This window comes from Brachybacterium sp. ACRRE (assembly GCF_022346485.1).
In the GTDB taxonomy this organism is placed as follows: Bacteria; Actinomycetota; Actinomycetes; order Actinomycetales; family Dermabacteraceae; genus Brachybacterium; species Brachybacterium halotolerans.
Genome location: NZ_JAKRMO010000001.1, coordinates 113,343 through 170,753 on the forward strand (window position 1 = coordinate 113,343; position 57,411 = coordinate 170,753).

Genomic DNA, 57,411 nt, shown 5'->3' on the forward strand with positions numbered 1-57,411 from the left:
CGACATCGTCTTCGCCAACGCCGGCGTGCTCCGTCCCGAGGGGCCGGTCGAGGACATCGCCCAGGACACCTGGGACAGCGTGGTGTCCATCAATCTCACGGGCGTGTTCCACACAGCTCAGGCCACGTTCCCCCATCTGAAGGAGAACCCGCGCGGCTCGAGCGTCGTCCTCGCCTCGTCGACCGCGGGCGTGCGTGGTGGAGCGAACTCATCCGCGTACACGGCGACCAAGACCGCACTGGTCGGGCTCGCGGAGACCTGGGCGCACGAGCTCGGCCCGTACCGCGGGCGCGTCAACACGACCCACCCCACGGCAGTCGGCACCGACCTGGTGCTCAACGCGGAGAACCTGCGCCGCTATCGGCCGGACCTCCCCGATCCCCGACCCGAGGACGTCATCGAGACGTTCTCGCGGGGAAAGCTCCTGGACACCCCATGGATCGACCCGATCGACGTCGCCCACGCGGTGCTCTTCCTCGCCTCGGACGAGGCGCGCTTCATCACCGGCGCCCATCTCACGATCGACGCCGGATCGACCATCCGGTGGGGCTGACCGGGAACGCTCCTCGCACTCGGTCCGTCCTGGCCCCGAGCACCACACCTCTGTGAAAGGAACTCACCCATGACCGACCCGAGACTGCAGCACCTCGTGGATCGCGCCGGCATCGACGGCGCGATCAACGCGTACTCCCACGCGCTGGATCAGCGCGCATGGGAGCTCCTCGAGGACGCCTTCCTGCCCGACGCGGAGATCGTGCTCATCGACCGTGCCGTGACGCACACACCGCAGAGCCTGGTCACCGCGCTCTCGAGGAACGATCGCACGCGCCTGAGCGGCCAGCATCTGGTGGGCAAGACCCGCGCTCGCATCGCGGGCGATGAGGCGCATGCGGTGACCGAGGCCCTCTGGACGACCCTGCAGACCACGGAGGATCCGACCGCGTTCCTGCTGATCCGCGGCACCGGCGTCTACGTGGACGACCTGCGCAGGGTCGAGGCGGGATGGAGGATCGCGCGGCGCGAGCTCGCGCTGAAGTCGATCACCCGCGATCTCGTGCCCCTCGAGGACGACGACCTCGAGAACATCCGTCGGACGCTCGCACAGGAGTGGCTGTAGGCCGGACGGGGTGTGACGCTCAGGGCCCTGCGGGGTCCGACGTCGCATCACCAGGGCATAAGTCGAAGGCCCCCGATCCGTTTCCGGATCGGGGGCCTTCTCTTCGTAGCGGGGGCAGGATTTGAACCTACGACCTCCGGGTTATGAGCCCGGCGAGCTACCGAACTGCTCCACCCCGCGGCGACATGTTCAACTCTAGGACACCCCCGATTCGGAGTCCAGCCGGGAGGGCGGGAACGTGTGCCATGACACGTCACCGCCTTCCGATGGCCCTGGTCAGAGGGGACTCCGAACCGCCGCGAGCATCCGCGCGGACGTCGGCCGGACCCACGGGCGCGGGTCCGGCCGACGCGGTCACGGTCGCGAGGTCAGTCCCCGCCGCCGTCGCTCGCGCCCCCGCCGTCGCTCGCCGCGCCGCCGGAGCCCTCGAGCTCGCTGTTGGCGTCGACCGCCCGCTGCAGAGCGTCGGAGAGCTCGTCCTGCGCCTTGCCGTAGGCGTTCCAGTCGCCCTTCTTCATCGCGGCGTCGGCATCCTTCGTGGCCTGGTCCATGTCCTTCAGCGCCTGGTCCAGGCGCTGCTGGGCGGTGCCGCCGGCCGTGTCCGACCCGGCGTCGCCGGAGCTGCCAGAATCCTTCGAGGAGTCCGAGGCGTCGCTCTTGTCGGCCTCCCCGCTCTCGGTGTCCACGGAGCCCGAGACCGCATCGCTCTGGTCGCTCTGGACCTTCGCGTCGCCCGCGTTCGCACCCGAGTCGCCCTCGAACACCTTGTCGAGCGCCTCGTCGAGCGTCGGCGCGAAGCCGATCTTGTCCCCGAAGGAGACCAGCACCATCTGCAGCAGCGGGTACTGGGTGCCGCCGCCCGCGGAGGAGGACTGGATGTAGACGGGCTGGACGTACAGCAGGCCTCCGCCCACGGGGACGGTGAGCAGGTTGCCGTTGATGACCTCCGAGTTCCCCGACTTCAGCAGGTTCAGCGCCTGCGAGACGTTGGGCTCGGCGTTGAAGGTGGCCTGGACCTGCCCGGGACCGTTGACGGGGTTCGTCGTCGGGAGCACCAGGAGGTTCATCTTGCCGAAGCTCTTGGCCGGGTTCCCTGCCTTGTTCCCCGTCTCCGAGTCCACCGCGAGCAGGCCCGTCATCACGTTCTGCCCGCTCTGCCCCTGATAGGGGATGTAGTTCGAGGACAGTGTGAAGCGCGGGGACTCCTCCCCCGGCATCTGCATCGTGAGGTAGTACGGCGGCTGCGGGGCCTGGGAGCCCTTGGAGCCGTCGGCGTTGGTCGATGCCTTCGCCGTCGGGTCCGGCGAGACCTGCCAGAAGTCCTGCTGGCCGAAGAACTCGTCGGCCTCCGTCACGTGGTACTTCGCGAGGATCTCGCGCTGGGCCTTGAAGTAGTCGGCCGGGTAGCGCAGATGGCTCATGAGGTCGCCGGAGATCTCCGAGGCGGGCTTCAGCGAGTCCGGGAACACCTGCTGCCACGACTTGAGGATCGGGTCCTCGGTGTCCCAGGTGTACAGGTTCACGCTGCCGTCGAAGGCGTTGACGGTGGCCTTCACGGAATTGCGCATGTAGTTGGCGTGCGCGTCCCGGTAGTTGTCGCTCGCGTCCTCCTCGGCGGTCTTGGAGTCGACCGTGGCGGAGTCCAGGTTCTGCTTCGTCGAGTACGGGTAGGCGTCGGTGGTCGTGTAGCCGTCGATCACCCACACCATCTGCCCGTCCACGACCGCCGGGTACATCTCGGAGTCCAGCTGCAGGAACGGCGCGACCTCCTTCACGCGCTCCTGCGGCTGACGGTCGTAGAGGATCTGCGAGTCGGAGTTGACGTAGCTGGAGATGACGATGTTGGGGTCGCGGAACTTGATCGCGTACAGCAGGCGGTTGAAGAAGCTGCCCACCTTCGGGCCGCCGTCACCGGTGAAGGTGTTGTTGTGCTGGGCGCCTTCGTTCTTCTCGTCGGTCCCGGTCTGGTAGTCGAACTCCTCGGGCTCCGAGCCCTCGGGCCCGCCGACGATCGAGTAGTCCGGGGAGTGGCGGCCGAAGTAGACGCGCTCCTCGAAGTCGCCCAGCTCGCCCTTGCCGGGGACACCGGACTGCAGGAAGTCGGGCTCGCCGTCGGAGTTGCGCTGGTTGCCGTAGGCGGCGGCGAGGCCGTAGCCGTGCGTGTAGACGATGTGCCGGTTGACCCAGCCGCGGCTGTCGAGGTTGAACTTGTCCGGCCGCAGCTCGCGCACACCGATCACGGTGTCCTGGAGGCGGTCGTCGATCGTGTAGCGGTCCACGCTGAGCACCTGGTCGAAGCCCCAGTACTGGCGGTTCGCCTCGCGCTGCTCGAACGTCGGGGAGACGATCGAGGGGTCCAGCAGCCGGATCTGCGCGGTGGTGTCGGCGTCCTCGCGCAGGGCGCCCGCCTCGGCTGTGGTGGACGCGGAGTACGAGGTCTCGGTGACGTCGTCGACGTTCCACGCCGTGCGCGTCGCCTCGATGTTGCGCTGGATGTAGGGCTGCTCGAGGGCGCGCTCGTTCGGGGTCACCTTGAACTGCTGGATGGCCCACGGGTAGGCGGTGCCCACCACGAGGGTGGAGAGCACCATGAGGCCTGCGCCGACGGCGGGGATCCGCCAGTCGGCCCGCCAGATCCAGAGCACGAAGAGGGCCGCGACGATGACCGCGGCGATCGCGAGGATCGTCTGGGCGGGCAGGATCGCGTGGACGTCCGTGTAGGAGGCTCCGTCGAAGCGGTCGTGCTCGCCGGTGAGCATGCCGTAGCGGTGGAACCAGTGGCCCACGCCCAGCAGCAGCACGTAGACGGCGGCGAGGATCCCGAGGTGGCGACGCGCCGTCGTGGTGACCTCGAGGCCGCTCTCCTGCGTCCAGCTGATCCCGCCGTACACGAAGTGCCCGGCCACGGCCGCGACTGCGGAGACCAGCACCATGAACTGCAGGAACGAGATGATCATCGTGATCACCGGCAGCGTGAACACGTAGAAGCCGACGTCCAGGCCGAACACCGCGTCGGTGCTGCCGTAGGACTGGGGGTGCAGGAACAGCTGCACGTCCTGCCAGCGTCGGGTCGCGGCGAGACCGGCGAAGGCGCCGATGACGATGGGCGCGACGATCGTGATGCCGCGGCGCAGCGGGTCCACGGCCGCGCGGAACTGCTCCATGGCCTCCTGCTCGCGCGTCACCGGCGGGTAGACCGGTCGGCGCGTGTAGGTCAGGCGCAGGGAGAAGTACAGCGGCACCGCGAACACCAGGAAGCCGATCAGGAACAGGAGCCCCTGCGTCAGCCAGCGCGTGGTGAGCACGTCGGTGAAGCCGATCTGGTCGAACCAGAGGAATCTGGTCCATACCGCGGAGGCGATCAGCAGGAGGATCACGATGAGCGCGAGCACGCCGATCGTGATCGAGAGCGGGGAGATGCGGCGACGCCTCCCCGACGAACCGGCACCGGCCGGCTGTGGTCGGGGTCGGGGCTGGTCGCCGAGCGGTGCGGAGAAGCTCACGGGGTCCTCTGGGAGAGTCGTGGGATGAACACCGCACCGGGGCTTCATCGCCGGGTGGAGGAGACGCCGCTCCGGATACAGTGTGTGGCCGACCGCGTGCAACGGTGGCCCTCCCATCTTGCCAGGTCTCCCCTGGAAGGATTGTGATGAGTGAGACTCCCCCTGGGGCCGATGCCCCGCACGACGACCTCGACCCCGCGCAGGCGGCCCTGGCCGGCGTGCTCCTGGAGGTGCTGCGCCACCTCGAGGAGCCGACGCTCGAGCGCGTCCACTGGTTCGCCCTCCTGCGCAGCGCTCAGCTGCTGGCCGAGCAGCCGGGGCTCGCGGCGCTGCTGGGCGATGACGTGGCGCTGAGCCTGGCCCAGGACTCCCGGCACCTCACCCCCGTCGAGCTCGACGACGTGCCCGCGGATTCCGATCCCCTCTCCTCGCTCTCGGCCCTCGCGTGGCCCGAGGGCATCACCGGTCTGGCCGCGTGCTTCGACCTGAGCGCCGCGCAGCGCGAGGAGCGCGCCCCCGAGGACTCGCTCCCCACCGGCGCCGGCAGCATGCGCGCGGCGGTCGCCGCCCTCGAGGACGGCACCATGTTCTGCGCGCTGCGCCGCGAGGGCCACAAGGAGGTCACGCTCGGCGCGCAGCTCCTCCCCGATGTCGTCGCGGCGATCCGCGAGGCCGTCACCGGGGAGGAGTGAGCCCGGTCCGCTGCGGGGACCCGGTTCAGAACGGAGCGTCGGAGCCGCCCGCTCCCTGACCGGCGAGCTGCCTGCTCTCGTCCTCCTCCGGCCCTGCGCCATCCGAGGAGCCCTCGGGCTGCGTGACGGCGGGCACATCGTCCCCGTCGTCGCCCACGACCCCGCGGAGGGGCCGCACCATGGAGGGCTGTCCACCGGTGAGGACCTCTCCGGTGGTGACGTCGACCGGCGGATCGTCGTGGCGCTGGGCGCGCGTCATGTGCGTGGTGCCGAACACGAGATCATGGCCCACCGCGTCCGCGCGCACCTGCATGCTGCGTCCCTCGGAGCCGTCCTCCCATGTCCACTCGGAATAGCTGAGGCGGCCGGTCGCGATGACCGGGTCGCCCTTCTTCACCGAGCGCAGCATGTTCCTGCCCAGCGCCTTCGTGCCGTAGATGTTGAAGAAGTCCGGGGTGGCGGCGTCCTTGAAGTCGTCGGTCCCCTTGTCGTAGTAGCGGCGGTTCACGGCGATCCGCACCATCACGGTCGGCTCGCTCTGGTTGTTCGTGACGTGGGCGTCGCTCGTGGCGTTGCCGCGGACGGTGACGTAGACATCCCTCATGCTCATGGCGGGTTCCTTCCTCAGAGGCGGGGCTCGGCCCGCCGTCGGCCCTCTGCCGACTCCCCCAGAGTTCCCAGCAACCGCGCCGACCGCCACGGACGCGGCAGGAATGGGGAAAACCGACGCTGGGGAGGACCCGCGGGGTCGAGGCGCGAACGCCGTGCCGGGAGCGGGTGGGGCGGCGTCCGGCGCATCGGCGCCTCCGCCTGGCCCCGTCGAGTCCACGAGACATGACGAGACATGAAGAGACCGGCGGTCGACTCCTCACGAGGAGTCGACCGCCGGTCGAGCTGATCGCTCGCCCCGCAGGCGGCGCCGGTGCTCGGGCGCCCGCGCGGGGGTCAGCGGATCAGGTGGGTCGTGGCGTCTCAGGCGCCGGGGTTGACCAGGCCCTTCGTGCTGCGCGCGTTCTCGAACCGCGCCTGGACATCCGCCCAGTTCACGATGTTCCAGATCGCCTTCACATAATCGGCCTTCACGTTCTGGTAATCCAGGTAGAACGCGTGCTCCCACATGTCCAGCTGGAACAGCGGCACCGTCGCGACCGGGATCCCGTTCTGCTGATCGTAGAACTGCTCGATCACCAGGTTCCCCGCGATCGGCTCGTACGCCAGGATCGCCCAGCCCGACCCCTGGATCCCCAGGGCCGCCGCCGTGAACTGCGCCTGGAACGCATCGAACGACCCGAAGTACTCGTCGATCGCGCTCGCGAGCTCACCCGTGGGCTTGTCCCCGCCCTCCGGGGAGAGGTTCTTCCAGAAGATCGAGTGGTTCGTGTGACCACCCAGGTTGAACGCCAGGTCCTTCGACAGCTGGTTGATCGAGCCGAAATCGTTCGCCTCGCGCGCCGCCGCCAGCTTCTCCAGCGCCGTGTTCGCGCCCTTCACGTACGTCGCATGGTGCTTGTCATGGTGCAGCTCCATGATCCGGCCCGAGATATGGGGCTCCAGCGCCGCGTAGTCATAGTCGAGATCGGGAAGCGTGTACTCCGCCATGAGGTTCATCCCTTCCATTCGAGGTCGCGGGGACCGCAGACGGGTCCCGCCGTGTCCTCCATCCTGCCACGTCGGCCCTGCATGCGGGCAGGACGCGTTCACACAGGGTCCGTTGTCGACGCGGCCGCAGCCACGGGTCAGCCGTGCGCGCGCCGACCCGTCTCCGACACCCGGCCCCGTTCGTCGGACCGCCTTGCGAGAATGGCCCGATGGCGAGCGCACGAGGTGCTGATCGGGGCAGCGGCTCCGGCACGGGGACCGATCCCGGGACGGACTTCGCCCCGGCGTCGGCCGCCTCTGCGGTGCCCGAGCGCTTCTCGCCCGCGACCCGCGCCTGGTTCACCGAGGCGTTCGCCGCGCCCACGCCCGCACAGCAGGGCGCCTGGGAGGCGATCGGCCGCGGCGAGGACACGCTCGTGGTCGCCCCGACCGGATCGGGCAAGACCCTGGCCGCCTTCCTCACCGCGATCGACGATCTCGCCTTCGGCCGCGACGAGCGCCCCGGGGCCACCTCCGTCCTCTATGTCTCGCCGCTCAAGGCGCTCGGCGTCGACGTCGAGCGGAACCTCACGTCCCCGCTGGTGGGGACGATGCGCGCCGCACAGCGCCTCGGGCTCGAGCACCGTGAGCTGCGGGTGGGCGTGCGCACGGGGGACACCCCGCCCGCCGAGAGGCGGCGTCTGCTCACCCGCCCGCCGGACATCCTCATCACGACCCCCGAGTCGCTGTTCCTCATGCTGTCCTCGTCCGCGCGCGAGACCCTCGCCGGCGTGCGCACCGTGATCGTCGACGAGGTCCACGCGGTCGCGGGCACCAAGCGCGGCGTGCACCTCGCGCTCTCCCTCGCGCGGCTCGACGCGATGCTCGAGCATCCCGCGCAGAGGATCGGGCTCTCGGCGACCGTGGAACCGGTCGACGAGGTCGCCGCGTTCCTGGGCGGGGCGGGCCGACGGGGCGGGGAGGTGCAGGTGGTGCGTCCGCCGTCGGCCAAGACCTGGGACATCGGCGTGCGCCTGCCCGTGCCGGACCTGTCCGCGATCGACCCGCCCGCGGACGCGGTCGACGAGGACGACGTGTCCGGGACGATCTGGCCGCACGTGGAGCGGGCCGTCCTCGCGGAGGTCCTCGCCCATCGCTCGACGATCGTGTTCACGAACTCCCGTCGCCAGGCCGAGCGCCTCACGTCGAAGCTCAACACCCTGCACCGCAGGCAGGTCGTCGGCGACGAGGCGGCCCGTGTGCTCGGGGCCGAGGCGGACTCCGATCTCGTGGCCCGCGCACCCGAGGACCTCGCCGTCTCCCCCGACGAGATCGAGGACGTGGCCCGTGCGCACCACGGCTCGATGTCCAAGGAGATCCGCGCGAGCATCGAGGACCAGCTGAAGTCCGGGGCGCTGCGCTGCGTGGTGGCGACGTCCTCCCTCGAGCTCGGCATCGACATGGGGTCGGTGGACCTGGTGATCCAGGTGGAGACGCCGTTCAGCGTCTCGAGCCTTCTGCAGCGCATCGGCCGGGCCGGGCACGACGTCGGCGCGACCTCGCAGGGGATCCTCCATCCCCTGCATGCCTCCGACGTGCTGCGCGCGGCGGTGACCGTGCACGAGGCCGTCGAGGGGCGCATCGAGCCGCTCGCGGTGCCTCGCAACGCCCTGGACGTGCTCGCCCAGCACACCCTCTCGGCGGCCCTCGCGGAGGACCTGGACGTCGAGGACTGGTTCGACCTGGTCCGCGAGGCCCACCCCTACCGCTCGCTGCCGCGATCGGCCTTCGACCAGACGATCGACCTGCTCGCCGGCCGGTACCCCTCGACCGCCTTCTCGGAGCTGCGGCCGCGGCTGGTGCACGACCACGAGTCCGGCACCCTGCAGGCCCGGCCCGGCGCGCAGCGGCTCGTCGTCACCAGCGGCGGCACCATCCCCGACCGGGGCCTCTACCCGGTGCACCTGGTCGCGGCCGAGGGGGACACCCAGCCGCGCCGGGTGGGCGAGCTCGACGAGGAGATGGTCTACGAGTCCCGCCGCGGGGACGTCATCACGCTGGGCACCTCGAGCTGGCGGATCGAGGAGATCACTGCCGACCGCGTCACCGTCTCCCCCGCCTTCGGCCTCACCGGCCGCATCCCCTTCTGGCACGGCGAGGCGGCCGGACGGCCGGCGACCCTGGGCCGTGCGATCGCGAGCATGCAGGCCGAGCTCGCGGCCCTCCCGGACGAGACCGCCCGCGAGCGCCTGGGCTCCCTCGGCCTCGACGAGAACGCGCGCGGCGCCGTCGTCGACCATCTCGCCGAGCAGCAGCAGGCCACCGGGGTCGTCCCCGGCCCGGACCAGCTGGTGATCGAGCGCTTCCTCGACGAGCTCGGCGACTGGCGGGTGGTCCTGCACTGCGCGCTGGGCCAGCGGATCACCGGGCCGTGGGCCCTCGCCGTCGGCGCCCGCGTCGAGGAGCGGTACGGGCTGGACGGCCAGGTGATGGCGGCCGACGACGGCATCGTGCTGCGCATCCCCCACGGCGAGGACCCTCCCGGGGCGGACCTGTTCGTGTTCACGCCCGAGGAGATCGAGGAGGAGGTGCGGCGGCTCGTCGGCACCTCCGCCCTGTTCGCCGCCAGGTTCCGCGAGTGCGCTGCCCGGGCCCTGCTGCTGCCGCGCCGCGACCCGCGTTCGCGGGCGCCGCTGTGGCAGCAGCGCCAGAGGGCCGGCCACCTGCTCGAGGTGGCCCGCCCCTATCCGCAGTTCCCGATCATGCTCGAGGCGGCGCGGGAGTGCCTGCAGGACGTCTACGACCTCCCCGCCCTGGTCGAGCTCATGCGCGGGGTCGCCGGGCGCCGCGTGCAGGTGCGGGAGGTCGAGACGGACTCCCCCTCGCCCTTCGCGCGGTCCCTGCTGTTCGGCTACCTCGCCCAGTTCATCTACGACACCGACGCCCCGCTCGCCGAGCGCCGCACCGCCGCCCTCGCCCTGGACCAGTCGCTGCTCGCGGAGCTGCTGGGGAGCGTGAGCCTGCGGGAGCTGCTGGACGCGCGCGTGATCGAGGACGTCGAGCGCCGCGCGCAGGGCCTCGACGGGGAGCGTCCGCTGCGCGGCGCCGAGGACGCAGCCGACGCCCTGCGCCGCCTCGGCCCGCTCACGCTCGCGCAGATCGCCGCGCGGCTCGCGGAGTCGGACGACCCCGCGGGGGACGGCGCGGAGGACCGCGCCGCCGAGATCGGCCGCGAGCTGGTCGACGCGCGCCGCGCCGTCGCCGTGCGCATCGGCGGCGTCGAGCACCTGGCCGCGATCGAGGACGCGGGACTCCTGCGCGACGCGCTCGGGGCCGCGCTGCCGCCCGGGATCCCCGAGGCGCACCTGGCCGCCGTGCCGCGGGCGGTCGCGGACCTCGTCTCGCGCTGGGCGCGCAGCCGCGGCCCCTTCACCCCGTCGGACCTCGTCGACGCCTTCGACCTGGCACCCGGGGTCGCGCGCACGGCCCTCGAGCAGCTCACTGCCGAGCGGATCCTCCAACAGGGCGAGTTCACCCCCGGCCGCGAGGGCGAGGAGTGGGTGGACGCCCAGATGCTGCGGCGCATCCGCCGCGCCTCCCTGGCCGCCTCGCGCAAGGACATCGCCCCCGTCCCCCACCCCGTCTACGCGCGCTTCCTCTCCGACTGGCAGCACCTGCCGGCGCGGCGCCCCGACGGCCGCCGGGCCCGGGCCGACTGGCGCGGGGCCGATGGCCTGCTCTCGGTGATCGACCAGCTCGCGGGCGTCTCCCTGCCGCTGACCGCCTGGGAGACCCAGATCCTGCCCGCGCGCCTCCCGGACTTCTCCCCCGCCGTCCTCGACGCCGCCTTCGCCTCCGGCGAGGTGGTCTGGTCCGGGCACGGCCGGCTCGGGTCGGCCGACGGGTGGGTGCGCCTCCATCTGGCCGACGCGCTCCCCCTGGGCCTGGATGCGGGTGCCCTCGAGGAGTCCGCGCCCGCGCTCGTCGAGGGATCGCTGCCCGCCCGCGTGCTCGCGCTGCTGCGCGCGACCCCGGGCGCGCTGCGGCACGGAGAGATCCTCACCGCGCTCGCGAGCGATGCAGGGGACGAGGCGGGCGAGGCCGCCCGCCCGCAGGACGTGCACGAGGCCCTCTGGGACCTCGCCTTCGCCGGTCTCGTCACCAACGACTCCTTCGAGGCGCTGCGGACCTATGCGCTGGGTCCCGCACCGTCCCGCGGCGCGGGGCGCTCCGGAGGCGCCGGCCGCTCGGGCCGTTCGCGTCCGCTCACCCGGCGCGGGGCGGCGCGGCTCTCGGCGGCCATGATGCGACAGGGCGCCGCCGAGCCGTCGCAGCTGGTCACAGGGCCGGTCGGCGCGGGGCGCTGGTCGGCGCTGCGGGTCGAGGCGGTCGAGCCCTCGGCCCGGTCCGCGGCGCTCGCGACGCTGCTGCTCGACCGCCACGGCGTCCTCACCCGCGGAGCGATGGACGTCGAGGACGTGCCCGGCTCCTTCGCGGGCGTCTATCGGGTGCTCTCGGCGCTCGAGGAGGCCGGCAGCTGTCGGCGCGGTTACTTCGTGGACGGCCTCGGCGCCTCGCAGTTCGCGCCCGTGGAGGCCGTGGACCTGCTGCGCGACCGCGAGCACGAGGCGGAGGCGCGGCGGCACGCGGTCCCGGATGCGCGCGACGACACCGCTGGGCCCTCGACCCTCGTGCTCGCCGCGACCGATCCGGCGAACCCTTATGGCGCCGCCCTGCCCTGGCCGGCCCTGCCGATCGCCCCGCCCGAGGGGACGACCGCGCGACCGGCGCGCCGCGCCGGGACGCTCGTCGTCCTCGTCGACGGCGAGGTCGCCGCGTTCGTGGAGCGCGGCGGCAAGAGCCTGCTGTGGTGGGCCGGCGAGGACGCCACGCCGCTGGTGGCCGAGCAGCTCGCCCGCGCGATCCGCGACGACTCCCTGCTGCCGCAGCTGCAGGTGGAGCGGATCGTCGGGCACGGGCTCGAGGACGCGGAGGTCGCCCACGTGACCCGGGCGCTCGTCGACGCCGGCTGCTACCGCTCCCCGCGGTCGCTGCGTTTGCGCGCGGGAGGCCGCTGATGCCCGAGGGCGACACCGTCTTCCGCCAGTGCCGGATCCTCCACGAGGCCCTCGCCGGCGCCGAGATCACCCGCAGCGACCTGCGGGTGCCGAGCGCCGCGACCGCGGACCTGCGCGGATGTAGCGTGAGCGAGGTGGTCCCGCGCGGCAAGCACCTGCTGCTGCGGCTGCTCCCGCCCGCCGGTCCGGGCGCGCCCACCGGCTCGGGCACGTCCACTGGCCCGGGCACGTCCACCGGTCCGGGCACGTCCACGCGGACGGCGGAGCCGCTGACCCTGCACAGCCACCTGATGATGGACGGGATCTGGCACGTCGACGGCATCTCCCTGCGCTCGAGCGACACGAGCGCCGGCCCGCGTCCCTGGCACACCGCCCGCGTGGTGCTCGAGGCGATCCGGGACGACGGCCGCGAGGTCCGCGCGGTCGGGTACGACGTGAAGCAGGTGCGCCTGCTGCGCACGGCGGACGAGGGCGAGCTCATCGGCCACCTGGGCCCCGACCTGCTCGACCCCGACTGGTCCGAACAGCTGCGTGCGCGGGCGCTCGAGAACCTGCGTGCACGCCCCGAGCGGCCCGTCGGACTCGCCCTGCTGGATCAGCGGAACCTCGCCGGGATCGGCAACATCTATCGCTGCGAGCTGTGCTTCCTCCATCGGATCCACCCGTCGGCCCCGCTGCGCGAGGTCGCGGACCTGCCCGGCATGGTCGATCTCGCGCGGCGCCTGCTCACGGTGAACACGGACCGTGCGGTGCGGATGACGACCGGCGGGATGATGGGCCGGCGCGGCGACCTGTGGGTCTACGGGCGCGCCGGCGAGCCGTGCCGCCGCTGCGGCGCCCGCATCCAGCGCGGTGAGCTGCTCGAACCGGAGATCGAGGGCTCCGAGGGGCGCGTGATATTCGTGTGCCCGCGCTGCCAAGCCGGCGCCGCGGAGCAGAACGAGCGGAGAGGACAGGGTGCCGCCGCGGGCTCCCGAGCGCCGCGGCAGCGCGGGTTCAGGACCTGACGAGCCCCTGGGCGATCATGCTGCGCCCGGCGTCGAGGATCGCGTCCTGTGCGGGCCGCGGCTCCCAGCCGAGCTCGCGGGCCGCCTTCTCGTGGGAGGTGCGCTTGGCGACGCCGAGGTCGGCGACGATGGCGCGCATCTGACGGGAGAACAGCCCCGCGAACCGCACCACCGCGTTGGGCAGCGAGCGGGTGGGGACCTTCGCGGCGGCCTCGCCGAGGTGCTCGCGCAGGATCCGTGCGACCTCCAGCATCTCGAGCGCCGGCCCGTCGGACAGCAGGTACCTCTGCCCCGCGGCCGACGGGGTCTGCAGCGCGAGCACATGGGCGCGGGCGACGTCGCGCACGTCGACGATCGGGAAGAACAGGTGCGGGCTCGCCGGGATGGCGCCCTGCAGGAGGCTCAGGACCACGTGGTTGGCGCCCGAGGCTCCCGCACTCAGCAGCGGGCCCATGACGGCGACAGGCAGCATGGTCACGAGCTCCGGGGCGCCCGGCTCGCTGCGGGCGAACTCCCAGGCTGCCTGCTCGGCGAGGGTCTTCGAGCGGGCGTAGGCGTCGGACCCGGGCCCGTCGAGCACCGTCCAGTCCTCCTCGGTGAAGACCCGGCCCGTGTCGGCGTGCCCCCAGCTCACGGCGTGGAAGGCGGAGGTGAGGACCACACGCTGCACCCCGGCGTCACGGGCCGCGCGCAGCACCCGCAGGGTTCCCTCGCGGGCCGTGGCCGCGAGCCGGGCCTCGTCCTCCACGTGACCCGGCATGACCGGGGAGGCGACGTGGAGGACGGCGTCGACGCCGTCCAGGGCGCGCTCCCAGCCGTCGTCGGAGGTGAGGTCCGCCGCGGCGAACTCGAGTGCCTCGCCGCGGGTGAGGCCGGCCGCCTCGAGCTCGGAGCGCACGCGCGCCTCCTTCTCGAGGGAGCGCATGGTGGCACGGACCCGGTATCCGTCGTCGAGCAGCTGCAGGAGGCAGTGGCCGGCGATGAATCCGGAGCCGCCGGTGACGAGGATGCGCTGTGCCGGCATGGTGGCCTCCATCAGGCGTCGAGGGGTGCGACGGTCTCGAGGAACAGTCGGGCGACAGCATCCTCCTGCGCCCCGAGGACCACTTGCACGTGCTTCCCTGTGTCCGCGAGCCCGTGCTCGGCGTCCTCTCCGGGGCCGCGTCTGCGGTCGACGACGGTCTGACCCCGTGCGGGGCCGGCCGCCGTCTCGACGCGCACCGGCAGGGTGCGGATGTCCATGAGATCGGGGGCGACGAGCGAGCAGACGGCGCCGGCGTCGCCGATGCGCGCCGCCTCCGGGCCACCGGGCAGGCCGTCCTCGTCGCGGAGCCAGAAGTCCAGCAGCTCTCCGAGCGCAGTGGTCAAGGGGTCGGTGCTCGCCGCGAGCCGCGCCACGGACTCCTCGTCGAGCCCCACCCGGTCGAAGACGTCGAGGCCGTACATGCGCACGGGCAGCTCGCTCTCGAAGACGATGCGCGCGGCCTCCGGGTCGTGCCACACGTTGAACTCGGCGACCGCGGTCGCGTTCCCGACCGAGGCGGAGCCGCCCATCAGCACGATGCCCGGCAGCCGCGCCGCGGTCTCGGGGTACATGCGCAGCAGCAGCGCGACGTTCGTGAGCGGCGCGAGGGCGACCAGGGTGAGTGGCTCGTCGGAGGCCTCGATCGTCCGGCGCATGAGCTCGACGGCGTGCAGATCGGAGACGGGACGATCACTGTGCGGGAGCGAGATCCCGCCCAGTCCGTCGGCCCCGTGGGCCTGCGCAGCATCGCGCGGCGCCTCGAGAAGGGGCCGCGACGCCCCGGCCGCGACCGGCAGGTCCCGCGGGGCGCCGAGCGCGTCGAGCACCCGGCAGGTGTTCTGCAGGACGCGCGGCAGCGGCACGTTACCGTCCACGCAGGTCACCGCCCGCACGTCGATGTCCTGGTGGCGCACGGCGAACATGATCGCCATCGCGTCGTCCACGCCGGTGTCGACGTCGAGCAGGATGTGATGGGTCGCCATCGGGACCTCCAGGGGATGCGGGCACAGGCGCGGGGACGGGCTTCACTGTCGCACGTCATGCGCCTGCTGCGCGTCAGGAGCAGAGGCTCGTGCTGGCTAGACTGGTCGGCGCATCCGCACCTGTGCGCCGCGCGCCCGGCTCGGATGCACGCCTCCATAGCTCAATGGATAGAGCAACGGCCTTCTAATCCGTAGGTTGCAGGTTCGAGTCCTGCTGGGGGCACCTGACCTGCATGTATACCGATTCAGCACCATTCTCGGCGCGCCAAGTACGATTTAAGTACGACTTTCACAAGGAGTCGCATCACCGGATCACGGCCGCTACGTCGCTCACATCGACGTTCCGATCGACGTACGCCGACCACGAGGTGGCCGGGTCATGTCCCATCACCGCCATGATCATGCGCGGATCAACACCCGCATCCATCAGCTGACGCTCAATCGTCCGCCGAAGGGTATGGAACGTCACCCAGGGGAACCCGGCCCGGTCGAGCGTCCGACGGACGGCCTTGGTCGTCGTCGCAAGATCGGGAACCCCGCCCGTCTGTGAAGGGAACACGAACTCGGCTCCCGCACCCGCTGGACCCTTCTCCGAGACTCGAGATTCGAGAGCCGCCTGCTGCCGGATACGGAGCAAGTCGGCCGCGGGACGAGGAAGCGGCACCGTGCGCCGGCTCGACTCCGTCTTGAGGCGCGGAGCCCACGAGCGGTCGGCCCCGGCTCCGAAGACCTGGCCCTCGATGCTCAAGTACGGCTGCTCTTCGTCAAGGCGCACGTCGACCCAGCGCAGCGAGTTCGCCTCAGCGATTCGCAAGCCGGTGTAGCTCCCCAGGTTGATCAGGTCGCTGACGTCCAGCCGCTGCCTTGGATAGCGCTCCTTGACCTTGCTGCGCAGTAGCACCAGCTGTTCCCCGGAAAGCGAGTTGTCACGCGGTCGCGGCGAGCCGTTGCTGTAGACACGCTTGCCTCGGGTTGCGCTCTGGCTAGGCAGCTTTAGTCCGGCGGCAGGGTCCGAAGAGATGTGGCGCAGCGCGACCCCGCGTGCGGTGGCCTTGCGCCAGATCGCGCGCAACTGAGGCAGAGATGCTCCTCCTCCGGCAGTGGCGACACGTTCCACCTCATCGGCCAGATCAGCGGGCGTTACGCGATCAATCGGAAGGCCGTAGAGCGCAGTCGAGTATTCACGCGAACGCTTGAGGCGACTCGTCCGCCCCGTGTCCTCTGTAGCGTGTCCGGGCTTGTAGCCAGCCCAGCGGCCAGCGACTCCCAGGTAGGTCCTCCGGGAGTTGGAGGAGCGCACGCTTGTATCTCTGCCATCTTCGATCCGCTGTACCGCCCATTCAACCAAGCCACCGAGTGTTGGGACGGAAACGTCGTCGCCAGCGATCGAACGGCGCTCGGCCTCGATGACCTGCTCGAGTTCAGCCTGCGCCATTGCCGGCGTCTGCGCCGACCTGGACAGTTGCGTCATCGTTCCATCCCCGAGTCGCATCCGGCACCGTGCACGCCACTGCCTTCCGCGCTTGGCCCGCGAGAGCGCCGAGTCTGCAGGGTCAGCGGACCGCCAGGGGCCGCCGTCGGTCCGCACATGGAAGGAGACCTGAGTGGTGGCTCCGGGCGGGGTCCTCCTTCGAGTCATCGCAACACCGAGACGTCGGGCGCGCTGGAGTGCTCAGCCCGCCGAGGCCCAGAGATGCACGTTTCGACCTCGAGCACGCGAGCGCTGCAGGGACGCTTGCCCGCGCACTCGCGGCCCCAGTACCGTGGGGCTGACATCTTGAAGGTCCTCCTCGGGGATCTTGCCAGCGGCTCCGGTTCGCACCCGGACGCCTCCGACTCTCGATTCGCCCCCGGTGCTCGCGCCAACGAGCCCGGGGGTGAATTTTGTGCACACACAGTACTGCCCGCGCGCTTGCTCAAGGTCGCACAGGTCTCCGCTTCGGAGGATCCCGCCGGCCCCGGGACACGGTAGCGCGACGATCAGGCCGCTCGTCTACGGCGACTGTGTGCCCGTGCAGCGCGGAACTCCAGCACATGCCTAGAGCTGGGGTCGCATCTCTGATCCGCAGCCGGTCCCCGGAACGCGTGCGAGGAAGCCGCCCCGGTCTCCCCTCGATCATTCACGAGCGTCGGGCATCGTCGTACGCGCGCTCGATGTCGGACAGCTCCGCGAGTCGCACGTCGCCGTAGTGCACCCGTGCCATACCCAGTAGGTGGTCGAGCCAGGCTGTCTGGCTCGACGCGAGTCGGCGTCGACCGTCATCGAGGCGCGCGAGGAAGTCGCCCACAGAGGCGACGTGCCAACGGTCTGCGGAGACGAGGTGCTGGCCCCATGCGCGGGCGGATGCCGTCCGAGGGAGAAGGGCGATGAAGTCGACTGCGTCGAGCCCTGGCTCAGGGATCGTGACGCCGTCGGGCAGGTATGAGATCAGCGAGGCGTACGCATCGCCCTGGTGCACCCCGGCACGGCCGCTACCCGTGTGCCATGCGCACTCCTCCTGAGCAGCTCTGCACTGTTCGAAGAGATGCGGCGTATCCCATGCGGGGTTCTGGGGCACTGCGAGGTTGAAGATCTCGGCGGAACGTGCGTCCATCACCCGTTCCCACTGATCGAGTCGCGCCTCAGACTTGTTGCGCGCGTGGCGCGCCGCTTTCGCGCTGGTCGCATTGAGCTTCGCCCAGGCTCCTTTGACCTTCATCACGAGCGCGAGGGTGTCATCGTCGTCAGTCGCCACCACGTCAGGCGCTGGCGGACCATTGAGCCCCCAGTGCCAAGAGTCGCCTTCCACCCATCGGGCACCCAGGCTCGACGACGAACTGGTCGAGTCGGCAAGCGCCTTCGCCACGAGCAGCCGAAGGTCGCGCTGATCGGCCTGCCCCCGAGTCGCGCTGAAGAACCTCCCCAGGGCCGCCGTGAACGCGGGCTCTGTGACCTTGTCCGGGACCGGACCGGGCGCGGCGAGCTCTGGAACGCCGCCTGCGGGGTGTGTCATCTGGCGCTCCTTCGAGATTCAAGTGCGGTCTCTTCTTCGCTGAGTGCCTACGACCAGTGTCTCAAACGCCCCTTGCCCTCCGTGCGCGGCGCCTGGTCTCTGGAGGGGCGAGCTTTGACGAGAAGCGTGCGCATGCTCAGGAGGAACAGAAGGACGACGAGTCCGAGGGCGGCTGGTACGAGCTTGCCGGCGACATTGATTGCGTCCGCCACGTGCTGGAAACGAGGCGCAAACTCGCCGACGACCGCTGCCGACATCGAGAGCGCGTTGTTGGCGGCATGCGCGAGGAACAGCGGCCAGATCCGTCCGAAGAGGTGGTAGAGCATGACCAGCAAGAGGGACCATACGACGAAACCCGGGATCGCCGAGACGCCGTAGTAGATGTGGAAGGCGCACCGGAGGATCACAGCTACCGCGTACACCGTGAGCCAGCGATAGCCGGCCGCCCTGAGCGCCACGACGGGGATCGCCAGAACAACGAGCTCCTCGACGGCTCCGGAGAGGGCGGAAGCGGGGATATCGACGAGACCCGCGGCAGCGCTGGTGTGGACAGGTGTCGGGTAGTGCCCGCGCGGCGGCATGATGGGGACCGACGACGTGAGGATCGAAATCACGACCTGCACGAGGTTCGCAACGGTCCACGCCCCGTACAGGCAGGCCGCGAGCCTCCATCCGCTGTACGTCGACGGCTCCAAACCGACGGCGGCGCGGGGCAGCTTGACGGCGTCGGCGAGGGCGCCGAGGACTATGACGCCTAGGGCGAGCATGGCCAGTGCTTCGCCCAGGTAGAGCGCGGAGTCCCACAAGGTGATGGGGTCCGGACCCTCGTGTGTCTGGAGGTATTCGGCCGCGTTGATGATGCCGCGCCACCACTTCACGCCGTAGAGGCCCAACACGACGACCCACGCGAGCACGGGGGATATGTGGGCGCCATCGGGGAGGGCCAGCTGTCGCTGCCTGCGGGCCTGTCGGAGGGTCCAGAGGCGCAGCTTCACGTCCCGGCGGGGTCGACGTGTCCACTGGCGGGTGTCTGACATGTGCCGGTGCTCCTCTCGCGAAGGGTCATCGCTCCAGGTTCAGGACGCGGCGCGTTCGCACAGATCCCGCACGGCGATCTCGAGGCGACCTCGATCGCGCAGAGAACGGTCCGTCGTCAAGCGCTCAAGGGCCGGCGCATCGGCCTGCTCGGCGCTGAATCCTGAGCGCAGTAGGGCTCGGGAGAGTGCTGTGGATGCGTCGACCGGACCACCTCCGGGATAGCCGAGGTTGTGGCCGGATCGTGCCCGCGCGTCGATGGGGATCATCCCGACCAGCCGTCCGTCGCGACGGACGAGGAGGGAGACGTCGTCGATGTCCCCGCCGAGGGCGCCGCTGACGATCTCGTCGGACACCCGGATCTCGGGGACTTGGCGGGTGTCCTCGAGCACGAGCAGTCGGCGGCGATCGGATCGGGACGAGAGTGCCGCAGGCCGGCCGAACAGGTCACGGCCCAGCTGCAGATCCTCATCACGCCAGTGCGAGGTCGCCTGGGCGATGTGTGCCCGCTCGTGGGGCTGCAGGTCGCTGGCGGTCTCATGCGGGGTGAAGCCGTCGGCGTACTCGGACATCACCGGGTCGGTGTGCAGGGCGTCGATGGTGCGCTCGACGATGGGCCGCAGTGGGTATCGCTCCTCGAGGGAGCGCCGGAGGTCTATAAGGGCGTCGACGTCATGGTCTTCGACGTCGGTGCGCAGGACGATGCCGCCGAGCGTCGAACTCGCGAGGCGTTCGATGAGCGGGTCGGGGTCGCGTCCGAACGTCCCGGCATCGTTCGCGGCGTCGACGAGCAGCCGGTACGACTCCTCTGCCTGACGCGGTGTGAAGCGAAGGCCGTCGGGCTGGTTGGCGAACCGCCGCTGGATCTCGTCCACCGTCTCGGGGCTTGCGTGCTGGCGCTGCAGGACGCTGCCTTGAGGGGTCCAGGGGTACGTGAGGCCGTCCAGCTCGCCGTCACGTGCGGATGGAGAGGGGCGGTTGGAGAGCATCCGGGACCCGTCGAGGAGCAGGTCTCGGATCAGCGCTGCAGCAGGGCTCGTGTAGCCGGCGAGGGCGTGCAGATTCTCCTCGCGGGTGAGGTGCTCGTCTGGGTCCCAGGGGGCCGTGACGGGTCGCCCGGTGCGGGTGAACGTCTCCACGTTCTCAGGCGTGTACGCGCTGCGGTGGAAGATCACGGGCCGCTGCCCGATCTTCTCCGCGAGCGCTTCGAAGTCCACGATGCTGCGGATGGGGTCTTCGAAGCTGGGGGAATCACCCGTGCTGTTTCTGACCGTCAGGACGGAGTCCATCAGCATGTACGCGTTGGCCCCCTGGAAGGGGTTCCCCTCGAGAGCGAGCACCGCGGTGCGTTCCGGGCGAAGGTGAGGGAGTAGGGAGAAGACGGCCGCCGCGGTGTCCGTAGCGGCAGCGTCGAGCAACCCGGTGTAGAACGTGTCGGCGCAGCTGGCGACGAGTACGACGGCGAGCTCATCGTCAGCCCATGCCCTCAGGTGGACCGGCGTTTCGCGGGGCGTCCCGCTGGGGTAGAGGAATCCTGTCGCGAGGCGGTCGTAGATCAGCGGAAGTGGGGATCCTGCCTGCGGGATCTCGGTGAGGGCGAGGGTACTGATCGCCTCGTGGCCCCGATTCTGGATTCGCGCCAGACGCCGGCGGACGCTGGAGGCGGTGACGAAGAGGTCTCTGCCTCCGACATCGGCACGATCAAGCTCTCCGCTTCCCGAGTACTGGCGAATGCGCTCGACGGAGACGCCGAGCATCTCGGCAGCCTCCGCAGCGCGCATCGGCGGTTCGGGCCGGAAGAGACGGAGGGCGGCGGAGATGAGCTGGTTTCTGGACATACCTTCCTCTCAGTACGTTCACCTCAGCCTACCACGTCAGGGCTACCGCTAGCGATACTCTCGGGGTTTCGGGGAACCCTGCGTGCACGGCCGGCCCCGTCGACGCCAGCAAGGAGAGGCGGGTGGGCGGACGATATACGTCCAGTCAGCGTGATCTGAAGGATGCGCAGATACTGCCCGGTGGTCTAGAAATGAGTGTCAGTACAACGCGGCGCGACGCTCTGCAGTTGCCGACTGAAATCGTCACGTAATCAACGTCCGATAATGGCGGTTATCGGACAACGGCATCCCTTCGGGCCGACAGGATTGCGCGCCCCGCCTTTGTCAACGGTTCGCGTGGAGCGAGCGGCACGCACGTGGCGCCCGCCGAGCCGAATCGCAGTGGACGGCAGGATCTGTGCACTGGTCACTGGTGGCAGGGCGCATGAGATCATGGACTCATGCCGACCATCCGCAGCACGAAGCCCGATCTGGACGAGCAGCTCCCGGTGGCACTCGCCGCCCGCATCGCCCGCACCGACAGGGCCTCCCTCGCGCACCTCGTTGACCACGGACTGATCCCCCGCCTCGACCTCGACTCCGTCCGGGCGCTCGCGAGCAGTGGGGAAGTCACCGCCAAGGCGACCGACGAGCCCAGGCACCTCGTCACGCGCCTCGACCTCGACCCCATGACCCTGCGCATCGCAGACATGAGCGACAGTCAGCTCGAGCAGGCGCTGGAAGGGCCGCACCGGGTCCCCGCCGCCTACCTCGGGCGAGAAGTCCTCGTCGCCGTCCGCTCCTTCATCATCGCCACCGGACGGATCGACGCACTCGGCGAGCCCGTCGCGCTCCGCACCGACCGGCGCGGCCGCGAGATCTACGCTCGGACGATCATCATCTCCCTCGAGACACGCCTGACCGACCTCACGGATCGCCCACCCAAAGCGGCCGGTGACCACCGATGGCTCGGGCGGAGAGCACGCGTTGGAACAGGCGGCGCGATACTCACCCTCGAAGCCTGAGCAGCGCCCGAACACCCCGACGCACCTGTCGCCGAAGGAGCCCCGATGGAGCAACGATTCACCATCCACTGGAACGGAACGGGCGCCCATCTCAAACTCCGGCTATCCCCCGCCGCGACCATCGCACTCGACCTGAACAGCACGGAGGTCGACCAGCTTCGGACCCTGCTCTCACCGCCCCAAGAATCCACGCCGGCGACCCCGTTCGCCGCACGCCCCACCTCTCCGAAACCCGCAACGCCGGACAGCCCCAACCTCCCGAACGCATCGGCGCCCGAAGAGCTCGCCATCTTCGACACTGCAGTCCCGCACATGGCACGCCTCGGATTGGACCGCAGGGACCTCGCCCACATCCTCGATGATCCCGAGGACGAATGGGTCGACCAGAGAGGCGTCGCAGCGGTCATTGTCCGAGGCGACCACGCCATCGTCGTCGGCCTTCGCGATCACGTGATCATGTCCGTCATGGACTCGCGACGGGCGTACACGAGACGACCACGAGACAGCGAACCCGTCCCCCGGCACCACGGCGGCAGCGGCACGAGATACCCCACCAGTGTCCCCGAGCTCTGGAACGTCCTGCGCGACCGCGGCGCAGAGGTGTCCCGCACGGGAGGCGGCCACATCGAAGCCGTCTACCAGGGCAAGCGATGCACGATGGCCTCCACGCCCTTGGACCGCCGGTCACTGCGCAACGCCATCACCCACATGGAACGCACGCTCGGCCTCGATCTGCGACGCGACCCTCGGTAGACGGCGCCGTCCCGCGGTGGACCCATCCCGCCCACTGAAGAGTCATCCGGAGATGCCGGGACTCCTCACGAAGGGAATGGCCATGGCCCACCTCGCTGACGACGCGGACATCGCACTGCTGGACGACCCGACTACCGCTCACCGAGTGCACGCGGCCGCCGAGTTCAGCGACGACCCCGAGACTCTGGACGCCCTCGCACGCAGCGGCGCGCCCACCAGCGTCCTCATGAAGATCGCGCACAACCCGGCGGCAGCCGAGCACACCCTCGAGCACCTCGTCGACGTCGACGAGCGCTGGCTGACCTACCCCGCCACCCGCCGCACGGACCTCTCGGCCGAGTTCATCGACCGGATCGCCCGCCGCCTCAGCGACCGCAACGCGATCTACCACGTCACCTCGGCCCCCGCCGCATCGGAGTCGACCCTCCGCTACCTGGCGTCGCATCCGAACGCGCCGCGCGGCGCCGTCGAACAGGTCGATGCTCGCCTCGGAGCACTCCCCGCATTCGCGGCGTAGGGCTCCTCCGGCAAAGGCGAAACCCCAGGGAGATCATCTCCCTGGGGTTTCGTGCATACCCTGTCATGGCCCCATCCGCCGACGACATTGGAAGCCTACCCGAAACGACCAATTCGAATACATCGATGCTGGTCACGGTGCGCAGAATGTCCCGCAAAAGAGCCTTCCCGCCCACTGGAGAGGGTGAGCGTCCACCCCTGCGGAAGGCCCTGCAATGCGTGCTCTGACCGAGGCTGTCCTCTCCCGAGACCTCTTGAATATCCGACACCATCTCCAGGAACTCGTCGAGTCTGGGGATCCGAGCATCAGGGGCAACGGCGGACCCTGCACCCTCGTCGTCGCCATGTGGGCAGGGATCATCGCCGTCGGGCCCCAGGCCACAGGAGACGCGATGCGAATCGCATCCTGCATGCTCGCCGACGCCACGCGGATCCGCCCGTTCGCCTGAACGGCCCGCGGCAGCGCCTGCCCGCCCACTGGGGAGCGCAGAGTGCCCAGGCAGGAGGACCACCATGGCCATCACGCACTACGAACTGCTCGGCGTCGCCCCCGACGCTTCTCGGTCTGAGATCACTGCGGCCTTCCGGGCGCAGATGAGAGCGCTGCACGGTGACGCCGGCGGCAATGATGAGCTCGCGAAGCAGGTGAGCTCAGCGTTCAATGTGCTGTCGAACGCGGAGCGGCGCGCGAAGTACGACCGCACCCTCTTCTACGAGCGGTCCTCCAGTGCGAGCGCCCCGACACCTCCGCCCTCATCGGAGCCGACTCGCGGCCGCCGGAAGGTCTTCCGCCCCGACCGCGACGTGCCGGACGTGTCGATGATGACCGCGGACCCCACCGCGTGGGGGTCCTGGTACACCGCACCAGACGACCAGGCACCGGCCCGGTCGCGCCTCCGACGGTCACCCCACATCGTGCGACGCGTGCTGCTCGCGCTCGGGTTCCTTGCGTGGGTGCTCGCGGGCGCCGCCGCGGCGCGAACGATCGGGCTCCCCCTCGCGCGGGTGGGGATCCTCGATGTCGTGCCGGCGCTGGCGGTCGGAGCCGGCATCCATCTCGTGTGGTCGGCGCTCGTGTTCTTCCGTGCGCTTCACTCGCGCTGGGGCGTCATCTCTACGCTCGTGCTCGCGGGCGCCGCGGCCGCGGTGATCTACCGGGACGCAGGCACACCGCTGCCGATGCTTGGGAGTCCGCTGTGCCTGGTCGCGAGCGCACTCACCACGCGGCTGTCCTTCGTGATCGCGCTGTCGCGGTCCGGGCGCACCGACGGGGACAAGATCATGCGCTCGTCGTTCATCACGCAGGCCGGCGCGACTTCTCTGGGTGAGCGACCGGCGGACATCGATCGGCTCCTGGGCGCGCTCGTCGGTGCGTTCGGCCAGCGCGAAGGCGTCCGTGTGATCCTCCTGCCGGACCGCGTGACCCCGCATCGTGACGCCTCCCCGGTGCGGTCTCAGGTGGCGGTAGTGATCGGGCGCACCCTGCACTTGGTGGCGATCCCCTCCATCGGCGCCGACGGTATGGAGATCGCGGGGTCAGACCTCATCGCGGACGGGAGCGTGTATCGGAACGTGGTGCGCGACGAGATGCGGGCGCTCGAGTCCCGGTTCGGACGGACGGGCAAGGTGCGGGGCTACGTGATCCCCACGCGCATGGTCTCCTCGCAGCCCCGTGCGGCGACGGTGGACGGGGTCACCTTCGGTTCACTCACGCAGGTCATCGACGAGATGGGCTCCGTGGCCGGCGCGCACCTCGACAAGCCGAACACCCTGTTCCGCAGCCAGGCGCTGCAGGCCATGGCGATCCTGCTGTGATCCAAGGGCGGCCAGGAACCATGGTGCCGGCAGCGAGCCGAGCGTCTATGTCGCTAGGTCTTCGTCCCTCATCGGAGGAAAGTAACCCAGCCGGCGCCGAATCCGCAGATCGGTGATCCAGTCTGGGTCGGGTTCGACGTTTGCGATCACCACGTCGGTGAAAATCATGGCGCACGTTGGGCCAATACGTACCCTTGAATCGCCCCGGGTTTGTTAGAGGCTCGCAAGTGCCGCTTCGGCGGTCGCCGGCACGGTCTGGTGGTGATGGTAGATGTCCTCGAACTCAACGGGCGGGATCATACTGATCTCGCCGTGGAGCCGTCGGTGGTTGAACCAGTCGATGTACTCCGCGGCCGCGATCTCGAGGTCGTCGATGCCCGTCCAGGGACCGTGGTTACGGGCCAGCTCGGCCTTGTAGAGCGAATTGAATGTCTCGGCCAGTGCGTTGTCGTAGGAGTCGTCTGTCGAGCCGACCGAGGCGACGGCGCCGGCTTCGGCGAGCCGCTGGGTGTAGCGGATGGCGACATATTGAACGCCTCTGTCGCTGTGGTGCTTGAGTCCAGTAGCGGCCTGGCCTGCGTGCTCGCGGGTCCCGATCCCCATCTCCAGCGCGTCGAGCGCGAGGTCGGTCCGCAGCGACTTCGACAGCTGCCACCCCACGACGCGGCGAGAGAACACATCGATGACGAACGCGGCATACGCCCACCCCGCGAACGTCCGGCAGTAGGTGATGTCCGCGACCCACAACTGGTTCGGAGCTGTCGCCGTGAAGTCCCGCGCGACCAGGTAAGGACGAGAATCCGGTCCGCGACCGGGGATCGTAGTGCGTGGCCCCTTCGCACGACTGATGCCACGCAACCCCGCGGAACGCATGAGCCTCTCGACCGTGCAACGCGCGATCTCGATCCCTTCCCGGCGTAGCTGGGCGTGCAGCTTCTTCGCCCCGTAGACGCCGAAGTTCGCCGAGTGGACTCGGCGGATCTCGACCAGCAGTTCCTCGTCGCGCAGTGCCCGCTTCGAGGGCGGGCGGGTCTTGAAGGCGTAGTACGTGCTCGGCGCGATCTGCGTGCCCGCCACGGTGAGCGTGCGACAGATCGGCTCGACGCCGAACTCGTGCTTGTGCCGGTCGATGAACTCCACGATCAGCGCGGTGGGCGGTCGAGCTCCGCTGCGAAAAAAGCCGAGGCCGACCGCAGGATCGCGTTGGCCCGGCGCAGCTCGCGCACTTCCTCCTCCAGTTCAGCGAGCCGCTCGGACTCACTGGTCGTGATCCCGGGTCGGTGCCCCTGGTCGATCTCGGCCTGCCGGACCCAGTTCCGCAACGTGTCGGGATGGATCCCGAGCTGCTCGCCCACGCGACGAAACGTTCCCAACCTCGTCGCTGGATCCAGTCGCGCTTCCACGGCCATCCTCGTGGCCCGCTCCCGAAGCTCGTCCGGGTACTTCCTCGGTGCTGCCACGCTCCTCATCCTCCCCTGGGATCAGAGCCTCCACCAGACCCGGGGCGATTCAAGCTGCCCGGAAGCCTTCAACCCCTCGACCAGGTCCCGGCCCCTGGGCTCGCCCGGCTCCTTCTCATCGGTCATGGTCATGATTCTTACCGTTCCTCTTGGTACGGCTTACACAGACCATCTGACACGCCCCTGCGCGCCCGGCCGGAGGCTCGACAGATCAACGCCAAGGCACCCTGCGGGCCAATCGTAAGCAAGGGTCAGAACATCCCGGCCAGGACTTCCTCATCCTCGCGGGATGCGGCAGAAACAGACTGACAATCGTAGCTATCTCCAACGGCGCCGACTGCCGCTTTCATCCCTGCAGTGCTCAGAGCGTCCGAATAGGCCAACGGGGCGCATTGACGGCCTCGGTCGCTGTGATAAACCAAGCCGCTACTGGAGGCCTCGGCGCGGGTGCTCGGCAGGGCGTGCGCGAGGGCCTGCAACGGCAATGCCTCGGTGTGCAGGCTGGCCGCGACGGTCCAGCCGACGATCCGCCGGGTGCAGACGTCCGTGATGAACGCGGTATGGCAGAACCCGTTGGGGATGCGAACGTAAGTGATGTCCGCGACCCAGAGCAGATTTGGCCCCTGCGCAGAGAAGTCCCGCTCGACGAGGTCGGGGCAATGATCGGGTGCTCCCGTTGTCGTGAGCGCTTTGCGGCCACGCCGAACCCCTTCCAGGCCAGCGACTTTCATCAGTCGAGCGGTCTGGTCTCGGCCCATTTCCCAGCCAGCTCGGCGCATGGCCTGGTGCACCTTGCGATACCCGTCGACGCCGTAGTTCTCAGCGTGGACTCTTCGGATCTCGCCGATCAGCATCTCGTCGCGGATGTCCCGGGCAGAGGCTGGGCGCTGCTTCGCGGCTCGGTAACCGCGAGAGGTGAGGAACCCGCAGTCTGTCGCGCTGAGCACGCGGCAGATGGCCTCGACCCCGAACTGATCACGATTCACGTCGATGAACCGGATCATTTCGTCGTGGGGCAGTCGCACCAGGACCCGACGCCGCGCGGCCGCGACCGCCCCGCAACTCTTTTGCATTCGCAACCATCGGAAACCGGCGGCATCGAGCGAAACCCATAGAATTCATTGACCAAAATCAAACCCAATCGTACAGCAGCATATTGCCATCAAAGATGCAACATCTATAGGCTCGTTCCCAGACACGCGCCGAACCGCCTACTTCAACGACCGCAAGTACTCGTTGTATGCGTCCAGCTCGACATCACCTTGCCTTGCAACCTGTCGATCTCGTACCCGATTTAGGCGCTCATCACTACGGGCCCAGGCAATCATGACGATCAGAAGCACCAGGAGCGAAGGTAGTTCTCCGTAAGCCCAGGAGATCCCGCCAGCCAAGTATTGGTCTTTCATCGTGTCCACGCCCCAGGCTTCTGGCGCCGAAGTGAATGCGCTCACTAGCGGGGCGGGTGCCATCATGACAAGAACCCCAAAAAACGCAAATAAACCGGCCTCAAAGAAAGCATCCAATACTCTGGAAAGATAGCTAGTGCGGGAAGGTAAGGGATCACCGGGGACAAGAGTCAGGTTGAATAAGATGCCACAAACCAGGAAAAGCAGTTCTAATACCAGATGCCCCGTTGTCGAGCTCAGGAATCGACTCGCCACGTTTGCCAAATAGAGACCATAAAAGAGAAACAAGAACAATGGCAACGTAAACAGGGGATGCGTAAGAAGTTTGCCAAACCGCGAACGGAGTCCAAATAATGCAATCCTGAGGATCGGTTGCCCCCACCAATTATGGGGTGTAGCACGCAAAAGCAATGTTCCGGGCTTTCCGAGCAAAAGAAGTGGCGGGATGGTGAGCATGAACGTCATCTGCTGGAACATAAACACCGAGAACATCGCATAGCCGTACCCTTCTACCGCAAGGCCGGTCATCCCAACAAGAATAAGCGTTCCGAGGAGAAACGCCGCGCCGCGCCAAGCCGCCCAACCCCTCCCGGAAAATATCATCGCGATCCAACCGGCGATGTACATCAATCCAATTGAAGCGGCAATGATTGGAATAACCGGCACGGTCGGTAACTCCAGACGAAAAAAGTTCGCCAAAGACGGCGGTTCCGTCGGGATCCATGCCGCGTGCCACACTCAATCTCACCATCCTTGTTTATGCGCTTGAACGAGAAACTCCTCGCCGAGAAGTCTACAGCACCACCGGTGTTCCGGCTAGAGCGTAGCTCCTGCAAGCGTTGGCGCCCACGAATATTACGTGGCAAAAGTGATCGGGTAATATTCCTAACGTATATCGGACTGACGAGCTGCGCCCGGAGGCCGCGGAGACCGTCGCCGCCCTGCATGCCTAGGGGATCCGCACCATCATGTTCACCGGCGACAACGCGCTCACCGCGAGGGCGATCGCCGCGGAGGCCGCCCACATCCGCCGCCTGGCCGAGCAGTCCCCGACCGCGATGATCGGCGACGGCATCAACGACGCCCCCGCTCTCGCCTCTGCTAACCGTCGGCATCGCGATGGGCGTCACCGGCACCGCCGCGGCGGTGGAATCCGCAGACGTCGCCTTCACCGGCACCGACTTGCGCCAGCTCCCCGCCGCCCTCGCCCACGCCCGCCGCGGGCAGTGGATTATGACCGGGAACATCGCCCTGACGCTCGCGATCATCGTGGTGCTCTTCCCGCTCGCCCTGCTCGGCGTGCTTGGCCTCGCCACCGTCGTGCTCGTCCACGGGGCGGCGAAGGTCGTCGTCATCGCCAACGGCATGCGCGCCACCCGCACCAAGCGCCTGGCGACGCAGGGAACGCCCAGCAACATTGGGCAGGATCAGCGCGGGACGACCCCCACCCGAGAGGCCGCCGCATGAGCCGTAGCACGAAACTCACCCTCGGACTGATCGCCGTCGCGGCGCTGATGCTTACGGGATTCCTCATCATCCCCGACACCGGACGCGATGCACCGGCTACCGAAGAGGCCTCGGACACCGCGAGCCCTCAGCTCCTGCGGGAGGACAGTCCCCGCCTTTCCGAGGGCAGCAGCGAGGTCGTGTTCGTGGAGTACCTCGACTTCGAGTGCGAGGCCTGCCTGTCGCTGTACCCGACCGTCGAGGAGCTCCGCGCCGAGTACGGCGACAAGGTCACCTTCGTGGTGCGCTACCTGCCCCTGCACGGCAACTCCACCGAAGCCGCCCAAGCCGCAGAAGCCGCAAAGGACCAAGGCGCATTCGAGGAGATGTACAAGGCCCTGTTCGACAACGCCACCGAATGGGGACACCAGCAGACCTCCCAGCGAGAGCTCTTCTTCTCCTACGCGGAGGAGATCGGCCTGGACATGGAACGCTTCGAGCAGGTCTACGACGACCCCTCCACCGCGGAGCGGATCGAGCAGAGCGCCGCGGATGCCCAGGCCCTCGGAGTCACCGGCACCCCCACCTTCTTCGTCGATGGGAAGCGCCTGGAACCGACCCGCGTCGAGGACCTCACCGATCCCCTCGATGCCGCCCTCGCGGGCTGAGCACATGCCCGAGGACACGTCCACGGTCGCCGCTCCGTCCCGCGGACCCGGCGCTCTCTTCACCGGCACCGGGGCGATCGGCCTGGTCATGGCCGTCGTCCTGCTGGTCGAGAAGATCGCACTGATCGAAGACCCCGCTTACGTCCCCTCCTGCAGCCTCGACCCGGTCCTCTCCTGCGGATCGGTGATGGAAACCCCGCAGGCCTCCGCGTTCGCCATCCCCAACCCGATCCTCGGCATCGCCGGCTTCTCCGCCGTCCTCACCCTCGGGCTCGCCATCCTCGCCGGAGCCCGCACGGCCCACTGGATGAGCGTGCTCATCCAGATCGGCGTCACCTTCGCCGTGCTGTTCGTGCACTGGCTGATCGGGCAGAGCCTGTACGAGATCGGGGCCCTGTGCCCCTACTGCATGATCGTGTGGGCAGTGACGATCCCCCTGTTCTGGTTCACCACCCTCCACCACCTGCGCCGCTGGACCCGGGACTCCGGCCCCGCGACTCACAGAGCAGTCACCCTGCTGCACGAGTTCCGCCTCCCGATGGTCGTCGCCTGGTACCTCGTGATCCTGACGCTCATCGCCGTGAGGTTCTGGGACTATTGGTCCGCCCTGCTCTGAGCGCCCGCAAACTCGCGACCAGCACATCCGCCCCTCGCCCCCCCCCCTGAAGGAAAGTGACTATGCGAGCCCGCTCCCGGCGACATCTCCTCCACGCGACCGGACTGGCTGCCGCCATCGGCCTGACCACAGCCTGCGGCAGCTCGGACAACCGCGACCGCTACGACTCCGAGAGCTCCGGATACGTCTCCGGGAACGGCGTCACCACGGAGATCGACCCCAGGACCGTACCGAGCCCCTCGAGTTCTCCGGGACCACCTATGACGGCGACGTGTTCGACGCGGTCGAGCAGCGCGGCTCCGTCCTCGTCGTGAACGTCTGGTACGCCTCCTGCCCGCCCTGCCGGATCGAGGCCCCGGACCTCCAGGCCATCCACGAAGAGTACGCCGACCAGGGGTCGCCATCATCGGCATCAACCTCCGCGACGCCGCGGGGCCCGCCAAGGCCTTCGAGGAGAACTACGGCATCACCTACCCCTCGATCCCTGACCGGCAGTCCGAGATCATGTATCAACTCCGTGGATTTGTCGCGCCCAATGCCGTCCCGACGACGCTGGTCCTGGATCACGAGGGACGGGTGTCCGGCCGGATCTCCGGAGCGATCGACCCCTCGATTCTGCTGGGGATGCTCGATGGCGTCCTCGAGGAGGCGATTTGATGAGCGGGGGAGGGCTGGCGGAGACCCTTCAGTCGATCGCTTTGTCCGGGTCGCTCGCACTGGCCATCGCCGTGGCGGCGATCGCGGGGCTGATCGCCTTCCTCTCGCCCTGCGTGCTGCCGATCGTGCCCGGCTACCTCGGCTACGTCTCCGGACTCGCAGGACAGTGCTCGGGAATACCTGCACCATCCCGCAAGCTTTCAGGCACAGACGAAAGCACGCAAAGTCGCAGAGCTCCCCAACAGACAACTGGACGAATGCTGGGAGGCAGTGCACTATTCGTCGCAGGATTCACGGCGGTATTCATGGCTCTCGGAGGATTCGCCGGCGCGATGGGCTATCTGCTGCAAGAACATGCCGTGTGGATCAATCGCGTCGCCGGCCTCATCGTCGTGTTCATGGGACTCATTTTCATGGGGCTTCTACCACGCCTCTCAGTAAACATCAGGGCTACGAAGTAGCGACCCGATGCTGGTCTCCTGGGAGCCCCGCTCCTCGGCTTCGTCTTCGGGCTGAGCTGGACGCCATGCATCGGCCCCACCTATGCCGCGATCATCGCGCTGTCCCTCGATCCGGGAGTCGACGGCTCCGGGGCGGCCCGTGGTGCCGTCCTCGCCCTCGCGTACTCCCTCGGGCTGGGCATCCCCTTTGTCATCAGCGCCCTCTTGCTTGACAAGGCCATCGGCGTCAGCAGGTCGCTTTCACGCCATCGACGACTCATTGGGATCCTCTCCGGGGTCCTGCTGATCGGTATCGGCCTGCTGCTGCTCACGGGGACGTGGGTCTCCTGGATGGACCAGCTCCAGGGCTCCATCGCCTCGTTCCAGCCCGCGGTATGAGCACCCCCGCGTCAGATTTCATGCGGGCCTGCCGCATCCTGCGATAACTCAGGATCCGGAAGAGTCCACGGCAGGTGTGACATGAGCCCCACCGAGTCACCGGAGTTGAGTAAAGAGAAGGTGCGGGACGTCGGCCAGACTTGGGTCCGGTTCAAGAACGAGTGAAGTCATCGAACAGGATCGCTCTTCACTGTTCCCGTCGCCTCGGCCCTTCGGTACGTTGCTCATACCGGTTACGAGGTACGAGAGTTTCTTCCTGATACTTGCGTTGCTTTTGCGTTGCCGCGACCCAATGCCCGACTCTCCCTGTACATTCCAGGGATATTCACGGAGAACATTCATGGCCACGAGCAATTCCCATCGCGCGCCCGGCCGCGCAGTCACCCCCCTTCGTCACAGCGGACGTGCCCTGCGCGGGACCGGCGGCGCAGCTGTCCTCGGCACCGTTCTGCTCGGCTCCGCCTTCGCCGGTGGCGCTGCCCAGGCAGCCCCTGCCGCCCCGGCGTCCACCCCTGCCGCCTCGCCGACCGCCGCGTCCCCGGCCCCGGCAGCCGCACTCCAGTCTTCGGAGAAGCTCCGCTGGGGCTCCCAGGGCTCCACGGTCGAGCAGCTCCAGTCCGCGCTGAATGACGAGGGCGCCGACCTCGCCGTGGACGGCAAGTTCGGCAAGCTCACCCACGGCGCCGTGAAGGACTACCAGCGCGCCAACGGGCTCCAGATCGACGGCGTCGTGGGCCCCGAGACCCGTGGCTCCCTCAATGGCGGCGCTTCCGTCGGCGGCTCTGGTACCTCGGTTCCGACCCGGGGTGCGTCCACCTCCTCCAGCAGTGGCGAGGCGATCGTCGATGCGGCACGCACCCAGATCGGTGCCTCCTACTCCTGGGGCTCTAGCAAGCCGGGCGTGAGCTTCGACTGCTCCGGTCTGACCCAGTACGCCTACAAGCAGGTCGGAATTGACCTCCCCCGCACCTCCGGCCAGCAGGTCGCCGCGGGCACCCAGGTTTCGAAGTCCGAGGCCCAGCCCGGCGACATCGTCGTGTGGCCCGGCCACATGGGCATCTACGCCGGCGGCGACAAGGTCGTCGATGCGGGCCGCTCCCCCGGCGCCGTCACCGAGCGCACCATCTGGGGCAACCCCACCTTCATCTCCTTCCGCTGAGCCCGGCGTCATCGATCGGCGTGCACCCCACTACGTGGTGGGGTGCACGCCGATCGTCATACGTAACACAGATTCCCGGCGAACGGGGGTTCTCATGTGTGGAGCGTCTTGCCGGCTTCGCGTTGCCGCACCGACGGGCTCTCCAGCTGAATCGTGGCGTGCTCGAACGCCACTGGGAGGTGGGTGCTGACGCAGACCTGGACCTCCTCCAGAATCCTGAGGGCATGCACCGATTCGAAGCATTCCTCACCGACCGCAACGTGCGCGGAGATGATAGGGAGGTTGCTTCCGATCGCAGAGGCGCTCAGGCCATGGACGTCTTCCACATGTTCGAGCGCGACGATGCGCTCCCGCACCTCATCGAGATCAACACCCTTCGGGGTGTAGTCCATGAGGATGCGCAACGTGTCGACCATGATGCGGACGGCCCTCGGAACGATCAGAGCAGCAATGAACAGCCCCATCAACGCATCCGCTTGCTGGAAGCCCGTCACCTGGATCACGATCGCGGCCGCGATCACGCCCAGAGACCCCAACGCATCATTGAGCACCTCCAGGAACCCGGCACTCATGTTGAGACTCGAGTCCCTGCCACCGGCGAGGATGAGGATCGCGATGATGTTCGCGACCAATCCGATCACGCCGAAGATCAGCAGCTGATCCGAGGGGACCTCCGGCGGCTCTGACAGCGCGAGATCCCCTCGACGGCTGTGTAGGTGCCGACCACGATGAGGAGCTTGGGCCTGCGCCAGCGCCGCCAGCACTTCTATCCGGGCGAAGCCCCCAGGTCCGGGTGCTGCTCGCGGGCCTGAGCATCATGGTCGCGGCGATCAGCGCGACGAGCAGCCCCGAGGCGTCTACCAGAGCGTGTGCCGTGTCCGTGAGCAGCGCAAGACTGCCGGTGACGGGGCTCCCCACCGCCTGCGCCAGCACGGTGACGGCAGTGATGGAGAGTGCGATCGCGAGCCGGGTGCGCGCGCCGCTGGACGCTCCGGAACCACGTGCATGGTCATGCCCCGCGCCCATCTGAGATCGACGTCCTCGAACTCGGCGTGGTCTTGGTGGTACTTCAGCAATAGCGAGGCCCCGGCCGCGGTGAGCAGCCTGTCCGCTGCTCCGAAGAGGTCGGCGAGTCTGCCCGGGTTGGTGAGGGAGAACCATGACGAACGACCCTCGATCCGCACGGTCACGACTCCGCAATCGCGTAGGCAGGACAGCTGCTGGCTGACCGTAGACTGCGCAAGGTGCATGTGCTCGACAAGGTCGCGCACCCGCTGCTCGCCTATCGAGAGGTGCTGGATGGGTCTGCCCCGAGTTTGGTTGGCACCTGAACTGTGAGGATCTTGTACTCGCTGGAAGGTTGTCCCCGTGGCAAAGCCCTATCCCAAGAAGTTCCGCGACGACGTCGTGGCCGTCGCCCGCAAGGGCCAGGCGTCGCTGGCGCAGATCGCGAAGGACTTCGGCATCTCCGAAGGCTCGCTGGCGAACTGGATGAAGCAGGCCGAAGTCGAGGACGGTCGCCGGCCCGGTCTGAGCGAGGCCGACAAGGCCGAGCTGCGAGAGCTGAAGAAGCGCAACCGGCTGCTGGCGCAGGAGAACGAGGTCCTGCGCAGGGCGGCGGCCTACCTGTCCCAGGCGAATCTGCCGGGAAAATAGGGCTCTTCAGAGGTGAGTGTGGGGCGAGGCGTCGAGTCCGCCGGTGATGAGGAGCATTCGGAGGCGGTAGTGCTCGTAGTTGCGGAACCCTCGGGCGATGCGGCGGCCGAGTTCGATGATCCCGTTGATCGCCTCGGTGCCACCGTTGCTCGCGCCGTCGGTGTCAAAGTAGGCCAGGAACGCTGTCTTCCAGTGGCGCAGAGTCTTCCCCCAGTCTCGCGATCTCGGGGATCGGGCATATCTGGGCAGGGTGGCGATCAACTGCTCGGCGAGCTGTCGGCCCTTCACGGGGGTCGGCTGATGGAAGACGTCGCGGAGGTCCTGAGCGCATTGGTAGGCGACCTCGACCGCGACATGATCGGGATGGGCAGCGAACGCGCTGTTCAGACGGGCCTGCTGGCGTGAGGTGAGGCGTTCGCGCCCGGGGCGGAGGATGTGGCGGATCCCGTAAAGAGGATCGCCCTTGCGTCCGCGATGACCGAAGGTCTCCTGCTGGATCCGGCGGCGCACATCATCCACGGCGGCCGTGCCGAGCTTGACGATGTGGAACGCATCGAGCACGCGGGTGGCGTCTTCGAGCTGGTCATCGATCGCGTTCTTGTAGCCCTGGAACGGGTCCAGCGTCGCGATCTCGACCCGCTTGCGGAACGCCTCGCCCCGTGCGTCCAGCCAGTCACGGTAGGCCTTGCCGGACCGTCCGGGGACAAGGTCGAGGAGCCTGGCAGTAGGGTGAGGGCCGCGGGTCAGGCCCACCATCCCGGTAAGTTCCTTCGGGCCACGCCGGCGCGGGTCTCGATGGTGCCAGATGTGCTCGTCCACGCCCAGGACCTGCACGCCCTCGAACCGGACCGGGTCGTTCGCGGCCCGGGCCAGGATGGGCTGGACCTGAGTCCAGAGCGTGTTCCAGGTCGTGCCGAGTTGCCGGGCCAGGCCCTGGATCTTCGCGCCCTCGCGGCGGAGCAGGCCAATCGCCCACCGAATCGCGCGAGTGCTCAGCAGGCCACGGGTGCGCAGACCTCGGGGGCTTGCTCGACGAAAGAGACCACCGTACAGACGTCCTCGAGGCAGATCCAGCGGCGCTTGCGCCATCGGATCCGCACCGGCCCGCCCGCCCAAGGCGCATCGATCATCTCGACCGTCACCAGTGGCGATGACCCCGCAACCAGGGCAGCCGGTCACCGGATCGCAGGACTCCACCTCGAGCATCAAACCCGCCTGGGGCTTCGTCACCGAGACCAGGTGGAGGCTGGGGAAGTCGAGGAGGAGATCGCATCGACCGCAGCGATCGAGCGCGTCAGGGCATACGCAACTATGGTTGGGCATCGTCGAGGTCCTTGGTGCGAGCAGGGGGTAAGAGTCCGCTCATCATCGAGGACCTCGAAGCCTACGCCCAGCTACCCCGCACCACCGGCGCGCTCACACTCACCTCTGAAGAGCCACCAATCGCGCGGCAGTCCCGGCTGAAGTACGCGTTGACCACCCGCGGCAACAGGGTAGGTGCGACATCGAGCTCGTGCTGGATGCTCGGCAGGGCGATGTTCACGATCGAGTCGTCGAGCACCACCATCAACTGGGCCGAGGCGATCACCAGCGGCGGCAGCAGGCCCCGCCGGTCGGAATCGTGGACGTCATCGATCTTCCTCGATCGCGCGGCGGTGGGCCGTGCGGAACGCTCATGTTCAGGCTCGCCGTTCGCGGCGCGCACCGTCATGCCATCCGCGGTGGGGGCATGCTCCCCGTATATCCGTCGGGAGCACCCCGGCACCCGGGGCGTTCTGTCCCTCTCGCGATGCGACTCCGTTGAGGGAATACCTGGAGGGGGTATACTCTTGTATCGAGCACATACCCCTCCAGGGTATGTCCGACGGAAGGAAGAACGATGGCAGTCAGCGAATACCAGGTGACCGGGATGACCTGCGGGCATTGCGAGATGTCGGTGCGCGAGGAAGTCGGCGAGATCGCCGGTGTCACGGGCATCGACGTCAGCGCCCAGACCGGCAAGCTCGTCGTCACCGCCTCCGACGAGGTCGATGACGCGAAGGTCCTCGCCGCGGTCGAGGAGGCCGGCTACCAGGCGGAGCGGGCCTGATGAGAGTCCCTGTCCGTCTCGCGATCTACGGCGCGGGCCTGGTGGCGACGTTCGGCGGATCCTACGGGCTGGCCGGCGTCATCGTCCCCGACAGCGTCGTGCAGTCGTGGACGCAGCAGAGTCAGATGAACGAGCACAGCGAAGGAGAAGGCGTGAGCAACGACGACAGCACACACACTGACGGCGGCATGGACGGCCACGACCACCCGGCCGACGGCGGCGCACCGCCGGCAGGCATCCAGGAAGCGGCGGATCCCACGTACCCGGTCGGGACGACCGTGCGGCTGAGCGCGGACCACATGCCGGGTATGGACGGCGCGGAGGCGACGATCTCCGGCGCGTTCACCACGACCACCTACTCGGTTAGCTACACGCCCACCGATGGCGGCCAGCCCGTGGCCGATCACAAATGGGTCGTCCACGAGGAGCTCGAGAGCCCCGGCGAGGCACCGCTGGCCGACGGCACCGAGGTCGTGCTGGAAGCCGAGCACATGACCGGGATGCAGGGAGCGACGGCGACGATCGACCACTCCACCCAGGAGACCGTCTACATGGTCGACATCCCCGGCGGCGAGATGCCGATGACGAACCACAAGTGGGTCGTCGAGAGCGAAGTCCACCCCGCCGGCTGACCAGGCCGCGGACGGATCACGACAGGAAGGGGCGGGCAGTGAGCACGCACACGCAGCCGGTGGCGGACGCCGGCATCGAGCTGGAGATCGGCGGGATGACCTGCGCGTCCTGCGCGAACCGGATCGAGAAGAAGCTCAATAGGCTCGACGGGGTCGCAGCGGCGGTCAACTACGCCACCGAGAAGGCGAAGGTAACCGTCCCCGACGGCTACGACCCGGCGCTGCTGATCAGCGAGGTCGAGAAGACCGGCTACACCGCGGGGCTGCCGACGCCGAAGCAGACGGACCCTGCGTCCACTGCCGAGGTGGACGATGCGGTCGATCCCGAACTGACCTCGCTCAGGCACCGGCTGATCGGGTCGATCGTGCTCACCGTGCCGGTGATCGCGATGGCGATGATCCCCGCCCTGCAGTTCACCTACTGGCAGTGGGCCTCCCTGGCCCTGGCCGCGCCGGTGATCGTGTGGGCGGCCTGGCCGTTCCACAAGGCGGCATGGACGAATCTCCGCCACGGTGCCGCGACGATGGACACGCTCATCTCGATGGGCACCATGGCGGCGTTCCTGTGGTCGCTCTACGCCCTCTTCCTCGGCACTGCCGGCGTGCCGGGCATGACGCACGCCTTCGAGTTCACTATCGCCCCGTCGAACGGTGCGGCGAACATCTACCTCGAGGTCGGTGCAGGGGTGACGATGTTCATCCTCGCCGGCCGCTACTTCGAGAAGCGCTCCAAGCGGCAGGCCGGAGCGGCGCTTCGCGCCCTGCTCGAGCTCGGCGCGAAGGAGGTCTCGGTGCTCCGCGACGGCGTCGAGGTGAAGATCCCGACCTCCCAGCTGGCCGTCGGGGATCAGTTCGTCGTCCGTCCCGGGGAGAAGATCGCCACCGACGGCACCGTCGTCTCCGGCACCTCCGCAGTGGACGCTTCGATGCTCACCGGTGAGTCCGTGCCCGTCGAGGTCGCAGAAGGCGACCAGGTCACCGGGGCGACAGTCAACGCCGGCGGACGCCTCGTCGTACGCGCCACTCGGGTCGGCTCGGATACGCAGCTGGCGCAGATGGCCAAGCTCGTCGAGGACGCCCAGACGGGCAAGGCCGAGGTCCAGCGACTGGCCGACCGGATCTCCGGGGTGTTCGTGCCCATCGTGATCGTCATCGCCGTGATCGCCCTCGGGGCATGGCTCGGGGCAGGGTTCCCCGTCGCCGCTGCCTTCACCGCAGCCGTGTCCGTGCTCGTCATCGCCTGCCCCTGCGCCCTCGGGCTCGCCACGCCGACCGCGCTGTTGGTCGGCACCGGCCGCGGCGCGCAGATGGGCGTGCTCATCAAGGGCCCCGAGGTGCTCGAGTCCACCCGCAAGGTCGACACCGTGGTGCTGGACAAGACCGGCACCGTCACCGCCGGGAAGATGACCCTCATCGACGCGATCACCGAGCCCGGCGTCGACCGCGCCGAACTGCTCCGCTTGGCCGGGGCTCTCGAGAACGCCTCCGAGCATCCCATCGCGCAGGCCATCGCCACGGGCGCGGCCGACGAGGTCGGCACCCTGCCCCCACTCGAAGACTTCGCCAACGTCGAGGGCAAGGGCGTACAGGGCATCGTCGAGGGCACCTCCGTGGTCGTTGGGCGCGAGTCGCTGCTGGCCGACTGGTCGCAGAAGCTCTCTACTGAGGTCGCCGAGGCCAAGGTGGCTGCTGAGAACGAGGGTAAGACCGTCGTCGCGGTCGGCTGGGACGGAAAGGCCCGCGGCGTCCTCGTCGTCGCCGACACGGTCAAGCCCACCAGTGCCGAAGCGATCCGTGGGCTCAAGGAGCTCGGTCTCACCCCGGTGCTGCTGACCGGCGACAACGACGCCGTCGCACGACAGATCGCCGCCGAGGTCGGCATCGACGAGGTCATCGCCGAGGTCCTGCCCAAGGACAAGGTCGACGTCGTCGCCCGACTGCAGGGCGAGGGCAAGGTTGTGGCGATGGTCGGCGACGGTGTCAACGACGCCCCCGCCCTGGCCCAGGCCGATCTCGGCCTGGCGATGGGCACCGGCACCGACGTGGCGATCGAAGCCAGCGACATCACGCTCGTCCGCGGCGACCTGCGGGCCGCCGTCGACGCGATCCGCCTGTCCCGGAAGACCCTGTCGACGATCAAGACGAACCTGTTCTGGGCCTTCGCCTACAACGTCGCGGCCATCCCGGTCGCAGCGCTGGGCATGCTCAACCCCATGCTCGCCGGCGCGGCGATGGCGTTCTCGTCCGTGTTCGTCGTCGGCAACAGCCTCCGCCTGCGCGGGTTCCGCAGCGTCGTCAAGCAGTGACCAACGGCCGCACGCACAACTGATCCCCTCAAGACCGAAAGGCACCACCATCATGACGAACGACATCGAGGCCACTGCCGGCTGCTGCAGCACCACCGACGCAGAAGCTCCGCACAACGACCGCGAGAACCTCCTCGCCGACGCCGGCTGCTGCGGCGGCGCTACCGGGCAGGCGCTCGACCCGGAGGCCTCCGACGAGCATCAGCACGGCTACATCAGCGACAAGCAGGCCTATCTGCGCCGGCTGAGCCGCATCGAGGGCCAGGCGCGCGGCATCTCGAAGATGATCGACGAGGAGAAGTACTGCATCGACATCCTCACTCAGGTCAGCGCGCTGACCCGAGCGCTCCAGGGCGTCGCCACCGGCCTCCTCGACGACCACCTCAAGCACTGCGTCCTCGACGCCGCCCGGCTCGGTGACGATGAAGCGGCCTTCGAGAAGATCCAAGAGGCCAGCGACGCCATCACTCGCCTCGTCCGCTCCTGAACCTCGTCTCCCGCAGGGGATTTGGACGGACCAGCGCATGAGGGGAAGACCCGCCGCGCCTCGCTTCACCCCACTCACGCCAGAGATCGCTGTCGGCGTGCCCCGGTAGCCCCTCGGAGAAGGTGATTGAGCACCATGACACTGTGGGCGATATGGCCGCCTCGCCGGCCGTGCTCAGGGGGTACGTAGAGTCCACCCGGGCAATGTGCCGCGCGAAGCTTGACAGGAGGACCAGCGACCTGGTCGCGAGAGCGGACCAGGCCCGGCGCGGCTGCGGCATGCGCCTTGGCTCCGAAGCGGCAGGCACGCTCTGCCCGCTCGAGGAAGGGATCCTGTTTGCCCATGAGGGGGCATCAGACCCGGCGACGCCGGCGTCATAGGGCTCAGGGTCCAGCTCTGTCTCGTCTCAGCATCGGTGGCCGACAGGCAGGTCGACGCGCTCCGCGCGTTCGGATACAGCAGCCGGGCGGTAGCCGACGTCGTGGGAGCGCTCCTGTTCAACATCATCACCGGAGCGTTCCACCTCGCCCCGGCCCCATCCCACCCGGCTGCGCACCGGCCCCAGAGCTGCCCCGTTCTCGGGGCCTGCGCGCGTGTCCTTCGCCGGTAGAGCCTCGGCCCGCATCGGGCGCAATTGCCAACATCGTCATATTGCGCTAGCATCGTCGATTGACGATGATTCATGCGGGGTTCCGCGGCCGACGAACCGCGGGGGAAATGGAGAACCAGCAGACATGGGCGCAGGACACGACCACGGCCACTCGGCCGGCGAGGTGGGGCATCCCGGCGACTTCCGCAAGAAGCTCTGGGCCGCTTTCGCGATGACCGCGACGATCGTCGTCGCGCAGGCCATCGGCTCATTCGTCACCGGCAGCCTCGCGCTGCTGACCGACACTGCGCACGCAATCGCCGATGCTTCGGGGCTGCTCGTTGCCCTGATCGCCGCGACCCTCATGCTCAGACCGGCGAGTTCGAAGCGTACCTGGGGGTTCCGGAGAATCGAGGTGATCGCCGCGCTCGGCCAGTCAGTGCTTCTCCTCGTGGTCGGCACTTATGCCGCCGTCGAGGGTGTCCGCCGCCTGTTCGAGCCTCCTGAAGTTCCTGCGACCGAGCTCCTGGTCTTCGGAGTCGTAGGACTCTTGGCGAACATCGTGGCGATCGTCATCCTGTCCTCCAGCCGCGGGGCGAACTTCAATATGCGCGCCGCCTTCCTGGAAGTTCTGAACGACGCCCTCGGTTCGCTCGGGGTCATCGTTGCCGCGATCGTCATCGCCACCACCGGCTTCCAGCAGGCCGATGCCGTGGCCGGCCTGTTCATCGCGGCCCTTATCGTTCCCCGCGCGCTCAAGCTCATGCGCGAGACGGTGGGCGTGCTCATGGAGTTCACCCCCAAGGGCCTGGACCTCGACGAGGTCCGCGAGCACATCCTCGCCCTCGACCACGTCAAGGACGTCCACGACCTGCACGCCTCCACCGTGGCCACCGGCCTTCCCACGCTGACCGGGCACGTGGTGGTCGACGACGAGTGCTTCACCGACGGCCACGCGGCCGAGACCCTCCACGCAGTCAAGGGCTGCGTGGCCGAGCATTTCGAAGTGTCCGTCCACCACTCCACGTTCCAGGTCGAGACCGAGCACATCGCCGAGCACGAGCCCGAGTCGGTCAAGCACGGCTGAGCATGCTGCGGGCTGAGCCGAACGATGAGCGAGAAGGAGTATCATCGCCATATGGGGATGAAGAGTGTGAACGCGGAGCCGGCGACCTGGGCCGACGAGGTCTCGGAGATGACGGTCGTGGCCTGCCTCTTCCACAGCTTCAGCGATCCCTCGCGCCTGGTGATCCTCCAGCACCTCCGGCTCGGCGAGCACCGCGTGGTCGACCTCACCGAGCACCTCGGCCTGTCCCAGAGCACTGTCTCCAAGCATCTGTCCAGCCTCAAGGAGACCGGCCTCGTCGTCTCCCGCCCCGAGGGCCGCGCTTCCGTCTATTCGCTGCAGCACCCCGAGGCGCTCGTCGAATTCTTCGCCGCGGCCGAGAAGTTCCTCGCCCTCACCGGTGACGGCGTGACGCTGTGCTCTCTGCACGACCACGGGGCGTCTGGACAGATGGCCGGCTGAACCGGCGTTCGTCCCGAGTCGCGCGACTTCTCGGACGCCGCTTTTCCATCGAGCCGCATCCTCGCCGCGCCGCAGGAAGTCAACTGCGCGCTGGACGGCAGCGACCGTGACACTCTCCACCCAGCCACCTACCTGCCGATCGACGACGTCCCGCAGCCGTCTGCCTCGCCTGTTCCGCGCAGGAGACCCCTTCGCAGCCTCGTGCTTTCGCCAAGCCTGGGCAGGGCTACTTCGAGAGGCGCATCGAAGCGGGAACGCCGCCGCTGATGCTGTCGGAGGATGACAGCCCGGAGTGGTCGCGGCGCGACGATCAGGTTGCCGCCAGCCAATAGGTCAGCAATTGATGTATGGTCAGTGCATGCTGACTATTGCTTCACGTGTGGACGTCATGAATCGGCTCGGCCGCGCCATGACCGATGCCACCCGCTCCCGCATCCTTCTGTCCCTGCTCGAGGAGCCGGGCTACCCGGCCAGACTCGCTCGCGATTTGGAGCTGACGCGCACCAACGTGTCCAACCATCTGTCGTGCCTGCGCGGCTGCGGCATCGTCGTCGCCGAACCAGAGGGCCGACAGACGCGTTATGAGATCGCCGACCCGCACATCGCCGCGGCGCTCACCGCGCTGGTCGACGTCACGCTGGCCGTCGACGAGAGCGTCCCCTGCATGGACCCGCAGTGCCCTGTGCCGGGATGCTGCGCTGCCTCCGAGGAGGAGGGACTGTGAGCGACGAGTGCTGCGGCGTCGACGAGGCGCGCCGCGAAAACCAGACGATGAAGACGGTGTCGACCCGGCCCGTCTCGATGAGCAAAGGCCCGACGAGCACGGGCGATGCCTGCTGCGGACCGCTCGAGCAAGCCCCTGAAGCACCCACCCTCGACGAGGGCGACGCGTGCTGCGGGCCGTCCGAGCCCCGCCGCGCCCCGCACGAGGACATGCCCCCGTGGTGGCGCGACCGCGCCCTTGCCCTGCCGGGCGTCTCCGGACTGCTGTGGGCGGCCGGGTTGGTCCTGGAGGTCACGGGGCTCGGGATCCCGGCGCTGGTCGCCTTCGCCGCCGGCCTCGCGGCCGGGGCGTGGACCTTCGTGCCCAGCACGCTCAAGCGGCTGTTCACCGCAAGGGGGCGCGGACGCCTGGGCGTGGGTCTGCTGATGACCATCGCCGCGGCCGGAGCGGTGCTGCTCGGCCACGTCGGGGAGGCTGCGGCCCTGGCGTTCCTGTTCTCCCTGGCCGAGACCCTCGAAGACCGCGCGATGGACCGCGCCAAGGAAGGGCTGCGCGCGCTGCTCTCGCTGGTCCCCCAGACCGCGCGGGTCTCCCGAAAGTCGGGCAGCGTCGACGTCCCTGTGGCGGATCTGCGCGAGCTCGACCTCCTCATGGTCGGCGCGGGCGAGCGGGTCGCGACCGACGGCGTCGTCGCCGAGGGACGGTCCAGCATCGACGCCTCCGCCGTCACCGGCGAGTCGATCCCCGTCGAGGTCGGTCCCGGCGACCCTGTGCCCGCGGGCGCGGTCAACGGGTCCGGCTCGCTGCTCGTCGAGGCCACCGCCGACGGCCGCGACAACTCGCTGACCCAGATCGTCGCGCTCGTCGAGCAGGCCCATGCCCGCAAGGGCGAGCGGGCCCGCCTGGCCGACCGCATCGCCCGCCCCCTCGTCCCCGCCGTGCTCGTCGTCGCCGCCCTGGTCGCGCTGTTCGGCGTGCTCGTGGGCGACCCGTCGACGTGGATCGAGCGCGCCCTCGTCGTGCTCGTGGCCGCCTCGCCGTGCGCGATGGCGATCGCCGTTCCCGTCACCGTCATCAGCGCCATCGGCTCGGCCTCGAAGTTCGGCGTCGTCGTCAAGTCCGGCGCGGCGTTCGAGCAGTTCGGCAGCATCCGCACGGTCGCCTTCGACAAGACCGGCACGCTCACGCAGGGCCACCCGCAGGTGACCGAGGTCCGCACCACAGCCGGCTTCGACCGCGGACAGGTCCTCGCCTGGGCTGCGGCGCTCGAGGCGACCAGCACCCACCCCCTGGCGGCCGCGATCACCGCCGCCGTGCCCGACGCCTCGGCGGCAGAGGACGTGCACGAAGAGGCCGGGCACGGACTCACCGGCCGCGTCGACGGCCGCACGGTCAGGGTCGGCAACCCTCGGTGGCTCAACCCGTCTGGGCTCCGCGACGACGCCGATGAACTCGCCGAGACGGGCATGACCGTCATCGTGGTCGAAGCAGACGGTGCAGTCATCGGTCTGATCGGCGTGCGCGACGAATTGCGCCCCGAGGCCGCCGAGACCGTGCGCATGCTCCATGCCCAGGACATCGACACAGTCATGCTCACCGGTGACGATGCCCGCACCGCCCGCACCCTCGCAGCGCAGGCAGGCATCGACGACGTGCGCGCCGAGCAGCTCCCCGCTGACAAGGCCGCCGCGATCACGCAGCTGGCGGCCTCGGGGCCGACCGCGATGGTCGGCGACGGTATCAACGACGCCCCCGCCCTGGCCACGGCCACCGTTGGCATTGCGATGGGCGCGACGGGCTCCGCTGCCGCCGTGGAATCCGCCGACATCGCCTTCACCGGTCACGACCTGCGCCTGATCCCCGCTGCCTTCACCCACGCACGCCGCGGACGGCGGATCATGACGGCCAACATCGCACTGGCACTGGCAATCATCGTCGTGCTGTTCCCGCTCGCCTTGTTCGGGGTGCTCGGGCTGGCCGGCGTCGTCCTCGTCCACGAGGCAGCCGAGGTCGTCGTCATCCTCAACGGAGTCCGCGCCGCGCGTCGTCAGGCTGCTCTGCGGACGAGCGGTGCGGTGAGAGACCGGGTCCCGGCGTGACGCCCTCCGGACCGCTGAACGGCCTGCCCATCGCCTGTACGCTCGCCGTCGGTGCAGGCAGGGGCCAGATCGAACGCTGGCGAGCCTTCGACGACGAGCGATCGCTCGTCGTCGAGGGCACGGAGACGTCGTCGGTCATGCACTACGCGCCGACCGACGTCGCGGTCCGGCGGCTGCGCGAGCTCGGCGCGGTCGAGAGCTCCTGCTGTCCCTTCGTCGACTGGAGCGTCGAGGACGACCACGAAAGCCCGGGTCTGATCGTCACCGGTAGCGCCGAGCACCTCGCTCCCCGACATGCACATCAAGACCGAGGCGGGAGGGAAGTCCTCCAGCAGGCCCTCAACCTCTCGGGACACGGTCGCGCGTTGTGCCATGAGCTCTTTGACCTGTCCGGCGACTCGTGCGATAACGAGCTCCACCGCCGCTGTTGCGGGCACGGCCACGCTCCACTCACCAAGCGCAGTGAAGATCGCCTCGACCAGGCGTTGCGGATTACGCCGGGACCGACCGCGAGCGAATCGCAGCACCCGAGCGCCACCGGCCTCTTTCAGCCCGGTCTGGCCCCCGTACTTGATCAACAGCTCGAGGGCGCGGGTTCTAGGGGTGATCGCAACACTCGACGTGAGGAGGGTGTTGTGGTTGGTCGTGGGAGGCCGGGGTTCGAGATGGGTCCCCGCTGGAAGATCGAGCAGTTCTGGCATGCTCGTGCTATGGGGCTAGCGCTGCGGGATATCGCCGGTGAGATCGATACGAGCCATGCCACGTTGGCTCTGTATGTCCGGGCCACGGGCGGTATTGCTCCGGCTCGGTGGAAGGATCCTGATCGCTATATCACCGATGGGGAGCGGTTCAGGATCAAGGAGCTCCTCATCGAGGGACGCTCGATCCGGTATGTCGCGAAGGTCCTGGACCGGGCCCCTTCCACGATCTCGCGTGAAGTGCGGCGGGGGTCGGCAAAAGGAACTCCGGGCGAGTACGCACCCTCACGCGCTCGGCGTGACGCCTTTGAGAAGCGCCGGCGTTCGAAGGAACTGAAGATCCCGTCCGACCCGGTGCTCCACGCTGCGGTCCAGCACGGCCTCGACGAGGGCTACTCGCCCGAGCAGGTCGTGGGACGCTTGCGCCGTGAGCATCCCGACGACCCGAGGTTCCACGTGAGCCACGAGACGATCTACCGGACCATCTACCTGCAGGCCAGAGGTGGTCTCAAGCGCGAGCTGAAGGCGCTGACCCGCACCGGACGCACAGTCAGGCATCCCCGCCGCAGTGCGCAGAGACGCCGGGGGCGAATCAAGGACATGGTCTCGATCTGGGAGCGGCCGGCCGAGGCGCTGGACCGCGGTGTTCCCGGGCATTGGGAAGGCGATCTGATCGTGGGCAAGGACGGGGCCTCGGCGATCGGGACCGTGGTCGAGAGACGTTCGAACTACGTGATCCTGGTGCGTCTGGACCCCACCAAGTCACGAGTCGAAGCGACCCGCGATGGATTGATCGAAAAACTCTCCACTCTCCCGGCCACGCTGAAAGCAACATTGACGTGGGACCAAGGCAAGGGAGGAATCGTCAAGACCTGTGGATCGGTGAGTTCTACGGGTTGCTGGCGTGGAGCTCGACTTCGTAGCCGTCGGTGTTCGAGAGGTGGGCGGCGTAGGTCTGGGGACCGCCGACGTGGGGGTGCTTGTCGGCGAACATGAGATCCCAACCGTTGGCGGCCGCAGCCGCGGTGAGGGCGTCGACGCGGTCCTGGCCGGGTGCGCAGCGCTCGGCTTCTCAGCCGCCGTTGACAGGGAAGTGGACGCTATGCGAACAGCTCGCGCACAGGCCGTGAGCGTGACCCCGCTGGCTCGTCAGTTCGGGGTGCACCGTGGCACGGTCTGGGCCAAGACACGGATGCGACGTTGAGGTCGGGTGTCTCACGTGAGCTCGTCTGCGCGTCGGAGGAGGTGAGTCCTTTCTGCAGTGTTCTCCGCGATGCTCGCAGCGCGTTGGAATGCCACTCGGGCATTGGCCGCGTCGCCGAGTCTGGCGAGAAGGTCGGCGCGCACCGCGAGCTCATAGTGGTCGCCTGATTCTGGGGCGATCTGTTCCAGTGCTGTTTCGACGCTCTCGACGTGGGAGAGTGCCACGATCCGGGCTGTGCGCACTGCTGCGGTAGGGACGAGCGGCAGGAGCATGTCGTACAGCGCGAGGATCTGCCGCCAGTCGGTGTCCGCGTCTCGTGAGGCGTCGCAGTGTACGGCTTGGATCGCGGCCTGCAACTGATACTGGCCGGGCTTGTCGGCGGTGAGGCACTCACGCACGAGGGTCTGTCCCTCGGCGATCATGTCACGGTCCCACAGCCGTCGGTCTTGTTCAGGCAACGGGATCAGGCTGCCATTGCCCGCGATACGGGCCGGACGGCGGGCCTGGAGCAGCACGAGAAGCGCCAGGAGTCCCTTGGCTTCGAGCGCGCCTTTCGAGTGGGCGACCACGAGTCTCGCCAGCCGGACTCCTTCCTGGCTGAGGTCGAAGCGGCTGAGCGGCCCGGACGTGGTGACGTAGCCCTCGTTGTAGATCGCATAGATCACGGCGAGCACGACGCCGAGCTGGTCGTGGATGCGTCCCGACCCGGGCAAGTCGATCCGGGCGTCTTTGATCTTCCGCTTCGCGCGCGAGAGCCGCTGCGCGATCGTCGCTTCTGTTGAGCCGAATGCCCGCGCGATCTCTGTCGCCGTGAGTCCGCCGACGTAACGCAGAGTCAGTGCGACTTGTGTTTCTGGCGACAGGCTCGGATGGGCGCACAGCAGGATCATGCGCAGCTCGTCGTCGCCGGTCCCCTCCGGCGCGGCGACAGATGGTCGCGCGATATGCGGGGCGTACCGCTGCTCCGTCTGCGTGCGTCGGATGCGGTCGATCGCGCGACGACGCGCGGTCGTGACGATCCATGCCTGCGGGTTCGGGGGAACGCCCTGGGCGGGCCAGACGTCGGCGGCTGCCGTGAACGCGTCCTGTACCGCATCTTCGGCGGCGTCGAGGTCGCCGATACTGCGCATCAGGATCGCGACAGTGCGGCCGTACTCCGAGCGGAATGCCCGGTGCACGGCCGCGAGCGCGTCGATCATCGTTCTTCCTCAGCCGCCGAAGCTCGGCGCGGGGCGAACCTCGATCTTCAGTCCCGTCGCCTCGGAGACCTTGCCTGCCCACGTCGTCGCCGCGTCGAGGTCGGTGACGTCGATGATCGTGAAGCCACCGACGTACTCCTTGAGCTCGGCGAACGGCCCGTCGGCCAGTGTAACCGTACCGTCCTGGCTGGACACGACCGTCGACGACGACGGGTCGGCGAGGGGCATCGAGAACACCCAGACACCGGCGGACTGCATCTCCTGGGTGACCTCGGTGACATTCTTGATGACCTGCTGGAACTGCTCGGGCTCAAGCGTCCGGCCGGTGGGGGTGACATTGCTCAGCATGTACTGGGTCATGATCTTCTCCTTGCTAGCGGCACGGCCGTGATGCCATGCTCACTCTCTATACGTTCGAAACCGGCCACTCTCGACATCCTCCCAAGAAAGTCTCCGAGAGAGTCTCGGACAGGGGGTAAGCCCCAACTTCAGCTACCCGCTTGTGGTGCCATTGATGGAGCGTGCCCAAGGCGGGACGATGATGTAGCCGCCGTCGCCGCGGAAGTCGATCGTCGAGCGGAGCTCGCAAGCGGATCGCTGAATGGGCATCAGGCTTGCGATGGCTGCTGAACGTGGCGGCGGGAGAGGAGCAGTCCAGCGGTGAGTGCGACTCCCCACAGGAGAAACAGCGGATCCCACAGCCACGCGTGTCCGATCATGCCGTCGCGGTCGTAGCCCCCGCTGGGGTCGATGACGCCAATGAGCACGAAATTGCCGGTGACAGTGTTGATGCCACCCCACACCATCAACACGACGGCGCCCAGCCAGCACACCAGCCGCCCGGGGCGAGGCCACGGCCGGTCCCACACGGCGAGGGCCAGCGGAAACACTGCGAACCCGATCTTGACCACACCGACGGGGAACAGGAGCCAGCGCCGACCCGCGAAGTCACTCACGAGTTGGTGACCGAGCGTTGCCACCAGCCAGTTTCCGCCAGCGGCCCAGTAGAGGCTGAACGACCCGTGCGCTACACCGGTCGCTGCCGCGATGATCAGGACAGTCACCGCTGCGCGGGAAGCGAGCGAGAGGGGACGACGGGTCGTCTGCACACGCCCGATTCTACCAGCCCAGCGCGCATGCCCCGGCCGGCGACCGGCTCAAAGACCCACTCGACAAGTTCCAGCTCTACGGGCAGACCACCACCGCGATCGTCCAGTCGAGCCCAGCCCCCCTGGAGCAATCTGTGGATCGGCGTGTCACGCGGCGTGAGCGTCGTCTCCTGATTCGTGGTCGTCTGTGCGTTCGACCAGGACGCCCTTCTCGAACTTCGCGCCGGCGCGGACCAGTGCGACGAGGTGGGGTGCGTTGACCGCGCGCCACCTGGTCTGGGCGGACTCGATGAGTTTGAACGCCATCGCGACTCCGGCGGCGCGGGAGCCTGGTCCCTTGGTGACTCGCTGCCGGAGCCGGACGGTTGCGAAGGTCGACTCGATCGGGTTGGTGGTGCGCAGGTGGACCCAGTGCTCGGCCGGGTAGTCGTAGAAGGCCAACAGGACGTCGAGGTCGTCGGTGATCTTCGCGGCGACCTTGGGCCACTTGGCCCCGTAGTCGGCGGCGAACGCCCGCGCGGCTTGCTCGGCGTGCTCGCGGTCTTCGGCGTTCCAGATCTCGGCGAGTGCGGCCTTCGCGCCGGGCTGAGCGGACTTGGGCAGGCAGTTGAGCACGTTGCCGATCTTGTGGAACCAGCAGCGTTGCTCGCGGGTCTCGGGGAACACCTCGCGCACCGCGGCCCAGAACCCGAGAGCGCCGTCGCCGACCGCGAGCACCGGAGCGCGCATGCCGCGGCGCTTGCAGCTGCGGAGCAGGTCGAGCCAGGACTCGGTGGACTCGCGGTGCCCATCGTCGAGCGCAATCATCTCCTTCGAACCGTCGGCACGCACCCCTACCATGACCAGCAGGCACACCTTGTCCTGCTCGAGGCGGACCTTGAGGTGGACCCCGTCGACCCACACGTAGACGAAGTCGGTCTCGGCGAGCGATCGCTTGTTGAACGAGGCGGCCTCGTCCTGCCAGTCCTTGGTCAGCCGGGTGATCGTGGCCGGCGACAGCCCGTTGCTGGTGCCCAGGAACTGGGTCAGTGCGGGACCGAAGTCGTTGCTGGACAGGCCATGCAGGTACAGCAGCGGCAGCACCTCGGCCACCCGCGGCGACTTCCGTACCCAAGCCGGCAGGATCGCCGAGGAGAACCGCTGACGCTCCCCGGTCACCGGGTCGGTCCGCTTGTCGTTGACTCGCGGCTGCTTGACCGGCACCGCACCCGCGGCCGTGGTCACCTCGCGCTCGACGTGGAAGCCGTTGCGGACCACCAGCCGCCGACCGTTCTCGTCGAGCTCGTCGGCGAACACCTCGACGTAGGCGGCGACCTCGGCCTGCAACGCGGCCGCCAGCATCTGCCGAGCGCCGTCGCGGACGATCTGATCGAGCAGCGACCCACCGCTCGCGACCGCCGTGTTCTCGTTGGACGCCTCGGCGTCGTGGACTACCTTGAGCATGGGCGTACCTTCCCGAGCCGGCGCACCCACGCCGGTCCTGATCAGAGTTCTGTGACTACGAGATCTTCCTCGGGACGGTGCGCTCCATCGCGTTCACCCCGCCGAGGGCCATCCACAGGTTCTGATCATTGCTCGTTCGAGGACATCTACCATCACAACCACCCCGTGCCGGCGACCGCCGACGCGGCACTTGCGAGCCTCTAACAAACCCGGGGCGATTCAGCCTTCATCGCGCAAGCGCCACTGGGTCTCTCTGGGGTCGTCGGTGTGATCGTCCCGGTAGGGGAAGTGCGAGAGCACTACTCGATGCGGCACCGATCCGTTCTTGGCACCGAGCTCTTGGGTCGCGGGGATCTTGACGACAGCGAAGGTGCCGACCCACTCGAATCCGAGCGCGAGGGTCTCTTGCTGAGCGCGGATCGACCGTTCGCCGAAGAGGGGGTGCGCGTGATCGTGATTGCCCAGGACCAGCCGGATGCAACCGTTCAGACGCGGCACGATCTCCGTGAGCCTCGATGGCTTCACGAGGGCCAGGTCGCCCAGGTGCCAGACGATGTCGTCGCGGGCTACGTTGCGGTTCCACGTCGCGATGATGGCCTCGTCGTGCTCGCGGATGTCTTCCGAGGTGCAAGCTCCGGGCGCGAAGTCGCGCTCGCGCACCATCAGGCGGTGACGGAAGTGGGTGTCGGACGTGAAGTGGACGGTAGGCATCAGTGTCCGCTCTCGTCGAAGAAGAAGAAGGGGCGGTATCCCGTCTCGTCCGGAACGGTCGATTGGATCTCCCAGGGGGTGCCGTCGGCGCGCCAGGTGTTTCTGCACTCGTCGGCTGCGCACTCGAACGAGTCCACGAACTGCTCCTGCATGTAGGAAGGGCCCCGGTACTCGTACGAGATGATGAAGTGGGCATCGAAGCTCGGCGTGCGGATCGCCATCCGAGCTGCCTGGTCTTCGTTCTCGATGATCATGCCCCATCCCTTCTCTCGCTGCCCCTTGGGCCTCTCATGCGGAAGTGGGCGGACGGCGACTCCTGTGGGACAGCGTGGTCAGTTCGGCTGCCGGTAGTCCGCGAAGGCTGCACGTGCCATCTCCAGCACCGTGCGCAGGTGCGAACCGAGCTCGCGGCGGGCGGCCGATTTCTCGGCGCCGAGCTGCCGTACGAGGTCGTTGCGCGTGGGGTAGATCCCCTCGCGGTGGTGTGCGAAGTAGGCGCGGGCGACGTCCGCCAGCAGCAGAGGCTCTCGGTTCATCCTGCGCGCCCGCGCAGCTTCCCGTTCCCGATCGAGCTGCTGGCAACGACGGACGATGCGAATGATCCTCTTCTCGCGTTCACTGGCCCCGGGATCGGGGGTGTCCTGAGTCAGCAGCGCCGGTTCGCTGGACGCGTTTGGGTCGTCCAGTGCGACGGGTTCTGAACGGCGCAGGTCCTGCTTTGTGATGAGGACCGACTGCCGTGCGGCATCCCGACGCGTGGCCCGCATGCGCTCGTTGTGGAAGGCCACGAGCTCGTCGTCGCTGGGCGCGGTCTCGCGCTCGAGCTCGTACAGCTGGCGGGACTTCTCGACGAGGGATGTCCGGCGGTCGTGTGCTCCGGCGCCGGGGACGCCGGTGCTGTCGTTGAGCATTCCCTTGCGCCTGTCTTCGCGGAGTGCTGCTCGAGTCTCGGCCTCGAGGAGCATGGGGAGGTTCCGCGAGTAGTTGAAGACCTGGCTGGTGCCGGGGCCGCCGTTCTTGGCGCGCCACCGCTGGTCGACCATGTGGAGGAGGGCCTGGCCGAAGTAGGAGAACATCAGGCTGTCGCCCTCGTCGTCGAGGTGGGCGGTGCGCTTGGCGCGGTGCAGGATCCGCGAGATCTCCTTGTGGTGCTCGCGGATGAAACTGTCGAGCAGCTCTCGCGACTGAGCGTGGCTTCCTGCATGGAGAACCGCGCACATCTCGACCTTCCATGGAGCCTGGAGGGTGTCGCGATCGCACTCGCATGCGGGCTGGTGGCGAGCCCTACTGGTGGGCGCCGCGGCTGCGAGTTCCAGGGCCATCAGTGGTCCCTGCCGTCCGAAGGGGTCTCAGCGACCGGCATCCGTGTGGAGCCCGAACTGCGATGGACGGCGCTGGCGGTGCCGTGAGGGTGCTCGTGGTCGAAGCAGTTGTGCATCGGGTGATCGCTCCCTTGCAGTCAGGAGCGCGGTCTTGGTGCGACCCGTTGGTCGCGTCCGCGCCGAACACCTCCAGCATCGCACACCCGTGGAACTTTTTCCAGTGGCGTACCTATGTGGATGTGCGTCCGGCTTCCGGTATCGAGAGGAGTGACTAGTCGGCGTCAGGGCGGTGGGCCGACGGGCTGTCCAGCCTCTCGCTCCTTCGCGCCATCTCCACGATGCCGCGCACGTTCGCCAGAGCTTCATCGCTCAGCCCGTGCATGCGCAGAGCGATCTCCCGCTCCTCGGGGTTCAGCTGGGATGCCGCCTCGAAGGAGGGGGAATCCTCGGCCGTGAAGTACGAAGGGGGCACGTCAAACGCGTCAGCCAAGGCGCGCAGGTGCTGCAGACGTGGATTCTTCGCCTCACCCTTCCGCAACTGCTGGAGGTAGCTCAGCGACATCGTTGCGATGCCGCCCCTCTCCATCCTGCGAATGATCTCCTGCATCGTCACTGGACGCCCACCCGGGCCAGCGGTGCGGGCGAACAGGTCTTCGAGCAGTTGAGCGATCGACACGGCGGCCTCTCTAAGAGCGGACGATGGGTGCGGTGCGAAGCAGGCCCTTGCCGAGCCTGCAGTTGGCATACTAGTGGAAAGAATTCCACAAGCCAACTACCTGTCCAGTACGGGAGTGCTACCCAGCAGCCGGGGCGACGATCGCCGCGAGCAGCACGAGCAGCACTGCGCAGATCGAGCCAACGACGACTTCCCGGGCCGTGTGCTCGCCCAGATGGACACGGGCGAAGAGCATCAGCGGGACCATCAGCACGACGGCCACCAGCCACCAGGTCGAGAAGAGCACACACAGCATCATCAGCAACGAGATGAGGCAGAACGCGTGCATCGAGACCTTCAGGCCGGCGGCGGTGATCGCCGAGGTCGCCACGAGCCCGACAAGCATCGTCGCCAGAGCCCACAGAGCCAGGGGCGGCGCATGGAAGACGACGGCGAGCACCACGCAGCACACGATGGATGCTGCGCTCACCGCGAAGGCCAGCCAGCGCTTCCGCTTCCAGCCGCTCTCCTGCGTGGTGATCGTGCCGCGTCTCTTGGCGAGCTTCACCGCGCTCATCGGGACCGCGGCGCACAGGATGGCCAGCACCAAGCCCCAGACGAGTCCAGACCACGCGTGCGGGCGGCCAGCCACCCCGGCCACGAGGCAGATCAGGAAGACGCTGACTGGCGGCGCGAGGAGGTCGCTGATCAGGACCGCTACACGGTCGGTTGCGCTCAACCGTCGAGAGGCACCTGCGGCGCTCATCACGGCCGACTCATCGCCAGTCGGATCTCGTAGAGGCTGCGGACGGAGGAGTTGAGCTCCTCGTCGTCCCTCAGCTCCAGCGTGCACATCCGGTTCAGGGCGATCGTCAGCCAGCCCAGCGGCGGAACGGACCGCTCCCCGCTCAGGTGTCGGACCAGGCGGGCAGACAGCTGCGGGTCGTCGGGGCTCTCCTCGTGGACGCTCCGGAGGGCGGGGTCGTCGTCCTCTCGGATTAGACGCAGTGCGTCATGCGTCTCGATGGTGAGTCGGGACAGGGTCATCAGCTCGTTGAAGTCCCGCTGCTCCTCCTCGGGCAGACGCACGTCGGGGTGCAGAGTCGTCGTCGTCCGCCACAGGGGGATCACCAGATCTCGCGCCATCTGCAGGGCAAGGGTCTTGTGGACGCTCAGGGTGATGCGGCGGATCACCCCGGTGGCGAGGCCCACCAGGAAGATGCTCACGATCCCGATGAGCAGGTACTTGCGGACATCAGGTCCGCCCAGCAGGGCGCGCCCCGTGAGGTCGGTCATCGATGAGACGACGAAGAGTGCCGTCCCGAGGGCGCCCAAGAAGACGCACCCCACGGAGAATCGGGCGGAGGCGGGCTGGTTGCGCTGGAGCAGCGTGCGTCCGCAGGCCGTCAGCACGACGATGGCGGCCGCGGCGAAGGCCGCCAGGTAGAGGCCGTGGTAGAGGACCAGGGCCCAGGCCTGGTCGGTCTTGGCGACCTCGTCGACTTCCGCCTGGTGGTAGACCTCTCCGTCGGCGTGCACGGGCAGGAAACCGACGAGGGCGGCTTCGCCGAGAGCAACCACTCCTGCTGCCGCCCAGATTGCGCGGGTCGCCCGGCGGGACAGCGGCTCTTCGCGGAAAGAGAGGATGATGAGTACGACGCAGACCTGCGCGAGCAGGATCGAGTACCGCTTGGCCAGGTCGATGAGGGACCCGTTAAAGCCGGGCTCGATCCCGCGGCACACCGTGGTGATGAACAGCGCCACGCACGCGATGCGAAGAAGCATGACACGGCGCCTGCCCCGGTACAGCGTGGCGACGACGGCAACCAGTCCCATGGCGATGCCGACGACGATGATCTCAGCCATCAGGAAGCCCTCCGAGCGTCGTTCCCGGAGAAGAACGCGAGGACCTCGGAGGCTCCGCGGCTGTCGCGCTCCTGGCGGCGGCGGTGCAACTCATCGAGAAGTCGCATGCCCGTCGTCTCTGCCCTCTTCTCGATGGGGTCATCGAACACGCACCTCAGGTGCGTCGCATCGCTGTGCGCCCGCACATCGCGGTGCAGGATGTGCGCGTACTCGTGCAGGATCGTCTGCTCGCGGTTCAGCGGCGACAGCTCGGCGTCGAAGTACACGTGCGCGGTGGCGTCGATCATGACGGTCAGGCCGCTGATCTCGCGGTGACGCACCTCTTCGGGGATCGGGCCGAGCTCCACGCGCAGCCCGACTGCGGTGCCAATGTTCCGACCGAGTGACTCGACGGTGAGGTCGTCGGGCCACTCGAACCCGAATTGGCGATGAGCGGAGTCCGGGTTATCGCGTCGGCGAGAGGTATGCCGGAATAGTACTTTGGGACCAGGGATGGCACCTTTGTCCGAAAGTGATTCACGATGCTTGCCACGCCGCATACGCACGACCTTGCCGGTGCCGCGACCGCCATCGGGCGGACCTTCGTGGCCGTCGTCCCAGGTCACGAGACTAAACGGGTGTGGCGATCTGGCAGGCATGTGCATTCCTCAATTGAGTGGGGAACGGACACCACCGGCGTTCACCAACGCAGGGGTACAAGTCCAGTAACGTGCTCGGTGCCGCATGTTACAGGAGGGAGAGGACATGGCAACAGAGCTGCCTGGAGCACCCACGATCCGTGAGGATCTCGCGGGCATGACCAGCACCTCCCCGGGTGTCGGTGCCAGGGTGGACTCGTGACAATCGAGTACGCGGTCGGCTCCTGGGGCCTCTTCTGCGGGGACGAGCGCCGACAGCTCGTGATGATCGACGATGCCCCCTACGGGCCGAGTTCTGCCCGCAAGTCCATGCAGGCCACCCCTCGCCGGCTACTTCTCGATGATGGACGCATCGACCAGGTGTACAGCACCGGTGTCCCCCTCGACGAAGTCGCGGCCCAGGGTGGGTCCTCCTGGAGGGTCCTCGTCCGACCGGTTCACTCCCCGAGGTCATCCACGCTCATCGCGGTGTTCGCCATCGTCCTTCCGCTCGATGCCCCCGTTCCTGAGCAGCCCCTGGTGGGCTGTTGGGAATGGGAGATCGCGAGCCGCGGATACAGCTGGCCGACGTCGCACAGGCGCACCTACTGGGACGAGAACCTGTTCAAGATCTACGGCATCAGCACCGACGTCATCGCCAAGCACGGGGGCTCCTGGGAAGCGGAGGAGTGGACGAGCAATCTCATCGCGCGCTCCGACCAGATGCGCATCAACTCGGCCTTCCGGAACATCATCCAGGACGGCATCAACGGCGATGCGAACGTGTTCCGCTGCCTCACCTATCACATCGTCGCAGGCTACGGAGCCGACGGTGAACGGGAGACACGGCACCTGCGCCTCGTCGGCAAGGTCGCCCCGTACCAGCCCACCGACGAGACGATCCTCATCCACGGCTTCAGCTACCCGGTGAGCGAAGAGTTCCACGACGCCGTGTTCGGCCAGGACATCAGCTCCTCCCGAGTCGACGAAGTGCTGCGAGGGGTCATGGGGCTTGCCCCTCAGCCGACAGCCGTGCTCGACGTCGCCACCTTAGACACCCTGATGACTTCGGCCTCGTGGAAGACAGAACACTTCGGCAACATCCGCGCCTTCGGGGAGCTCGTGACGCTTCCCCACGAGGATCTGCGATCCTTCATCGCGCGCGCGGCAGCTGATCACGCCAACCCGCACTCGACCGATGCCCTGGTCCATCGACCCGACGGGGTGGTGACGCCGGCGCGTCTGACCGCCATCGGGGTCAGCTCGAGCATCCAAGGGCAGGACGTCGTA

At 68.3% G+C, this 57,411-nt stretch carries 48 protein-coding genes, 2 tRNA genes, 5 pseudogenes and 1 other annotated feature (2 of these 56 running past the window's edge); of the genes and pseudogenes, 26 read left to right on the forward strand and 29 right to left on the reverse strand.

The features are described 5' to 3' along the window. A protein-coding gene (locus tag MHY49_RS00500) for an SDR family oxidoreductase (protein WP_239201648.1) crosses the window boundary here: on the forward strand, positions 1–553 show its 3' portion. 308 nt of this gene lie to the left of the window's left edge; 553 of the gene's 861 nt are visible here — the last part of the coding sequence; its start codon lies beyond the left edge, outside the window; the stop codon is at positions 551–553. Between the two features lie 69 nt (positions 554–622). Beyond that, positions 623–1,117: a nuclear transport factor 2 family protein gene (locus MHY49_RS00505; protein WP_239201650.1), complete on the forward strand. Its 495-nt coding sequence runs from the start codon at positions 623–625 to the stop codon at positions 1,115–1,117. A gap of 106 nt (positions 1,118–1,223) precedes the next feature. Here the strand turns inward: MHY49_RS00505 and MHY49_RS00510 are convergent. Together MHY49_RS00510 and MHY49_RS00515 are read right to left on the reverse strand one after the other, a co-directional pair. Continuing rightward, a tRNA-Met gene (locus MHY49_RS00510) sits at positions 1,224–1,297 on the reverse strand. Between the two features lie 188 nt (positions 1,298–1,485). Beyond that, positions 1,486–4,620: a UPF0182 family protein gene (locus MHY49_RS00515; RefSeq protein ID WP_239201652.1), complete on the reverse strand. Its 3,135-nt coding sequence runs from the start codon at positions 4,618–4,620 to the stop codon at positions 1,486–1,488. Positions 4,621–4,766: 146 nt separating this feature from the next. Here MHY49_RS00515 and MHY49_RS00520 point away from each other — a divergent pair, with 146 nt between their 5' ends. Continuing rightward, on the forward strand, positions 4,767–5,312 hold the full coding sequence (locus tag MHY49_RS00520) for a PPA1309 family protein (protein ID WP_239201654.1): 546 nt from the start codon (positions 4,767–4,769) through the stop codon (positions 5,310–5,312). A 25-nt stretch (positions 5,313–5,337) separates the two neighbouring features. On the opposite strand, the gene MHY49_RS00525 is transcribed toward MHY49_RS00520, so the two are convergent. After that, positions 5,338–5,922, reverse strand: a complete 585-nt coding sequence (locus MHY49_RS00525; RefSeq protein ID WP_239201657.1) for a single-stranded DNA-binding protein — start codon at positions 5,920–5,922, stop codon at positions 5,338–5,340. Positions 5,923–6,284: 362 nt separating this feature from the next. After that, positions 6,285–6,911: a superoxide dismutase gene (locus tag MHY49_RS00530; protein WP_239201773.1), complete on the reverse strand. Its 627-nt coding sequence runs from the start codon at positions 6,909–6,911 to the stop codon at positions 6,285–6,287. Between the two features lie 209 nt (positions 6,912–7,120). On the opposite strand from MHY49_RS00530, the gene MHY49_RS00535 reads away from it, so the two are divergent. Together MHY49_RS00535 and MHY49_RS00540 are read left to right on the forward strand one after the other, a co-directional pair. Then, positions 7,121–11,968 carry an ATP-dependent helicase gene (locus MHY49_RS00535; RefSeq protein WP_239201660.1) on the forward strand — a complete coding sequence of 1,616 codons (4,848 nt, stop codon included), beginning with the start codon at positions 7,121–7,123 and terminating at the stop codon, positions 11,966–11,968. Next, positions 11,968–12,975: a DNA-formamidopyrimidine glycosylase family protein gene (locus tag MHY49_RS00540; RefSeq protein ID WP_239201663.1), complete on the forward strand. Its 1,008-nt coding sequence runs from the start codon at positions 11,968–11,970 to the stop codon at positions 12,973–12,975. Before MHY49_RS00535 ends, MHY49_RS00540 begins: the two co-directional genes overlap by 1 nt. Here MHY49_RS00540 and MHY49_RS00545 read toward each other — a convergent pair. Further along, positions 12,965–13,999: an NAD-dependent epimerase/dehydratase family protein gene (locus MHY49_RS00545; protein WP_239201667.1), complete on the reverse strand. Its 1,035-nt coding sequence runs from the start codon at positions 13,997–13,999 to the stop codon at positions 12,965–12,967. The two genes, MHY49_RS00540 and MHY49_RS00545, sit on opposite strands and share 11 nt — an antisense overlap. A gap of 11 nt (positions 14,000–14,010) precedes the next feature. Then, entirely contained in the window at positions 14,011–14,982 is a 972-nt protein-coding gene (locus MHY49_RS00550; protein WP_239201670.1) for a nucleoside hydrolase, read from the reverse strand. 150 nt (positions 14,983–15,132) lie between these two features. Between MHY49_RS00550 and MHY49_RS00555 the strand changes: the two genes are divergently transcribed. Continuing rightward, positions 15,133–15,205: transfer RNA gene (locus tag MHY49_RS00555), tRNA-Arg, on the forward strand. Positions 15,206–15,286: 81 nt separating this feature from the next. Here the strand turns inward: MHY49_RS00555 and xerC are convergent. From xerC to MHY49_RS00575, 4 genes are all read right to left on the reverse strand, one after another. Continuing rightward, positions 15,287–16,453 carry a tyrosine recombinase XerC gene (gene xerC / locus MHY49_RS00560; RefSeq protein ID WP_239201673.1) on the reverse strand — a complete coding sequence of 389 codons (1,167 nt, stop codon included), beginning with the start codon at positions 16,451–16,453 and terminating at the stop codon, positions 15,287–15,289. A gap of 649 nt (positions 16,454–17,102) precedes the next feature. Continuing rightward, positions 17,103–17,975, reverse strand: coding sequence for a hypothetical protein (locus MHY49_RS00565; RefSeq protein WP_239201675.1), 873 nt, complete (start codon positions 17,973–17,975; stop codon positions 17,103–17,105). 47 nt (positions 17,976–18,022) lie between these two features. Continuing rightward, a complete protein-coding gene (locus MHY49_RS00570) occupies positions 18,023–19,012 on the reverse strand; it encodes a CPBP family intramembrane glutamic endopeptidase (RefSeq protein ID WP_239201677.1) in 990 nt (329 codons plus the stop codon). Positions 19,013–19,051: 39 nt separating this feature from the next. After that, on the reverse strand, positions 19,052–20,848 hold the full coding sequence (locus tag MHY49_RS00575; protein WP_239201680.1) for a helix-turn-helix domain-containing protein: 1,797 nt from the start codon (positions 20,846–20,848) through the stop codon (positions 19,052–19,054). 440 nt (positions 20,849–21,288) lie between these two features. Here MHY49_RS00575 and MHY49_RS00580 point away from each other — a divergent pair, with 440 nt between their 5' ends. The 4 genes from MHY49_RS00580 (at position 21,289) to MHY49_RS00595 (ending at position 24,936) form a co-directional block, all read left to right on the forward strand. After that, the gene (locus MHY49_RS00580; protein WP_239201683.1) at positions 21,289–21,852 is read left to right on the forward strand and encodes a hypothetical protein; all 564 of its coding nucleotides are present in this window, start codon (positions 21,289–21,291) and stop codon (positions 21,850–21,852) included. A gap of 45 nt (positions 21,853–21,897) precedes the next feature. After that, a complete protein-coding gene (locus MHY49_RS00585) occupies positions 21,898–22,605 on the forward strand; it encodes a hypothetical protein (protein ID WP_239201686.1) in 708 nt (235 codons plus the stop codon). A gap of 82 nt (positions 22,606–22,687) precedes the next feature. Beyond that, the gene (locus MHY49_RS00590; protein ID WP_239201688.1) at positions 22,688–23,122 is read left to right on the forward strand and encodes a hypothetical protein; all 435 of its coding nucleotides are present in this window, start codon (positions 22,688–22,690) and stop codon (positions 23,120–23,122) included. Positions 23,123–23,634: 512 nt separating this feature from the next. Continuing rightward, positions 23,635–24,936, forward strand: coding sequence for a J domain-containing protein (locus tag MHY49_RS00595; RefSeq protein ID WP_239201690.1), 1,302 nt, complete (start codon positions 23,635–23,637; stop codon positions 24,934–24,936). Positions 24,937–25,149: 213 nt separating this feature from the next. Here MHY49_RS00595 and MHY49_RS00600 read toward each other — a convergent pair. The 3 genes from MHY49_RS00600 to MHY49_RS00610 form a co-directional block, all read right to left on the reverse strand. Next, positions 25,150–26,405, reverse strand: a protein-coding gene (locus MHY49_RS00600) for an IS3 family transposase (RefSeq protein WP_239201692.1) whose coding sequence is annotated in 2 segments (ribosomal slippage) — positions 25,150–26,111 and positions 26,111–26,405 — 1,257 coding nt in all. Because the reading frame shifts where the segments join, the coding sequence is not laid out codon by codon here. Then, positions 25,990–26,118, reverse strand: a sequence feature (AL1L pseudoknot). It overlaps the preceding gene by 129 nt. 242 nt (positions 26,406–26,647) lie before the next feature. Beyond that, positions 26,648–27,469 (reverse strand): IS3 family transposase, encoded by an 822-nt coding sequence (locus MHY49_RS00605; RefSeq protein ID WP_255719116.1) that lies wholly within the window; start codon positions 27,467–27,469, stop codon positions 26,648–26,650. Positions 27,470–27,607: 138 nt separating this feature from the next. Next, positions 27,608–28,540 (reverse strand): cytochrome c oxidase assembly protein, encoded by a 933-nt coding sequence (locus MHY49_RS00610; protein WP_239201696.1) that lies wholly within the window; start codon positions 28,538–28,540, stop codon positions 27,608–27,610. Positions 28,541–28,704: 164 nt separating this feature from the next. Here MHY49_RS00610 and MHY49_RS00615 point away from each other — a divergent pair. The 5 genes and pseudogenes from MHY49_RS00615 to MHY49_RS00640 form a co-directional block, all read left to right on the forward strand. Continuing rightward, a pseudogene (locus tag MHY49_RS00615) lies at positions 28,705–29,269 on the forward strand (HAD-IC family P-type ATPase); the annotation flags it as partial. Continuing rightward, positions 29,266–29,916, forward strand: a complete 651-nt coding sequence (locus MHY49_RS00620) for a thioredoxin domain-containing protein (RefSeq protein ID WP_239201698.1) — start codon at positions 29,266–29,268, stop codon at positions 29,914–29,916. The pseudogene MHY49_RS00615 and the gene MHY49_RS00620, both read left to right, overlap by 4 nt. A gap of 4 nt (positions 29,917–29,920) precedes the next feature. After that, complete coding sequence (locus MHY49_RS00625; protein ID WP_239201700.1) at positions 29,921–30,532, forward strand: vitamin K epoxide reductase family protein; 612 nt, start codon at positions 29,921–29,923, stop codon at positions 30,530–30,532. Positions 30,533–31,188: 656 nt separating this feature from the next. Then, positions 31,189–32,028 (forward strand): annotated as a pseudogene (locus MHY49_RS00635) (cytochrome c biogenesis CcdA family protein). A 340-nt stretch (positions 32,029–32,368) separates the two neighbouring features. Next, the gene (locus MHY49_RS00640; protein ID WP_239201702.1) at positions 32,369–33,187 is read left to right on the forward strand and encodes a C40 family peptidase; all 819 of its coding nucleotides are present in this window, start codon (positions 32,369–32,371) and stop codon (positions 33,185–33,187) included. A gap of 92 nt (positions 33,188–33,279) precedes the next feature. Here the strand turns inward: MHY49_RS00640 and MHY49_RS00645 are convergent, their stop codons facing one another. From MHY49_RS00645 to MHY49_RS18950, 3 genes and pseudogenes are all read right to left on the reverse strand, one after another. Then, complete coding sequence (locus tag MHY49_RS00645) at positions 33,280–33,951, reverse strand: cation diffusion facilitator family transporter (protein WP_283257957.1); 672 nt, start codon at positions 33,949–33,951, stop codon at positions 33,280–33,282. 73 nt (positions 33,952–34,024) lie between these two features. After that, positions 34,025–34,348: pseudogene (locus MHY49_RS19230) on the reverse strand (hypothetical protein); the annotation flags it as partial. Positions 34,349–34,383: 35 nt separating this feature from the next. Continuing rightward, a pseudogene (locus tag MHY49_RS18950) lies at positions 34,384–34,488 on the reverse strand (ArsR family transcriptional regulator); the annotation flags it as partial. 67 nt (positions 34,489–34,555) lie between these two features. Between MHY49_RS18950 and MHY49_RS00655 the strand changes: the two are divergent. After that, positions 34,556–34,822 (forward strand): annotated as a pseudogene (locus MHY49_RS00655) (transposase); the annotation flags it as partial. A gap of 27 nt (positions 34,823–34,849) precedes the next feature. Here the strand turns inward: MHY49_RS00655 and MHY49_RS00660 are convergent. Beyond that, on the reverse strand, positions 34,850–36,166 hold the full coding sequence (locus MHY49_RS00660; RefSeq protein WP_239201705.1) for an ISL3 family transposase: 1,317 nt from the start codon (positions 36,164–36,166) through the stop codon (positions 34,850–34,852). 61 nt (positions 36,167–36,227) lie between these two features. Further along, a complete protein-coding gene (locus tag MHY49_RS00665) occupies positions 36,228–36,554 on the reverse strand; it encodes a hypothetical protein (protein ID WP_239201708.1) in 327 nt (108 codons plus the stop codon). A 168-nt stretch (positions 36,555–36,722) separates the two neighbouring features. On the opposite strand from MHY49_RS00665, the gene MHY49_RS00670 reads away from it, so the two are divergent. The 9 genes from MHY49_RS00670 (at position 36,723) to MHY49_RS19235 (ending at position 46,991) form a co-directional block, all read left to right on the forward strand. Beyond that, complete coding sequence (locus tag MHY49_RS00670; RefSeq protein ID WP_239201710.1) at positions 36,723–36,932, forward strand: heavy-metal-associated domain-containing protein; 210 nt, start codon at positions 36,723–36,725, stop codon at positions 36,930–36,932. Next, positions 36,932–37,564, forward strand: coding sequence for a YdhK family protein (locus MHY49_RS00675; RefSeq protein WP_239201712.1), 633 nt, complete (start codon positions 36,932–36,934; stop codon positions 37,562–37,564). The genes MHY49_RS00670 and MHY49_RS00675 overlap by 1 nt, the downstream gene beginning before the upstream one ends. Before the next feature lie 38 nt (positions 37,565–37,602). Further along, positions 37,603–39,870, forward strand: a complete 2,268-nt coding sequence (locus MHY49_RS00680) for a heavy metal translocating P-type ATPase (protein ID WP_346731768.1) — start codon at positions 37,603–37,605, stop codon at positions 39,868–39,870. A 214-nt stretch (positions 39,871–40,084) separates the two neighbouring features. After that, a complete protein-coding gene (locus MHY49_RS00685; RefSeq protein ID WP_239201775.1) occupies positions 40,085–40,357 on the forward strand; it encodes a metal-sensitive transcriptional regulator in 273 nt (90 codons plus the stop codon). A gap of 734 nt (positions 40,358–41,091) precedes the next feature. Continuing rightward, positions 41,092–42,033 (forward strand): cation diffusion facilitator family transporter, encoded by a 942-nt coding sequence (locus tag MHY49_RS00690; RefSeq protein ID WP_239201717.1) that lies wholly within the window; start codon positions 41,092–41,094, stop codon positions 42,031–42,033. 57 nt (positions 42,034–42,090) lie between these two features. Next, positions 42,091–42,474, forward strand: a complete 384-nt coding sequence (locus MHY49_RS00695) for an ArsR/SmtB family transcription factor (protein WP_370645925.1) — start codon at positions 42,091–42,093, stop codon at positions 42,472–42,474. 358 nt (positions 42,475–42,832) lie between these two features. Next, positions 42,833–43,198 (forward strand): helix-turn-helix transcriptional regulator, encoded by a 366-nt coding sequence (locus MHY49_RS00700; protein WP_239201785.1) that lies wholly within the window; start codon positions 42,833–42,835, stop codon positions 43,196–43,198. Between the two features lie 209 nt (positions 43,199–43,407). After that, on the forward strand, positions 43,408–45,297 hold the full coding sequence (locus MHY49_RS00705) for a cation-translocating P-type ATPase (RefSeq protein WP_239201788.1): 1,890 nt from the start codon (positions 43,408–43,410) through the stop codon (positions 45,295–45,297). Beyond that, the gene (locus tag MHY49_RS19235) at positions 45,294–46,991 is read left to right on the forward strand and encodes an IS30 family transposase (protein ID WP_239201718.1); all 1,698 of its coding nucleotides are present in this window, start codon (positions 45,294–45,296) and stop codon (positions 46,989–46,991) included. The genes MHY49_RS00705 and MHY49_RS19235 overlap by 4 nt, the downstream gene beginning before the upstream one ends. A gap of 219 nt (positions 46,992–47,210) precedes the next feature. Here MHY49_RS19235 and MHY49_RS00715 read toward each other — a convergent pair whose 3' ends face one another. The 11 genes from MHY49_RS00715 to MHY49_RS00765 all read right to left on the reverse strand — a co-directional run bounded on the left by MHY49_RS00715 (position 47,211) and on the right by MHY49_RS00765 (position 56,109). Next, on the reverse strand, positions 47,211–48,398 hold the full coding sequence (locus MHY49_RS00715; protein ID WP_239201719.1) for an RNA polymerase sigma factor: 1,188 nt from the start codon (positions 48,396–48,398) through the stop codon (positions 47,211–47,213). Positions 48,399–48,407: 9 nt separating this feature from the next. Beyond that, complete coding sequence (locus MHY49_RS00720; protein WP_239201720.1) at positions 48,408–48,758, reverse strand: YciI family protein; 351 nt, start codon at positions 48,756–48,758, stop codon at positions 48,408–48,410. A gap of 248 nt (positions 48,759–49,006) precedes the next feature. Then, the gene (locus MHY49_RS00725; RefSeq protein WP_239201721.1) at positions 49,007–49,507 is read right to left on the reverse strand and encodes a DUF3995 domain-containing protein; all 501 of its coding nucleotides are present in this window, start codon (positions 49,505–49,507) and stop codon (positions 49,007–49,009) included. Between the two features lie 147 nt (positions 49,508–49,654). After that, entirely contained in the window at positions 49,655–50,950 is a 1,296-nt protein-coding gene (locus tag MHY49_RS00730) for an IS256 family transposase (protein ID WP_239201722.1), read from the reverse strand. A gap of 219 nt (positions 50,951–51,169) precedes the next feature. Further along, positions 51,170–51,661: a metallophosphoesterase gene (locus tag MHY49_RS00735; RefSeq protein WP_239201723.1), complete on the reverse strand. Its 492-nt coding sequence runs from the start codon at positions 51,659–51,661 to the stop codon at positions 51,170–51,172. Beyond that, entirely contained in the window at positions 51,661–51,915 is a 255-nt protein-coding gene (locus tag MHY49_RS00740; RefSeq protein ID WP_239201724.1) for a hypothetical protein, read from the reverse strand. Before MHY49_RS00740 ends, MHY49_RS00735 begins: the two co-directional genes overlap by 1 nt. Before the next feature lie 78 nt (positions 51,916–51,993). Further along, positions 51,994–52,881, reverse strand: coding sequence for a hypothetical protein (locus MHY49_RS00745; protein ID WP_239201727.1), 888 nt, complete (start codon positions 52,879–52,881; stop codon positions 51,994–51,996). Positions 52,882–53,254: 373 nt separating this feature from the next. Next, complete coding sequence (locus tag MHY49_RS00750; RefSeq protein WP_239201728.1) at positions 53,255–53,659, reverse strand: hypothetical protein; 405 nt, start codon at positions 53,657–53,659, stop codon at positions 53,255–53,257. Positions 53,660–53,777: 118 nt separating this feature from the next. Continuing rightward, the gene (locus MHY49_RS00755) at positions 53,778–54,407 is read right to left on the reverse strand and encodes a hypothetical protein (protein ID WP_239201729.1); all 630 of its coding nucleotides are present in this window, start codon (positions 54,405–54,407) and stop codon (positions 53,778–53,780) included. After that, positions 54,404–55,504: a hypothetical protein gene (locus MHY49_RS00760; RefSeq protein ID WP_239201731.1), complete on the reverse strand. Its 1,101-nt coding sequence runs from the start codon at positions 55,502–55,504 to the stop codon at positions 54,404–54,406. Before MHY49_RS00760 ends, MHY49_RS00755 begins: the two co-directional genes overlap by 4 nt. Beyond that, positions 55,504–56,109 carry a hypothetical protein gene (locus tag MHY49_RS00765; RefSeq protein WP_239201733.1) on the reverse strand — a complete coding sequence of 202 codons (606 nt, stop codon included), beginning with the start codon at positions 56,107–56,109 and terminating at the stop codon, positions 55,504–55,506. Before MHY49_RS00765 ends, MHY49_RS00760 begins: the two co-directional genes overlap by 1 nt. Before the next feature lie 231 nt (positions 56,110–56,340). On the opposite strand from MHY49_RS00765, the gene MHY49_RS00770 reads away from it, so the two are divergent. After that, positions 56,341–57,411 carry the 5' portion of a hypothetical protein gene (locus MHY49_RS00770; protein ID WP_239201735.1) on the forward strand. The gene runs 18 nt beyond the window's last position, so the window shows 1,071 of its 1,089 coding nt (coding positions 1–1,071); the start codon lies at positions 56,341–56,343; its stop codon lies beyond the right edge, outside the window.

Coding starts and splice junctions, on each gene's coding strand:
- MHY49_RS00550 (WP_239201670.1), bottom strand. CDS start 14,982: ATGGCGACCCATCACATCCTGCTCGACGTCGACACCGGCGTGGACGAC.
- MHY49_RS00660 (WP_239201705.1), bottom strand. CDS start 36,166: ATGCCCAACCATAGTTGCGTATGCCCTGACGCGCTCGATCGCTGCGGT.
- MHY49_RS00625 (WP_239201700.1), top strand. CDS start 29,921: ATGCCCGAGGACACGTCCACGGTCGCCGCTCCGTCCCGCGGACCCGGC.
- MHY49_RS00740 (WP_239201724.1), bottom strand. CDS start 51,915: ATGATCATCGAGAACGAAGACCAGGCAGCTCGGATGGCGATCCGCACG.
- MHY49_RS00690 (WP_239201717.1), top strand. CDS start 41,092: ATGGGCGCAGGACACGACCACGGCCACTCGGCCGGCGAGGTGGGGCAT.
- MHY49_RS00545 (WP_239201667.1), bottom strand. CDS start 13,999: ATGCCGGCACAGCGCATCCTCGTCACCGGCGGCTCCGGATTCATCGCC.
- MHY49_RS00695 (WP_370645925.1), top strand. CDS start 42,091: ATGAAGAGTGTGAACGCGGAGCCGGCGACCTGGGCCGACGAGGTCTCG.
- MHY49_RS00575 (WP_239201680.1), bottom strand. CDS start 20,848: ATGTCCAGAAACCAGCTCATCTCCGCCGCCCTCCGTCTCTTCCGGCCC.
- MHY49_RS00730 (WP_239201722.1), bottom strand. CDS start 50,950: ATGCTCAAGGTAGTCCACGACGCCGAGGCGTCCAACGAGAACACGGCG.
- MHY49_RS00640 (WP_239201702.1), top strand. CDS start 32,369: ATGGCCACGAGCAATTCCCATCGCGCGCCCGGCCGCGCAGTCACCCCC.
- MHY49_RS00720 (WP_239201720.1), bottom strand. CDS start 48,758: ATGACCCAGTACATGCTGAGCAATGTCACCCCCACCGGCCGGACGCTT.
- MHY49_RS00580 (WP_239201683.1), top strand. CDS start 21,289: ATGCCGACCATCCGCAGCACGAAGCCCGATCTGGACGAGCAGCTCCCG.
- MHY49_RS00745 (WP_239201727.1), bottom strand. CDS start 52,881: ATGTGCGCGGTTCTCCATGCAGGAAGCCACGCTCAGTCGCGAGAGCTG.
- MHY49_RS00590 (WP_239201688.1), top strand. CDS start 22,688: ATGGCCCACCTCGCTGACGACGCGGACATCGCACTGCTGGACGACCCG.
- MHY49_RS00705 (WP_239201788.1), top strand. CDS start 43,408: ATGCCCCCGTGGTGGCGCGACCGCGCCCTTGCCCTGCCGGGCGTCTCC.
- MHY49_RS00620 (WP_239201698.1), top strand. CDS start 29,266: ATGAGCCGTAGCACGAAACTCACCCTCGGACTGATCGCCGTCGCGGCG.
- MHY49_RS00535 (WP_239201660.1), top strand. CDS start 7,121: ATGGCGAGCGCACGAGGTGCTGATCGGGGCAGCGGCTCCGGCACGGGG.
- MHY49_RS00735 (WP_239201723.1), bottom strand. CDS start 51,661: ATGCCTACCGTCCACTTCACGTCCGACACCCACTTCCGTCACCGCCTG.
- MHY49_RS00540 (WP_239201663.1), top strand. CDS start 11,968: ATGCCCGAGGGCGACACCGTCTTCCGCCAGTGCCGGATCCTCCACGAG.
- MHY49_RS00605 (WP_255719116.1), bottom strand. CDS start 27,469: ATGCAAAAGAGTTGCGGGGCGGTCGCGGCCGCGCGGCGTCGGGTCCTG.
- MHY49_RS00505 (WP_239201650.1), top strand. CDS start 623: ATGACCGACCCGAGACTGCAGCACCTCGTGGATCGCGCCGGCATCGAC.
- MHY49_RS00670 (WP_239201710.1), top strand. CDS start 36,723: ATGGCAGTCAGCGAATACCAGGTGACCGGGATGACCTGCGGGCATTGC.
- MHY49_RS00530 (WP_239201773.1), bottom strand. CDS start 6,911: ATGGCGGAGTACACGCTTCCCGATCTCGACTATGACTACGCGGCGCTG.
- MHY49_RS00595 (WP_239201690.1), top strand. CDS start 23,635: ATGGCCATCACGCACTACGAACTGCTCGGCGTCGCCCCCGACGCTTCT.
- MHY49_RS00520 (WP_239201654.1), top strand. CDS start 4,767: ATGAGTGAGACTCCCCCTGGGGCCGATGCCCCGCACGACGACCTCGAC.
- MHY49_RS00675 (WP_239201712.1), top strand. CDS start 36,932: ATGAGAGTCCCTGTCCGTCTCGCGATCTACGGCGCGGGCCTGGTGGCG.
- MHY49_RS00565 (WP_239201675.1), bottom strand. CDS start 17,975: ATGACACACCCCGCAGGCGGCGTTCCAGAGCTCGCCGCGCCCGGTCCG.
- MHY49_RS00585 (WP_239201686.1), top strand. CDS start 21,898: ATGGAGCAACGATTCACCATCCACTGGAACGGAACGGGCGCCCATCTC.
- MHY49_RS00700 (WP_239201785.1), top strand. CDS start 42,833: ATGCTGACTATTGCTTCACGTGTGGACGTCATGAATCGGCTCGGCCGC.
- MHY49_RS00715 (WP_239201719.1), bottom strand. CDS start 48,398: ATGATCGACGCGCTCGCGGCCGTGCACCGGGCATTCCGCTCGGAGTAC.
- MHY49_RS00525 (WP_239201657.1), bottom strand. CDS start 5,922: ATGAGCATGAGGGATGTCTACGTCACCGTCCGCGGCAACGCCACGAGC.
- MHY49_RS00760 (WP_239201731.1), bottom strand. CDS start 55,504: ATGGCTGAGATCATCGTCGTCGGCATCGCCATGGGACTGGTTGCCGTC.
- xerC (WP_239201673.1), bottom strand. CDS start 16,453: ATGACGCAACTGTCCAGGTCGGCGCAGACGCCGGCAATGGCGCAGGCT.
- MHY49_RS00570 (WP_239201677.1), bottom strand. CDS start 19,012: ATGTCAGACACCCGCCAGTGGACACGTCGACCCCGCCGGGACGTGAAG.
- MHY49_RS00665 (WP_239201708.1), bottom strand. CDS start 36,554: ATGACGGTGCGCGCCGCGAACGGCGAGCCTGAACATGAGCGTTCCGCA.